Raw genomic sequence first — 53,062 nt, 5'->3', positions numbered from 1 at the left:
AGCTGATAGGGCAGTTCCTGATGCAGGCGCAGGGTCAGCTTTTCGCGCGTCATCTCGGCGGCGATCATGCGAAGGGGCAGATCGGCGATCTGGTCTTCGGGATAAAGCCAAGGACCTTCAGGCAGCTCACCCGCCAGCCATTTACGCAGGTCGTCGACGCCGTGGCCTTTCTCGGCCGAGATCATGAAGGTCTCAGCAAAAGGGTAGCGAGCGTTCAAGTCGCTGGTCAGCGCCAACAGCTTCTCGGAGGGCACCTTGTCGATCTTGTTGATGGCCAGCGCGATGGTGCGGCCCTGTCCGATCTCTTCGAGACCTTCGAGGATCCGCTCGACCCCTTCGGTGATGCCGCGATGGGCCTCGATCATCAGGACAACCACATCCGCATCAGCCGCCCCACCCCACGCAGCGGCAACCATCGCACGGTCCAGACGGCGGCGGGGCTTAAAGAGGCCAGGCGTGTCCACAAAGACCAGCTGCGCGTCGCCCTCCATCGCCACGCCACGGATGCGGGCGCGGGTGGTCTGCACCTTATGCGTCACGATCGAGACCTTGGCCCCGACCATGCGGTTCAAAAGGGTGGATTTGCCTGCGTTTGGCTCTCCGATCAGGGCGATAAATCCGGCGCGTGTGGTCATGTGTGTTGCGATCCTGTTTGCAAGTGCGCACCCCTATAGCAGAAAGCCCGCGCGGGCCAGAGGGATTTGTCGCATTGCGATCCGTCGTGTGCAGTGAAACTGTAGCCATACGCCACGCCGATGACAGCCAGGCGAGGATTTCATCAAAGAGGCAAATCATGAAACGACGCGAGTTCCTTTTGGGAAGCAGCGCCGCCGCAGGGGCAATCGGAGTAGGAGGATTCGGTCTAGCCTCGGCCGCGCCTGAACTGGTCATCCAATCGGCCAGTTTTACATTGCGCGATCAGGTGACGACCGGGATGGTCAGCCTATCCTCTGATGCGCCGCCGCCGGTGCTGCGGGGCCGTCAGGGTGAAGCGATGCGCCTGCCGGTGCGCAACTCGACACTGGACTACACCGCGATGCATTGGCACGGGCTGCGTATTCCCAATGCGATGGACGGCGTGCCCTATCTGACCCAGATGCCGATTGGGCCGAATGAACTGTTCGACTATGAGTTCACGCCCCCCGACGCCGGGACCTATTGGTACCACCCCCATTGCATGACGATGGAGCAGATGGCCTATGGCCTGACCGGCGTGATGGTTATTTCAGAGGCCGAAGATCCCGGTTTTGACAGCGAACAGGTCATTAACCTGCGTGATTTCCGTCTGGATGATGAGGACCAGTTCCTGCCCGCCTACACCCAGCGCGGCGCAGCTAGGGCTGGAACGTTCGGCAATCTACAAACTGCAAACTGGCTGGATACGCCCGTTTATGACCACGTCTCGGGCGGGTTGGTACGGCTGCGGGTGGTGAACACGGACACGACCCGGATTTATCGGCTGCATCTTGCGGGCGGTAAGACCCGGATCATCGCCTGGGACGGACATCCGGTTGATGTCGAGCTCCCCCTGCCAAGCGCCGAGGACCCTCTGCTGGTCGGGCCTGGCCAACGGGTGGATTTCGCGGTCGCGATGCCGTCGGGCAAGGGGCAGATGGTGGATCTTGTCGCGAAACTGCCAGGTCAGCCGCATCGCCCGATGGCACGTCTTCGGGCCGTAGGCGCGGATGTTGCGCGCGATTTGCAGGAGTTGAAACCACTGCCCCCGAATCCGGTTGCACGGCCTGATCTAACCAAGGCCGAACTGCATGAGTTCGTCTTTGGCTGGACGCCCGAAGGTGGAGAGCCGAATAACGGGTTCTGTGGCTCTCTGGGATATAATTTCTGGTCGATCAATCGGACCCCCTGGGCGGGCGATGCCGCCGAGGGCGGCGGCCCTCTGGCTGTTTTGGAGATGGGCAAAAGCTACGTTCTGCGGCTACGAAACGAATCGCCGAACCTGCACCCGATCCATTTGCATGGGCTTGTGTTCACGCCGTTGAAGTCGAACTTGCGCAAACTGCCGCCTTTGCTGACCGATACCATGCTGCTTCTGAAGGATGAGGTCGTTGAGATCGCACTGGTCGCCGACAACCCCGGCGACTGGGCATTTCATTGCCATGTGATTGAGCATCAGAAAACTGGTCTGACCGGGTATATCCGGGTGGTTTAGGGATTGGATTGGCTGCGCCAAGCAAACTGGGAGGGGGCCGGCCCCCTCGTCCGGATTTCATCCGGCCTCACCCCCGGGATATTTTTGGCCAGATGAACGGGGGCTACTTCGGCAGCGAGTCCAGAAGGGCTTTTGCCGCCGCCTGTTCGGCCTGGCGCTTTGATCCGGCGGTGGCCTGTGCCTCGGTCCCGTCCTGTAGGCGGGCGGCGATGGTGAAAACCGGGGCGTGGTCGGGGCCGCTACGCTTGACTTCAATATAGCTGGGGGGTTTCTGGCCGCGGGCCTGTGCCCATTCCTGGAGCGAAGTCTTTGCGTCGCGAGCGTCGGATTCGACCGTGTGGATGCGATCCCCCCAGAGGGCGAGGATGACGTCGCGAGCGGCCTCGAACCCGGCGTCGCGGTAGATAGCGGCAATCACTGCCTCCATGGCGTCGCCCAGAAGCGCCTGTTTGCGGCGCCCCCCGGACAGCATCTCGGACCGGCCCAGCTTGAGCACGGCACCCAGATCAATTTGACGGGCGACATCGGCACAGGCTTCTTTACGCACCAGCGCATTGAAACGAGGGGCCAGCTGGCCTTCGGAGGCTTTCTTATCCGCCTCCAGCAATGCTGTTGCCATCACCAGACCCAGCACGCGGTCGCCCAGAAATTCGAGCCTTTGGTTATCGGGCCGAGTGGCGGACGAAACCGAACCATGGGTTAGTGCCCGCACCAACAGCTCGGGGTTTGAGAACTCGTACCCCAAGCGTTGCTGAAATGCCTTTATGTCGGCCGATACCTTCAATTGACCGCCTTGAAGAAGCGGTCGCTGCGCCATGTCCAGAAGAACAGCATAGACCGGCCAGCCGACGAGAACATGATCCGGTCTGCGCGACCGATCAGGTTTTCGTAAGGAACATAGCCTACCCCACCAGCAGATTGCGGCAGACGGCTGTCGGCAGAGTTGTCGCGGTTGTCGCCCATGAAGAAAAAGTGGCCTTCGGGCACCGTGTAGATGCCGGTATTGTCGGACCCCTGATTGCCGATACTCAACACATCATACGACACGCCATTGGGCAGGGTTTCGACAAAGCGCTCTTTCTCACAGACGCCACCGATGCCGACCGGACCGTTGGAGCAGCGCGGACGCAGGCGTTGCGGGCCTTGCGGAGCCGCCACTTCAGTGAACACGCCATCGGCTTGTTGCGGGACGGGTGTGCCGTTCAGGATGATCTGCCCTTGGCGAACCTGAACGCGGTCGCCCGGCAGACCGATGAGGCGCTTGATGTAGTCACGCCCCGTAACAGGGTGACGGAAGACGATCACATCGCCGCGCTCGGGCTCTCCGCCCCAGATGCGGGTATTGTCGTCACCCGGAAGCCAGCCGCATATATCCTCGGCGTCTATATTCAGACCGACGCTGGGGATGATCAGGCTGGGGCAGGAGGCGTAGGAGTAACCGTAGGCCATCTTGTTGACGAACAGAAAATCGCCGATCAGTAGGGTCTGCTTCATCGAGCCGGAGGGAATCCAGAAGGGCTGGAAGAACAGGGTGCGGAAAACGCCTGCGATCAGCAGCGCGTAGACAATGGTTTTGATCGTCTCCCAGATGGGATTTCCGGTTTTGACGTCCTCGGCCATACTGCTCTTTCGCTCCTTGGTGTGTTGGGTGCTACATGCGGGCCATGCGGGGGCAAGTCAAGGCTGCGTACCGGCTTCTTGAAGCGGGCGCGCCTCGATCACCACAAAGGCCTGCGCCCAGGGGTGGTCATCGGTCAGGGTGACGTGGATGATCGCCTCATGACCCTCCGGCGTCATCTGGCGCAGCCGGTCGGCGGCCCAGCCGGTTACATGCATCACGGGCTGGCCCGTGTACAGGTTGCTGACCGCCATGTCCTTCCAGGCGATGCCCATGCGCAGACCGGTGCCTAACGCCTTGGAACAAGCCTCTTTCGCGGCCCAACGTTTGGCGTAGGTGCCTGCGGTGTCGTGGCGACGTTCCGCCTTGCGCTGCTCGGTCTCGGTGAACACGCGATTGCGGAAACGATCGCCGAAACGGTCGAGCGTGCGCTGAATCCGCTCGATATTCGCGAGATCTGTGCCGACGCCGAGGATCACGTCAACCGCACCGTCAAAATCTTATAGCTGGCAACGCCGAAGAACCCAGCAAAGGCAAAATCGAACCAGCGGCGAGCGCGCCGGTAGGCGCTGACCATACGTGCCGAGGAAAACAGGAAGGCGTAACCGATGAAGATCAGCAACGATCCTATGTAGAGCAGGCCGAAATATCCCAACAGGACCCAAAGGCTGGCGTCATTCGGAGCCACGATCGCAAAGATCGACCCCCAGCTGAGGATCGCCTTGGGGTTTGTTAGGTGAATGGCCGCACCTTTCGCAAAGATAGTGCGCAGCGACCCGGTGACTGGCTTGCCCAATGGAACCTCACCGGCGGTCATCGCGCGGCGCAGGGCCTTGAGGGCCAGCCAGCCCAAATAGGCGACACCAAAGTAACGGATCACCTCGAAGACCCAGACATTTGCCAGCATGATCGCCGACAAGCCCAGCGCGGCGGCAATCCCCCAAGCAGCAGAGCCCGCGCATATGCCAAGTGCAAAGACCAGCCCTGCGCGGCGACCTTCAGTCATGGCGGTACCGGCAATGCCCATGGTGGCCGGACCGGGTGAGCCACCGGCCATCAACCAGGCAAACCAGATCGCTATGAAAGTCGGCGTGATCACGCCCGCGCCTCATCCATCAGGCGGCGCATTTCCTGTATGGCGGGGGTAAGGCCCAGAAAGATCGACTCGCCGATCAGGAAGTGGCCGATGTTCAATTCACGCACTTCTGGGAAGGCCGCGACGGGTTTCACCGTCTCATAGGTCAACCCGTGGCCTGCATGGACTTCGAGGCCCAGCGAATGGGCAAAGGTCGACATCTGGCGCAGGCTTTCCAGCTCACGCTCGGCGTCTTCCATGCGGCCTTCGGCGAAGGCGTCACAATAGGCGCCTGTGTGTAGCTCGATCACCTCGGCGCCGATGCGGTGGGCGGCCTCGATCTGGCGTTGGTCAGCGGCGATGAAGATCGACACGCGACAGCCGACATCGCGCAGCGGAGCAATGAAATGGGCCAGCTTGTTTTCCTCCCGCGCGACTTCCAGCCCGCCTTCGGTGGTGCGTTCTTCGCGCTTTTCCGGCACGATACAGACTGCATGAGGTTTGTGCCGCAAGGCGATCTTTTGCATCTCGTCGGTGGCTGCCATCTCAAAGTTAAGGGGCACCGAGAGGACGTCCATCAACCCGTCGATATCCGCGTCCGAGATGTGACGGCGGTCTTCGCGCAGATGCGCCGTGATGCCATCGGCCCCGGCCTCTTCGGCCAGTTTGGCGGCGCGCAACGGGTCGGGGTAAGCCCCTCCGCGTGCGTTACGCACTGTGGCGACGTGGTCGATATTCACACCAAGACGCAGATAAGTGTCAGACATCGCGCGATTCCTTTTTCACGGTTTGAGCTGAAGCTAGTGCCTTTTCCACCGAAGTGTCAGCCTCGGTTTCGGCCAGACGTTTGATTTCTTCGAATTTGGCTTTGATCCGCGCGCGGCGGCGCTGTTGATAGGTGCGGATCAGCGGCAGGCTGAGATAAAAGCAGATCACCCCAGCCAGCAGACCGGGAAGAATGCCGCCGATCATATAGGGGTAGAACACTTCGCGGTAGAAAAGACCCAGGCCGTGCCAATCCGCGACGCGGTCGGTAAACATGGCGAGGAAGTTGTTCTTCAGATCGCCCATCGCATCCGCGAATTTCCCCATTAGGCCGCGGGTTTCGCTTTTCTCGAATTCCGTTCCCAGAAGGAAATGCCCTGTCTGCAAGCAGACGACGCCAATTGGAACATAGGTCAGCGGATTGCCAAAGAACGTGCCGCTGAGGGCGGCCACGATATTGCCGTTGAGCAGGCGCGCGCCGATGGCGGCGACCAGAAAATGCAGGCCATAGAAGGGTGTAAACGCTGCAAACACCCCTGCCCCGATACCGCGTGCGATCCGCTCGGGCGAGTCCGGCAAACGGCGAACGCGATGTTTGACATAGTGAAAGGCGCGGGTCCATCCGCCACGTGGATAGACAAACTCAGATGCGGCCTGAATGGGAGAGCGTCGATCTCGGCGCTTGAAAACCACTCCTGATCACCTCATCTCAACCAGCCGGCAGGGCGGCATTTTCACGCTCTCGGTACCGTTCGACAGCGGCCACGTCACTTTCTGCCTCGAGCATCAGCATCAGCGAATGCAATTGTTCAAGGTCTCGCAGTTCGACATTGATCAGCAGTCGGTAAAAATCCGGTTTGCGGTCTACGAACTCAAGGTTCGAGATATTGGCCTTTTTCTCGCCGATCAATGTGCAAATACGCCCCAGTACGCCCGCATCGTTGCCGATGGTGAGGTCAAGTGTCGCGCCATAGACCGCCGGGTGGGTGCCGGAATGCCAGTGAAGATCGACCCACCGCTCGGGCTCATTCTCGTATGCGCCCAGGCGGTTGCAGTCGATTGCGTGAACCTCAACGCCCTTGCCCCGATGCGTGATGCCGACAATCCGCTCGCCCGGAAGGGGCTGACAGCAGGGGGCGCGGTCGAATTTCTGACCTGGTTCAAGACCAATCACGGCGCGCCGCAGCGGGATCGCATCGCCGTCGTCCTGTGTCAGTTCCGGATAAACGGCGCTGACCACATCATGGGCTGTCAGTTCGGCACTGCCCAAACGTGCCAGCAGCTCATGCCGGTCTTTCAGACGCAGGTGCTTGGCGGCTGTATCCAGCGCCTTGTCTGTGGATTTGCGACCCACATGTTCAAAACCGGAACGCGCAAGCTCTTTGCCAAGTTTGATGAACCGTTCGCGGTCAACCTCGCGCAGGGCACGGCGGATCGCGGTGCGGGCTTTGCCGGTGACCGCGATCTCAAGCCAAGTGACCTGAGGGGTCTGGCCATCGGCGGTGATGATATCGACCGACTGCCCGTTCTTCAGCCGGGTCCAGAGCGGCACGCGGATCGCGTCGACCTTTGCCCCGACACATGCGTGCCCAATACGGGTGTGGATGGCGTAGGCAAAATCAATCGGCGTCGCCCCGCGCGGTAGCTTCACGACATCGCCTTTCGGCGTGAAGCAGAACACCTGGTCCGAGTACATCTCAAGCTTGACGGCTTCGAGGAAGTCTTCGTGATCTTCCTCATTGTCGAATTGCTCGGTCAGGTTCGAAATCCACTTGGCGGGGTCGACCGCAAATGGGTTCTCGGTCCGGACACCGTCGCGATAAGACCAATGTGCGGCCACACCGGTTTCGGCCACATCATGCATCTGGCGCGTACGGATCTGAACTTCGACCCGTTTGCCGTCACGACCCGAAACAGTGGTGTGGATCGAGCGGTAGCCGTTCGATTTAGGCTGAGAAATATAGTCCTTAAACCTGCCGGGCACCGCGCGCCAGCGCTGGTGGATCGCGCCAAGGGTGCGGTAGCAGTCTTCCTCAGTTTCGGTGATGATGCGGAAGCCGTAGATATCAGACAGGCGCGAGAAGCCCTGATCCTTTTCCTGCATCTTGCGCCAGATTGAATAGGGTTTCTTAGCCCGACCGAAGACTTCGGCCTCGATGCCCGCTTTCTCCAACTCATGACGCATGTCGCCGGTGATCCGGTGGATCACGTCTCCAGTTTCGCGCTGCAGTGTGATGAAGCGGCGGATGATCGACTGACGTCCTTCGGGGTTCAGCACACGGAAGGCGAGGTCCTCCAGCTCCTCGCGCATCCACTGCATCCCCATCCGGCCTGCAAGCGGCGCGTAGATATCCATCGTCTCGCGTGCTTTGACGATCTGCTTTTCGGGGCGCATCGCCTTGATCGTGCGCATGTTGTGCAGCCGGTCGGCCAGCTTGACCAAGATCACCCGAAGGTCCTTGGACATGGCCATGAACAGCTTGCGGAAATTCTCGGCCTGTTTGGTTTCGCGGCTTGAGAGTTGCAGGTTGGTCAGTTTGGTGACGCCATCGACAAGTTTGGCGACCTCATCCCCGAACAGCTCCGCCACTTTGCCATAGCTGGCTTTGGTGTCTTCGATCGTGTCATGCAACAGCGCCGTGATAATGGTCGCATCATCCAAACGCTGTTCGGTCAGGATGGCGGCAACGGCAACGGGATGGGTAAAATAGGGCTCACCGGAATGGCGGAACTGCCCTTCGTGCATCTGCTGGCCGAATTCATAGGCCTTGGCGATGCGTTCAGCGTTTGTCTTTGGGTTATAATTGCGGACCAGCGCAATCAGGTCGTCAGCAGAAATCATCCGGTCCGCACCTTCGTTTTGAGGGCTTACCCCTGCCCTTGAGCCTCCATCAGGGCGCGCAGGAGTTTTTCTTCCGACATGTCATCTTCGGCAGGCTTGTCCGATTCGGCGCCCATCAGCAGAGCCATCTGATCTTCTTCCGGCTCATCAACCTCGATCTGGGTCTGGTTGGCCTCGATCAAACGCTCGCGCAGCTCATCCGCGCTCTGGGTTTCGTCGGCGATTTCACGCAGCGAGACAACGGGGTTCTTGTCGTTGTCACGGTCCACAGTGATCGGTCCACCGGCGGAAATCTCACGCGCACGATGGGCGGCAAGCATCACCAGTTCAAACCGGTTGGGAACCTTGTCTACGCAGTCTTCAACCGTCACGCGGGCCATGGAACGCTACTCCGTTGCTGAGTCCATATCAGGAAGCGTTGTATCTAAGACCGATTGAGCGCCTTGACAAGCAGGAAATAGCGCAAATCCACCAATCTACAAAGGTGTGACCGCGGCGATGTCTTCCGCTGGCAGCGCCTCGAGCATCTGCTGGACGGTCTGACCCAGAACTGGATGGCGCCAATCCGGGGCCACGTCGGCCATGGGCACAAGCACAAACGCCCGGTCCTGCAGTCGGGGATGGGGCAAAATCAGCTGCTCGGGGGCCTCTTGACGCTGCGCATCTGCTGGCAGGGTCAGCCAACGATCGAAGGTGGCAGGATCGGGCAGTAACTGATCCTCGTAGGCCACCAGATCCAGGTCTAGCGTCCGCATCCCCCAGCGCTGCACCCGTTCGCGACCGAACTTATGTTCGACCTCGTGCAAGACCTCCAGCAGAGGCGCAGGCGGAAGGTCGGTCTCGACCAGAAGGGCAGCATTGACGTAGTCCGGGCCCGCACCCGGAGGGAAACATGGGGTTTCAAAAAACCGGCTTTCGGCGCGAATCACCACGCCACGGTCCGCAAGCGCTGTTATTGCGTTGCGAAGTGTCACCTTGGGCCCTAATCCGCTCAGATTGAGATTTGCGCCCATCGCAACAACTGCATTTGACGTGGTTTTGCCCATTAATACCCCCATATTCGGCCAAATGCATACTTGCGATGCGCATTAAAAGCCCTAATTATAGGCACACCAGCACGCTTAATTTTACACCACTCACTCTTAAACGCGCAGCGGGCTGGATTATACCGGAAGGACCTATTTATGTTTTATAAAGACGAACGGCTAGCGCTGTTCATCGACGGCTCGAATCTTTATGCCGCCGCAAAAGCACTTGGCTTCGACATCGACTACAAGCTTCTGCGGCAGGAATTCATGCGCCGCGGTAAGCTTCTGCGTGCTTTCTACTACACAGCGCTGCTGGAGAATGACGAGTACTCTCCGATCCGACCACTGGTCGACTGGCTGCACTACAATGGCTTCACCATGGTGACCAAACCGGCCAAGGAATACACCGACAGCATGGGGCGTCGGAAGGTAAAGGGCAACATGGATATCGAACTCACCGTCGATGCTATGGAACTGGCACCACGCGTTGATCATATCGTACTGTTCTCGGGCGATGGGGATTTCCGCCCGCTGATTGCCAGCCTGCAACGTCAGGGCGTACGTGTTTCGGTCGTGTCGACCATCCGCAGCCAGCCGCCGATGATCTCGGACGAGCTGCGCCGCCAGGCCGACAACTTCATTGAACTGGAAGACCTGCGCGACGTGATCGGCCGCCCGCCTCGGGAAATGCCGACCGAACCACGCAGTGTTGCTGCCGCCGGCGGGCACTAGCCGACGGCGTCACAATTGGGGATGAGATTAGCGCGGTCAGGGTATGAAACCCTGGCCGCGCTTCTTTAACTAAGGTTTGGTACTGAAACACCTAACGGCTATCAGTGATTCATGTCAGATCAATGACGCCGCCCTGTCTGGACCAAGGCCGTGAAAAGACCTACCTGTGGCGCAAGGAGACAGCGACATGACCAAGCCGCCATTGACTTTGTACCTTGCCGCGCCGCGCGGGTTCTGCGCGGGCGTGGACCGCGCCATAAAGATCGTCGAGATGGCGCTGCAGAAATGGGGCGCGCCGGTCTATGTCCGGCACGAGATCGTCCACAACAAATTCGTGGTCGACGGGCTGCGCGCCAAGGGGGCCGTGTTTGTCGAGGAACTGGATGAATGCCCAGATGACCGGCCGGTGATCTTCTCGGCTCATGGGGTCCCAAAATCCGTACCTGCCACCGCTGACCGGCGCGAGATGATCTATGTCGATGCCACCTGCCCTCTGGTATCGAAGGTCCATGTTGAGGCGCAGCGCCACTCGGACAATGGCCTACAGATGATCATGATCGGCCACAAAGGCCACCCCGAGACCATCGGCACCATTGGACAGCTGCCCGAAGGCGAGGTGCTGCTGGTCGAAACCGTCGAAGATGTCGCCACCGTTCAGGTCCGAGACCCGGATCAGCTGGCCTTTGTCACCCAGACCACCCTGTCGGTTGATGACACCAAGGATATCATCGCAGCGCTTGAAGAGCGGTTCCCCAAGATCGTCGGCCCGCACAAGGAAGACATCTGCTACGCCACAACCAACCGGCAAGAGGCCGTGAAAGCCGTAGCGCCGAAAGCGGATGCGCTGCTGGTGGTGGGCGCTCCGAACTCGTCCAACTCACGGCGATTGGTCGAGGTCGCCTCGCGCGCTGGATGCAACTATGCGCAGTTGGTGCAACGTGCCTCCGATATTGACTGGCGCGCGCTTGAGGGAATTTCGAGCATTGCCATCACTGCCGGGGCCTCAGCCCCTGAGGTACTGGTGAATGAAGTCATCGACGCGTTCAGCGATCACTACGACGTAACCGTCGACCTCGTGGAAACCGCCGTCGAAAACGTAGAATTCAAAGTCCCCCGCGTGTTGAGGCAACCGGCATGAACGGCGTCCCCAAATCCGCGCTCTATCTGGGGTTGGCGGGGCTGATCCCGTTCATTTGGGGGGCGCTGACCTATCTGAACTCGGACCTGCACGATCTTGGCACGCGAGAGCTAGGCTCTCATTTCGTGGGGCCTTACATCCAGCTGTTCTATGGCTCGGTTATCCTGAGCTTCATGTCCGGTGTATTGTGGGGCTTTGCCACCAAGACCTCGGGCAGCAAGGCGACTGTGGGCTATACCCTGTCGGTCCTTCCCGCCCTTTGGGCCTTCTTCATGACAGGTGGCGGGCCGATCAGCGCGGGCACCAATCTGATGATCGGCTTTACCGGGCTTTTGGTGCTGGACGCCCTGTTCTGGTATTGGGGTCTCGCGCCACGCTGGTGGATGCGATTGCGTATCCTGCTGACGGCAATCGTGCTGTTATGCTTGGCTGTCGGGGTATACCTATGAGCGATCGCGAGACGATCTCAGTCTACGACGAACAGGCCGCGTGCTATGCCGACCTGACCGATGAGGCCAACACCGAGGACCCGCAACTGACCCGTTTCATTCAGGCGGTACCAACAGGCGGAAAGGTGTTGGATTTGGGCTGCGGCCCCGGTGCCTCGGCGGTGATCATGGCGCAGGCGGGGCTACAGGTTGAGGCCATGGATGCCTCGGCCGAGATGGTCCGGCTGGCCTCGGCCTATCCTGGCGTTTCCGCCCGCCAAGCGGCGTTCTCGGACCTAAAGGCCAAGGGCACCTATGACGGCATCTGGGCCAATTTCAGCCTTCTACACGCCAAACGCGCGGATTTCCCGAACCATTTGGCCGCCATTCACCAGGCGTTGAAACCCAAGGGCGTCTTCTATATCGCCATGAAGCTGGGACAGGGTGAAGGGCCGGATCGTTTGGGGCGTTTCTACAGCTACTATTCCGAGGAAGACTTGAAAACCTATCTTCAAAAGGCGGGCTTTACCGTCACCGCACGACGACTTGGCAGCGGCACCGGGCTGGATGGCTCGGTCTCGGACTGGATTGGGCTTGCCGCCCATGCCTGAGCTATTTGCCTATACCGATGGCGCCTGTTCCGGCAATCCCGGCCCCGGTGGCTGGGGCGTGCTGCTGCGCGCAATGCAGGGGGATACGGTCCTGAAAGAACGGGAGCTCAAGGGCGGTGAGGCCGAGACCACCAACAATCGGATGGAACTGCTGGCCGCCATCAACGCGCTTGAGGCGCTGGAGCGCGCATCCAAAATCACCGTTGTGACCGACAGCGCCTATGTGAAGAACGGCGTGACGGGGTGGATTTTCGGATGGAAGCGGAACGGTTGGAAAACCTCAAACAAGAAACCCGTCAGGAATGTCGACCTTTGGCAGCGGTTGGACGAGGCGCAGGGTCGACACGACGTGACATGGGAATGGGTCAAAGGCCATGCGGGCCATCCCGAAAACGAAAAAGCAGATGAGCTGGCCCGCGCGGGCATGGCCCCGTTCAAACCCGCAAAGGCGCAGGAGTGAGCGCGCTTGCCCTGCTGGACTATGCCTCGGTTCTGGTCTTTGCGCTGACCGGGGCGCTCGTGGCCAGCCGGGCGCAGCTTGATCTGGTCGGGTTCGCCTTCATCGCTTGCCTGACTGCGGTCGGAGGTGGCACCGTGCGTGACCTCCTGCTGAATCGCCATCCTGTCTTCTGGGTCGGCCAGCCGGACTACATCCTGATTGCGGTCGGGGCCGCCGTTCTTGTGTTCTTCACCGCGCATCTGGTCGAAAGCCGCTATAGCTGGCTGATCTGGCTGGACAGTTTCGCTTTGTCCATTGCCGTTGCTGCGGGAACCGGAGCAGCACTTTCGCTGGATCAATCCGGCATCATCGTGGTGCTGATGGGCGTCACCACCGGATGTCTGGGCGGATTGATGCGCGATGTGGTCTGCAATGAGGTCCCCCTGGTGCTGAAACAGGGAGAACTTTACGTTTCAGCAGCGTTTGCCGGTGCCTTAACGGCAGTGGTCGCGACACGGCTTGGGCTCGAGGGCCTTCCCGCTCTGGCGCTATGTGCAGCGACCTGCTGGGCCTTACGCGCCGGATCGCTTATCCTTGGCTGGAGGCTTCCTGTCTACAAAGCCCGCCCGCCGCGCCAATAGGGCGTGTACCGCCCGAAACAAACCGAAGGCCCACTCGTGAAACCCGTCCTGTTCTTGTTCGCCGCCAGTGCGCTATGGCTCGCCTCTTGCGCGGAACCCTATAGCCCGACGCGATTCGTGGCCCAGGGCGATCAGATCGTCGTCACCGGAGCCATCGACCACACCACCCTTGGTGCCTTTCGTGCGGTGGCCGCCGACAACCCGCAGATCAAAACACTTGTCCTGCAAAACATCGAAGGATCGGTGGATGACGATGCCAACGTGATCTTCTCGCGCGAGGTGCGCAACCGGGGTTTTGACACGATTGTACCGTCGGACGGCATGGTCGCCTCGGGTGGGACAGACCTTTTTCTGGCGGGCAACAGGCGTACCTTGCAGCCCGGCGCCTGCGTCGGCGTTCATAGCTGGGGCGGAGGGGGCATCATCGCTACCGAACTGCCCGAGGACGACCCCGAACACGACCGATATCTGGACTATTATGACGATATCGGCGTGTCCGAAGATTTCTATTGGTACACGCTAGAGGTCGCCTCGGAAGACGAAATGCACTGGATGACAGCCGCCGAGGCCAACAGCTACGACATGGCCACCACGCGCGTGGCGCGGCTGGGGTCAACTGCGACCTGCGACGCGCGCTGAGCTCAGCGCGATAAAAGCCGCGCACCGATCTCTTTGACGAATTTTGCGGCCACCATTGCGGTCATCCCATAGGGATCGCGATGGGGGTTAAGTTCGACAATATCTGCGCCGACCAACTGACCCTCGAACCGATGGATCAGGTCAATCACCTCACGCGTGCTGAGCCCACCGGGTTCGTGATGTGACACACCCGGTGCAAAGGCCGGGTCCAGCGCATCCAGATCCAGCGACAGGTAGACCGGCCCGTCAAAGTTGATCTCCAGATCGGGACGCCAATTGCGCATATCGATCACCTCGACCCCGAACTTGTCCGCCTGCTCCTGTTGGTGCTTGTTCATGGTGCGGATGCCGACCTGCACCAGACGTTTGATCTTGCCGGTCTCCATCACCCGCGCGAAAGGGCAGCCATGGCCCAGCGGGCCAATATCCTGCGTGTCATACAGGTCGGGATGCGAGTCGATATGCAGGATGTTCAGCCCCTCATACCGCTCGGCATGGGCCTTGATCAGCGGGAAAGCGACCGAGTGATCACCGCCCAGAGACAACAGCCGCGCACCGGTTTCGATACGTGCGGCAGCACCGGCCTCGATCCGGTCGATCGGCTCTTGCCCGCGCATCTCGAACACATCCAGATCACCGGTATCTTTGAACCTATCCGTAGCCCCCAGATCGGTGCCATCCTCGGCCGTCAGATTGGCCGCACCGGAATGCAAAGCCTCGCGAATGCGCCCGGGTGCAAAGGCAGGACCCTGCAGAAACGAGGAATGCAAATCCAGTGGAATGCCCATGAGGGCAACATCACCAGCGTTCAGATCATAAGACATGGGTCACCTGCTTGAAAACTCGACTTGATCAGGCGGCGACCCAAGGGAAAGGTCAAGCCTTAACGGCGCTTTAAACTCTGCCAGATCCAGATCACCAGCAACGCGCCCAGCACGGCCCCCACAAAACCGGACAACCAACCGGAAACTGTGATCAGCATACGCAACAGGAACCCGCCGACCAGAGCGCCAACAATACCGATCAGCATGGTGGTGGGAATATCGGCCTCGATCCGCATCAGGCGGGTGGCAAGGAACCCTGCAGCGGCTCCGATCACGATCAGGGCGACAACGGGCATGTCATCGCCTCCAATGGGTCGGCACGATGATTAGCGCACCGATTGAGGATAGAACCGCGTCCAGCCCAGGCGGACCAAAGCTGATGCCGAACATGATGCGGACAAAGTAGAACAGGAACGCGCCGCCAACACAGATGATGATGGACTGCAGGTAACCGTTATGGGTGAATTCCGTCTTCTCGGACAGGTAGCCAACTATACCGGCAATCACGACGGTGCCCATCAGGACCATGAACATCTGTCTCTACTCCGACGTCAGGCGGGTGCCGACCGGGATGGGCCAACCCCGCAGAAAGGTTTCCCTATCCTGCGCGCCTTTGCCTGCCCGTTGCAAGCGCAACAGTTCAACCGCGCCCTGCCCGCAGGCGACATGCAATTCGGGTGTCAGGACCTCTCCCGGAGTGCCCTGCCCCTCGGCCACGCGCGAGGAAAGCAGCTTGAGGCGCGCGCCTTCCATCTCGGTCCACGCTCCGGGAAAGGGCGACAGGCCCCGGATCTGGCGGTCGACCTCAACGGCGGGTCGGGACCAGTCGATCCGCGCCTCGGATTTGTCGATCTTTGATGCGTAGGTGACGCCCTCTTCGGGTTGTGGCTGGGGGGTGAGGTCCGGCAGTTGAGCCAGCGCGTCAGTGATCAACGCGGCCCCCATTGTCGAGAGCCGGTCGTGTAGCAGCGCGGTGGTTTCCTCAGGTTCAATCGGCGTGGCCTGACGCATCAGGACGGGGCCCGTGTCCAGACCGGCCTCCATCTGCATGATGCAGATGCCGGTTTCCACGTCGCCCGACATGATCGCGCGATGGATCGGCGCGGCTCCGCGCCAGCGCGGCAACAGGCTCGCATGGATGTTCAGACAACCCTGTGCGGGTGCGTCCAGAATGGCTTGCGGAAGAAGCAGGCCATAGGCGACGACCACCGCCACATCCGCGTTCAAAGCGGCAAACGCGTCCTGTTCCTCGGGCGATTTCAGCGAGACTGGGTGGCGGACCTCAAGCCCCAGCGCCTCGGCCCGCGCATGGACAGGCGTCGGGCGGTCCTTCTTACCCCGACCAGCGGGGCGCGGGGGCTGGCAATAGACGGCGGCGATCTCATGCCCCGCATCGACCAGAGCGTCCAATACAGGGACCGAAAAATCGGGCGTGCCCATGAAAATAAGTCGCATCTTCCGCTCCGGTACGATTTCCGGGTGCCGGTCTGAAGCCCGACCTACCCCTGTTTCTTGGCTTTGCGCAGCAGCATGTCGCGTTTGACTTTGCTGAGACGGTCGAAATACATCCGGCCGTTCAGATGGTCGATCTGGTGCTGCACGCTGGTGGCCTCGATCCCCACGAAATCGCGGCGGTCAATGATGCCCTGTTCGTTCAGGAATTTGACGGTCACGGCCCGAGGGCGCTTTACCTTGGCCGATACGCCCGGCAGATTCGGGCTGGCCTCATCATGTTCGCGTAACTCGATCGAGCTGTGCAGGATTTCCGGGTTCGCAAGTCGTGCCACCCGACCGCGCTCGGCCGAGCCATCGACAACGGCTAGACGCAGCATCACCCCGATCTGGGGCGCGGCGAGGCCAACACCGGGCATCGCCTCCATCGTGTCGATCATATCGTCCCATATGGCCCGGATCTCATCAGTGATCTCAGGCACATGCTCGGCCTTGGTCCGCAGGCGTTTGTCCGGCCATGGCAGGCAGGCGCGGACGGTCATGTGCGGGCCTTCTCGCGCTTGAGCTTTTGCATCTTGCGCGTGATCATCTGCCGTTTCAGCGGCTTGAGGTAGTCGATGAAAAGCTTGCCATCCAAGTGGTCGATCTCATGCTGCACGCAGGTGGCCCAGAGCCCATCAAAGGTCTCCTGCTGCGCGTTGCCATTCTGGTCCATCCAGGCCACGTCGACGACCTTCGGGCGCGTAACCTCGGCATATTGATCCGGGATCGACAGGCAGCCTTCCTCGTAGACATTGGTCTCATCCGACGAGGCTATGATCTCGGGGTTGAACATGACCAGCGGCCGGGGGGCCTCGCCTTCTTCCTTGACGCAATCGAGAACGATCAGGCGATCCAACACACCGATCTGCGGCGCGGCCAGACCAATGCCGGGTGCGTCATACATGGTCTCAAGCATGTCATCGGCCAGCTTGCGCAGATCATCTGTCAGATCGGCAACCGGGGCGCAGACCTTTTTCAGGCGAGGATCGGGATGGATCAGAATAGTGCGTTTCATGAGGCTGATTTAGGGCATCCCGCCCGTCGCCGCAACGCCCCCCTTGCACCCGTCCGATTTGTAGTTAGCTTTCGCCTCGACAGATGGAGCAGACATGACTTTCAATACCCCAACCGACCGCCGCGGCACCCACAGTTCAAAATGGGACAAGATGGAGCAACTCTACGGCGTATCCCCCGATGATGGGCTGGCGATGTGGACGGCTGATTCCGACTATCAGACCGCGCCTTGCGTGATTGATGCGGTGCGCCGCGCCGCTGAACATGGGGTCTTTGGCTATTCGTGGAAACACCCCGAATATCTGGCTTCGGTTCAGTGGTGGATGCAAAACCGCCATGACTGGCAAATCGACACCGAATGGGTGCTGACCTCGCAGGGTTTGGGCAATGCAATCGCTCTCTGTCTGGATGTCTGGAGCGAACCGGGCGATGGCGCTGTGATCTTCACGCCCGTTTACCATGAGTTTGCCCATAAGGTGAACAAATCCGGACGCCGCGTGGTCGAATGCCCGCTGGTGCGCGAGGGCGATAGCTACGCGATTGATCTGGACGACGCGCAATCGCGCTTGGACGGGTCGGAAAAGCTGCTGCTGTGGTGTTCGCCGCAAAACCCGTCGGGCCGGGTATGGACGACTGAGGAGCTGCGCTCGGTGGCTGAATTCGCCGGGCGCAACGGGCTGATTCTGGTCTCGGATGAGATCCATCATGATCTGGTTTACCCGGGAGCGAAGTTCGTCCCGATGGATGTCGCAGCACCCGAGGCGCGGCCTTGGACCGTGACACTTACGGCAGCGTCGAAGACGTTCAACATTGCGGGCCAGCGCACCGGCAACATGATCATCCCCGATCCGAAACTGCGCGCGGCGATGCGCCACCGGCTGGACACGTTGGACTATGAACCAAGCGCCCTTGGCGTGGCCATGATCACCGCCGCCTACACGCCCGAAGGGGCGGAGTGGGTGGATGCTCAGGTCGCGCATCTGAATGGAAACCGCCAGCTGTTTGACGCCACGATCGCCGAGATTCCCGGCCTTTGGTCGATGCCCCTACAGGCAACCTATCTGGCTTGGGTCGATTTCTCGGGCACCGGGATGAGCCATGATGAGTTTGTTCGACGCCTACGCAAGGATGCGCGCATCGCGACCTCGTCAGGCCCCGGGTTTGGTGCGGGCGGCGAGACTTTCGAACGCTTCAACCTTGCCACCCAACACGCCCGCGTCGAAGAGGCCTGCGCGCGGCTGAAACAGGCGTTTGGGGATCTGCAATAGCGGATGCGCCTGTTGGCCCGGATCACGCTGGTCTTTCTGATCGCGGCCCTTGGCTGGATCGGCTGGCAGAGATACGGGCCGCGCCCTCCCGCGCCTGCAATGGCGCCCGACGCCGCGCAGATCGACCACATTCTGATCGAAAAATCTGCCCGTCGTCTGACCGCGACCTTGGATGGCGCCATCGTACTGCAGAGCGAGATTGCGTTGGGGTTCGCACCGGAAGGGGACAAGGAGCAGGAAGGCGACGGTAAGACGCCCGTCGGGGTGTTCACCATCGACCGGCGCAACCCGAACAGTGCGTTCCACCTGTCACTTGGGATCGACTACCCTCAACCCGATGACATCGCACGCGCACAGCAGCGGGGCATCGACCCCGGCGGCGGGATCTTCATTCACGGGCAACCAAATGGCGTTGTCGGCCTCATCCTGCCCGGAGACTGGACGCTTGGCTGTATCGCTTTGTCCAATGACGAGATGGCCCAGCTTTGGAGCCTGACTCCGACCGGAACGACCGTTGAAATTCGACCCTAGGTCGCTTTGCGTTTGGTTTGAATCGAAACACGCGGACATTCCCGACGGTCGCACACGCATTTCGATGGTCTAGCCTCAGGCAAAATGCAAAACGCTTTAGTCCTCGTGCCCCAGCAAGGCAATCGGAGCATCTGGCGCTCGGTAGAAATCCAGCGGCGCCTTGTCGGAAGCAGCGGTGTTGCGCTTGAACTCATAACGCATTTCGCCTGCCTCTTCCTCGTCCGCGACGATCAGGCATTGATATAAATGGTTCGCGCCGTCATGGATATCGACTAACCCGCGCAAACGCGGCGTGGTCTCGGCCTCGACTGTAAAGCCATTCTTCCACAATCTAAGAATTTTGAAGTAATTGTCGCCCATTTCCACCCGCAAACGGCTGGTCTTTTTCAAAGTGGCGATTCGCGCGGCCTCCAACTCAGCGCTCATTTCCTTGGAAACATAGGTACTCATCAAATTTCCCCCCTTCGATATCTCTTATTGTGGAGGCAAAACTGTAAAAATCCAGTGAAGCCGACCACATAACATCACAGCGCACGCAGATGTTGCGCCCACATCTCAAGCCGGTGATGTGCGCAGGTGCAGGCTGGATGCGCGCGGGCTGCCATAGGAAGGCCGGGTTCTGCGCCCTATCTTTGCCGAAATTCAGATACGGAGGACGCAACATGGGCCTGTTGGTCGACGGAACCTGGCACGACACCTGGTATGACACCAAATCCACCGGCGGCGCATTCAAGCGCAGCGCCGCTCAATTCCGCAATTGGCTGACGGCTGATGGCAGCGCTGGCGCGTCCGGCAAAGGTAGCTTCAAGGCCGAACCGGGGCGCTATCACCTCTATGTCAGTCATGCCTGTCCCTGGGCCCATCGGACGCTGATCTTTCGGGAACTCAAAGGGCTAAGCGATCTGATCTCAGTTTCGGTGGTGCATCCAGACATGTTGGACAAAGGCTGGAGTTTTGAAACCGATGATCACGGCGCGACCGGAGATGATCTTTACGGCCTGGACTATGCCCATCAGATCTACACTATGGCCGACCCCGCCTATTCCGGTCGGGTTACGGTGCCGATCCTGTGGGACAAACAGCAGGAGACGATCGTCTCGAACGAAAGCTCGGAAATCATCCGCATGTTCAACTCGGCCTTCAACGAGATCACGGGCAACCGCGATGACTACTGGCCCGAGGTGATGCGGGACGAGATCGAAGAGGTCAACGCGCGGATCTATTCGGACGTCAATAATGGTGTCTACAAATCCGGCTTTGCCACCTCGCAAGAGGCATATGACGCCGCCGTCCACCCACTGTTCGAGACGCTGGATTGGCTCGAGGACCGGCTGGCCCGGAACCGATACCTGATGGGCGACCGCGTGACCGAGGCTGACTGGCGTTTGTTCACAACGCTGATCCGGTTCGATCCGGTCTATCACCTGCACTTCAAGTGCAACAAACGCCGGCTGATCGACTACCCCAACCTCTGGGCCTATACGCGTGAGCTATATCAATGGACCGGCGTCGCGCAGACCGTGAACATGAACCATATCGTGCGGCACTATCACTACAGTCACGACAGCATCAATCCGCATCGGATCATCCCGGTGAACCCGACGCTTGACTATCTTGAACCGCACGGACGGAATCAGCGCCCCGCTGCGTAGTGTTCCACCATCGCCGCCAGATCCTCGGGCGGGGTGCCGCTTTGCACATAGGCGCAGGCATTGGGACTGTGGGCAAAGATCGACCCGTCCGAGAAGAAGGTGGTGTTGGTGACAAAAATCACCCGCGCCTCAGGGCGGCGGTAGCTGGCGAAATCGGCCACGGCCAGCGCGCTGCCGGTTTCCAGAACCAGATCCAGCACAATAATTTCGAACTCAGAGCCATAGAGCGCCAGTATCGCGGCCTCTTGCCCGGCCACAAGCGTCACTTCGGCACCTTGCCGTTCAAGATGCCTTTTCCAGACCCGACCCAGATCGGGGTTACTCTCAACAATCAAAACTTTCATACTACAACCTCGGCACTTGGTGTGGTGAGTGGTGCCGACCCCCAAGTCCCGTGATCACGTCATTTCCTTAACAAAGTGTTAACTCTGCCCGCTGGCCGCCCTGATCACGCGGATTTGCTTGTCAAAACGGCGAAAATCCGCTTGAAGCGGGGCGAATACGACATTTGGGGCATGCGTTGGGATGAACGATACCGAATTGAATCCTCGTGCGAAACGCGACCATGGTGGCGGTCTGGACGGGGCCATCGCGCAATATGGCGGCGCGCGTAGCGATTGGATCGACCTGTCCACCGGCATCAACCCGCATCCCTACCCGATCGCAGGGCTGCACCCCTCGGATTGGACCGAACTGCCCGATCATGGCGCGTTCGAGCGGCTCAGCACAGCCGCCCGCCAATTCTGGAATGTCCCGGCGGAGGCGGCGATCCTGCCCGCGCCCGGAGCCTCGGCTCTGATCGCGCGCATTCCCGCACTGGCAGCGCAAGGCCGAGTGCAGATCACGATGCCCACATATAACGAACATGCCGCTGCCTTTCGTGCTCAAGGCTGGTCGGTGCAGGAAACCGGCCCTGCTGATGCGCGTGTGATTGTGCATCCGAACAACCCGGACGGCCGGGCGTGGCAGGCCAGCGACGCCACCGAGCCTTTGACCATCATCGACGAAAGCTTTTGTGACGTGACGCCCGGTGCGTCACTGATCCATCTGGCCGGACAGCCCGGCGTGATCGTTCTGAAAAGCTTTGGTAAGTTCTGGGGGCTGGCCGGGATGCGGCTGGGCTTTGCCATCGGTGCAACGGAACTGATTGCCAGACTGAACGACCTGACCGGGCCGTGGGCCGTGTCGGGGCCTGCGCTGCGGGTCGGGACGCAAGCCTTGCAGGACGTCGGCTGGGCCAATGAGACCCGCGCACGGCTCGAAGCCGAGAGCAACCAGCTGGACGCTCTACTAGTTGGAAAAGGCGCGCAACTGGTCGGAGGCACAAACCTGTTCCGCCTCTACGAGGTCGATGATGCAGCCCTCTGGCAAGACCGTTTGGCGCAGGCACATATCTGGAGCCGCATCTTCCCCTACTCCGAACGTTTTCTGCGCCTCGGCCTCCCTCCTGCACACGGGTGGGATCGGCTGGAGGCCGCGCTTTGAGCATCCCCTTTCTGTTGGTCTGCGCCATGTGTCTGGACGCGGCGTTGGGCGAGCCGGACTGGCTCTGGTCCCGCATCCGGCACCCTGCGGTGGTGATCGGCAATGCCATTGGATGGCTGGACAACCGGCTGAACCATGGTGCGGCGCGGCGCGCCAAGGGTGTCTGCACGCTGATCCTGCTGGTCGTGGGCGCCCTTGGTATCGGCTGGGTACTGGCACAGCTGGGCGCAGTTGTTGAGATTCTGGTCTGTGCGATCCTGTTGGCACAGAAGTCGCTTGTGACCCATGTCCGCGCTGTCGGCGAAGGGCTACACGCCTCGCTTGCTGACGGGCGGGCGCAGGTGGCCATGATCGTCTCACGCGACACAAGCGACATGACCGAGGAACAGGTCGCCCGGTCCGCGATCGAAAGCGCGGCAGAGAACCTCAGCGACGGCGTTATCGCGCCCGCTTTCTGGTTTCTGGTGGCGGGCCTGCCAGGGTTGCTGGTCTACAAGGCTGTGAATACCGCTGACAGCATGATCGGTTATCGCACCGAGAAACACCGCGACTTTGGATGGGCCTCGGCCCGGTTCGACGACCTGCTAAATCTTATCCCTGCGCGCCTGACCTGCTTGATGATCGTGGCGCTTTCAGGTCAATGGGCGCGTTGGCACGATATCCTGCAGGATGCCCACCGCCATATCTCGCCCAATGCAGGCTGGCCCGAGGCCGCCATGGCCCGCGCGCTCGACGTCGCACTGGCCGGGCCGCGCAGCTATGACGGAGAGTTGCGCGACCTGGCTTGGGTCAATGGCGATGCGCGCCGTCAGATCTGCGCGGAAGAGGTTTTCCGCGCATGCGACATGCTCTGGCGTGTCTGGGGGCTTGCGCTTGGCCTCGTCTCAGTGTGGGTTGGGATCAACGTGATCTTCTAAAGGACGCCCCATGCGCTTTCTGTCCAGCCTCTTCGCCGCCGCCCTGATGACCTCGCCCGCCTTTGCGCAATGCGGCGGAGGATTTAATTCCTTCGTCAAAGGGCTGAAGGCCGAGGCCGTCCAACAGGGGTTCGACAAACCGACCGTCAACGCCTTCTTCAAGGGCGTCCAACAGGACAATGCGGTTCTGAGAGCCGACCGCGCGCAGGGTGTATTCCAGAAACCGTTCATCGACTTTTCACGCCGCCTGATCTCGGCCAACCGGATCGACCGGGGCAAGGCCATGTCCCAGAAATACGACGCGGTCTTCGACCGGATCGAGAGCGAATATGGTATCTCACGCGGGGTCCTGCTGGCCTTCTGGGCGTTCGAGACGGACTACGGCGCGTTTCAGGGCGATTTCAACACCCGCAACGCGCTGGTCACGCTGGCCCATGACTGCCGCCGCCCCGAGCTGTTCCGACCCCAAATCTTCGCCGCGCTGGAGCTGTACAGTCAGGGCAATTTCGACCCCGCCCGCACGACTGGCGCCTGGGCCGGAGAAATCGGAATGGTCCAGATGCTGCCCCGCGATATTCTGGAAAACGGCGTGGACGGAGATGGGGACGGCAAGGTCTCGCTGAAAACCTCGGCCGCGGATGCGCTGATGTCAGGCGGCAAGATGTTGTCCCATCTGGGTTGGCAACCGGGCCAACCCTGGCTGCAAGAGGTGACAGTACCCGCGCAAATGGATTGGTCTCTGTCAGGGCCGGGCAAACCGCGTTCCGTCTCTGACTGGCAAGCGATGGGTCTTCAGGCCCGCAGCGGTTCGTTGGCCAACCTGCCTGCCTCACTGATCCTGCCGCAGGGCCACAAGGGGCCGGCCTTTCTCGCCTACCCGAATTTCGACGTCTATTTCGAATGGAACCAAAGCTTTGTCTACGTCTTGACCGCCGCCTATTTCGGAACACGGCTAGAGGGTGCACAGATATATGACGCGGGCAATCCAGCCGCGGGCCTGAACGGCGCACAGATGAAGCAATTGCAGAGCAAACTGCAGGCGCGTGGCTATGACGTCGGCAAAATCGACGGGATTCTTGGGGCTGGAACCCGAGCAGCAGTGCAGGCCGAGCAGAAACGATTGGGGCTGCCTGCGGACGCCTGGCCTACGCCTGACCTACTAAACAGACTTTAGAATGCCCGCGCCCCTGCTGACTGAACAGAACGTCAGCCGAGGCGCGTGATGGGCTATTTTCCACCGGTCTGATTTTGTGCGGGAACCTGTTCGGGGTATGATTCCCTATCCATTGCGAAGGAGTTCATTGATGAATATTGAAATACTTCAGCCCCAACCCTTCGACATCGTCGGCCAGACAATCATGATCGCAGGCAACGCCGTTGGCTTTGAAGGACACCTCTCCATCTCGGTCACAGAAGGTCATGTGGAATTCAATGGAGCCGCGACGGCTGGGGCAATTGCGCTTCGCCAATTTCAGGCCACGCTGGATGTCCCTGACAATCCGAATTTCCAACTCGACCGTCTGATCCTGACGGTCAAGGATGACAGCGCCGGTGGTGAGGGCGGGATTCCGACCGTCCATGTCCCGATCTTTTACGGTCCGCGCATTCTGCCGGGATATGTCGGGTATCGGAACTACACCGTCGCGCCCGGAGATACGCTGACGGCGATCTCTGTATCGCAATACGGCAACGCCGGGCAGGTGTCGGTGATCCAACGGGCAAACGCGCATTTTATCAGCGACCCGAATGTGATCTTCCCCGGTCAGGAGTTGAGGATTCCGATCGTCTGATCGCGCGTGAGTAGCGGCAGACAGCTATTGCGCTTCGGGTCTAACTGGATACCGATCGCCCTTTTGATCGATCAGAATCAACCGATCGCCGCTGCGCACATAGAGGTCACACCGGCTGAAACCGTTGCGATAGGCGACACAAACGCTGCCATCCTCGGCAATGGAATAGGTTCCATAGGCGGATTCTCCGCTGGCGTAGGTGTAGGAATAGGCCCCTCCAGCCGAGTATTTTGACTGACCGTCGTCAAAAAAGGTCAAGGTTCGGCCTGCCAAACTGTTCAGCTCTTCAGAGGTCAAAGGCACGTCTCCGGGCTTTACGGCCCATTCGGCGGCAGAAAGCGGGGTGGCGGAGAGCAGGGCAAGCAGGAAGAAACGTATCATACCGCCACCCTAGCCCGATGCGTCGTGAAACAGGCATAACGTTGCGGTGAGGGGGTCAGGCGACCATCTGCTCGGCTTTTTTCAGATCGACCGAGACCAGTTGGCTGACGCCCTGCTCCTGCATGGTGACGCCGAATAGCCGGTCCATCCGCGCCATGGTTACTGCGTGGTGGGTGATGATCAGGAACCGTGTGTCGGTCTGGCGGCACATCTCGTCCAGCAGGTCACAGAACCGGGTGACGTTGGCATCGTCCAGCGGCGCGTCGACCTCGTCCAGCACGCAGATCGGGGCCGGATTGGCGAGGAAGACGCCAAAGATCAGCGCGGTCGCAGTCAGGGTCTGTTCCCCGCCCGACAACAGGCTGAGGGTCGAGAGCTTTTTGCCCGGCGGCTGGCACATGATCTCAAGCCCCGCATCCAGCGGATCGTCGCTTTCGACCATGACAAGATTGGCCTCGCCGCCGCCAAACAGGTGCTTGAACAGCATGGCGAAGTTCGAATTCACCTGTTCAAACGCGGTTAGCAGTCGCTCACGCCCTTCGCGGTTGAGGCTGGCGATGCCGCTGCGCAGAGCTTTGATGGCCTCTTCCAGATCAGCCTTTTCGCTGTTCAGAGTGTCGAACTCTTCCTGAACCTCTTTGCTGTCTTCTTCGGCCCGCAGGTTCACCGCGCCCATCGCGTCGCGTTGACGTTTGTGACGGTTGACCTCTGCCTCAAGCGCGTCAGCGGCGGGCATCTGATCCGGGTTCACATCCAACTGGTTCAGCAATTGGTTCGGGGTCAGCTGCTGATCTTCGGCAATCCGTTCCGCCGCAGCCGTAACGCTTTCCTTGGCCGCGTCACAGCGTGCCTCGGCCGCCGCACGGGTTTCGCGCGCTTCTGAGGCCAAGCGTTCCGCGTCACGCTCGGCCATGACAACCTCGCGCTGCTGGGATTCGGCCTCGGCAAGCTTGTCAGCAGCCTCGGCCCGGCGGGCTTCGGCGGCTTCGATCATCTCGTTCAGCTCTTCCCGCGCTTCGGCGATCTCGGCGGGCGCAGCCATGGCCTCGGAGAGTTCCTCTTCAGACCCTTCCTTGCGGTCGGCCAGTTCGGAAATCCGCTTCTCGGCGGTCTCCAACCGATGCTTCCACCCGCTGAGGTCTTTCGTCACCTCCTGGCTGCGGCGTGTCCGAGCCTCACCTTCGCGGCGCAGCTCATCATGAGTCGAGCGGTGAGTCAGCATGGTGATCCGCGCGGCTTCGACCGTTTGTTTGATGTCTTCGACCTGCGCGCGGGCGCTGTCGAGGTCTCCCAGTTCGGCCAGCGCGGCTTCGGCTTCACGCAATTGCGTGCGGGCGGACATGGCGTCGTCCTTGTGTCGGTCCACAGACAGGGCCAGAGTTTCCAGCTTGCCCTGCGCTAGATTGCGATCCGCCTCGGCGCGCGACAGGGCGCGGGCGGTTTCCGCCATCCGCTGATCGGCAGCGCGGCGAGCCTCACGCGCGCGGCGGTCGGCTTCGGTAACATCGGCCAATTGCTGCGACAGGGCCTCATGCGCAGCGCGGGCTCCGTCGGCCTGCGCCTCGGTGCGGGCGAGTTCCTGCTTTAGGGCCTCCAGCTTGTTCAGTTGTTCCAATCGCAGGGCGGCAGCGCTGGGGGCATCTTCAGCCCAAGCGCGGAAACCGTCCCATCGCCACAGATCACCCGAACGCGACACCAGCCTCTGGCCCGGTTGCAAGGACGCCTGCAACCGAGCGCCAAGCTCTGCATCCACCAAGCCGATCTGCGCGATCCGGCGGCTGAGGCGATCCGGCCCCGAGACATGCAGCGCCAAAGGTTCGGCCCCTTCTGGCAGAGGCTGATCCGCGTCGTAGCCCGCGACCTGAACCCAACCCGATGGCCCGTCGCCCTCAACCAATGGCGCGCGCAGGTCATCGGCCAAAGCCGCCCCCAGCGCTTTTTCAAAGCCCGGCGCGACGCGCAGCAGGTCCAGCACCTGCCCGCCTTCGGCGGTGTCTCGTTCGACCAGCTTGGCCAGCGCGGTGGTTTCGGCCCGTATGGCCCCCAACTCCCCCTCAGCCTCGGACCGTTGGGCCCGGGCCTCAGCCTCGCGCGCCTGAGTCTCGGTCCGCATCTCATCCGCGGCAGCCAGCGCTTCCTCAGCCGCTTCGGCAGCTTCGCGGGCCTCTTCTTCACCCTCTTGCGCCGCCTCAAATGCGTCATCTGCGCGCGTCAGCGCAGACCTGGCTTCGTCCACCGCCACCCGCGCCTTTTCCTCTTCGCCCTCGGAACGGGCCAGAGTTTTGCGACTATCCTCAACCAAACGCTGCGCCGACTGGTGGCGCGCGACCAGGCGGGCCATATCCTCGGTCTGTTGAGACAGGTGGTCTTCGCGTTCCTGCAGGATCGAGGCCGCTTCGCGCGCCACCTCTGCGGCCTCGGCGACCTTCTCATCATGACCTTCCGCGGCCTTGATCAGCTCGCGGGCTTCCCATTCCAGCCGCTCGATCATTTCGCCAGCATCACGGTTCAGGCCCGTTTCGCGTTCGATATCGTTGCCGAGTTGCTGAATGCGGTTGGTCAGCGTCTCAATGGTCTGGCGCGCGCGGGTTTCCTGATCAGAGAGCTGATCGCGCTGCACCTGCTGGCGCTGCAGGACGGCGGCGGCGATGGCCTCTTCCTCGCGCAGGGGCGGTAAGGTTTCTTCGATCTCGGCGCGTTTGGCAGCGGCATCGCGGGCGGCAGCCTCGGCGCGTGAGGCTTCGGTGATCCGGTCGCGCAGCTTGTCTTCGGCAACCTGACGGGCGATATCGGCCTCTTTCCATCGCCGATAGAGCAGCATCCCCTCGGCCTGCCGCAACTGTTCCCCGATCTCGCGGTAACGCGCGGCTTGGCGCGCCTGACGCGCCAATTGCGCAAGTTGGCCGCCCAACTGTTCCAGCACGTCATCGACACGGGTCAGGTTGGCCTCGGTGCCCTTCAGCTTCAACTCGGCCTCATGTCGTCGCTGATAGAGGCCAGAGATCCCGGCAGCCTCTTCCAGAATGCGGCGTCGGGCGCGGGGTTTGGCGTTGATCAGCTCGGCAATGCGGTTCTGCCCGACCAGCGCCGGCGAATGCGCCCCGGTCGAGGCATCGGCGAACAGCATCTGCACATCGCGGGCGCGCACGTCCTTGCCGTTTGTCTTGTAGGCGCTGCCGACATCGCGAGTGATGCGTCGAATGATCTCTAACTGATCGCTGTCATTGAAGCCCGAAGGCGCCAGACGTTCCGAGTTGTCCATGGTTAGGACTACCTCGGCAAAGTTGCGCGCGGGTCGCGTAGCCGCCCCAGCGAAGATCACATCCTCCATCGCGCCGCCCCGCATGGATTTGGGGCGGTTTTCGCCCATCACCCAGCGCAAAGCCTCAAGAAGGTTGGATTTGCCGCAGCCATTGGGCCCCACCACACCGGTCAACCCGTCCGCAATGATCAGATCGGTCGGGTCAACAAAGCTTTTGAAGCCGGTCAGTTTGAGTTTGCTAAAGCGCAAAGGCGGCCTGTCCCATGATTCCTAATACAGGGAAGTCTGCGCAACGGATTGGGGCCGAGTCAACGGATATGCGCAGGATATGGGCGATGGACCCGAGTTATCCACAACATCTTGGCAGTTTCACGGGCAATGCGACGCGCGCTAGTAGGGCGTACACTCAAAGACCTGATAGCCGGAACTGCCGGAATAGCCATAGTTGACGCATTCATAGGACCGCAGCAGCAGCGCGCCAAAGATCAGCTTTTCCCCCAGCTCCTTATCACAGCCCAACACGCCCACCGTCACTGCGGCATCCCCAAGCACATCCATAAGAGGACAGCCCGAGACCTGCGCCATGGCCAGCGCCGCACGGTCGCGAACCGGCCCCAAGCGCGGCGCGTATTGAGAGTTCACCCGCACCGCCTCGGCCAATGGGCCGCGCACGCGCACGTCAAAGACACTGCCATTCACCGCGACCCGCGTTGCAGGCATATCGCGGAAATGAGGCGAGCCGCCCGAACAGGCAGCCAGCAGCAGGATAGGAAGTAAGCGCATCATGCTGCCGTTCTAACGGTGATATGGTTAACGAAGCCTTACCAATCGCCTCCGCGCAAGACCTGCCCAAGGCGTCGAATTCCCTCGCGGATGGTGTCCTCGTCCGAGTTTGAGAAACTCAGCCGAATTGTATTTTCACCACTGCCATCTGGGAAAAACGCCTGACCTGGAACAAAGGCCACTTTGACCGTGTCCAGAGCTCGGGCCAAAAGCGCAGCACCACTGGTCCCAGCGGGCAGCGTCAGCCACACGAACATCCCACCCTCGGGTTTGGTCCAGGAGACACAGTCGGGCATATGGGCCTGCAACGCCGCCAGCATGGCATCGCGGCGCGCACGATAGGTTTGTCGGACTTTGGGGATATGGCTTTCGAAACAGGCCTGCGCCACCTGGTGCACGGCCATCTGGTTTATCGTGGCCGAATGCAGATCCGCCGCCTGTTTCATCAGAACCAGCTGCGAGATGATAGGTTTGGCCGCCACAACCCAACCAACCCGCAAACCGGGCGACAGGGTTTTCGAGAAACTGCCGCAATAGATCGTCCGACAGTCCTCAATTGATCCCTTTCGCGCTTGCTCCAGCGCCAGAATCGGAGGGATTGGCGCACCATCATAGCGAAGCGCCTGATAGGCCCCGTCTTCGATGACCGCGCAGTCCAGATCCTCGGCCAGATCCAGCAGCGCCTCGCGCCCGCGCAGATCGACAGTTTCACCCGTGGGATTGGAGAAATCCGGCGAGAGGTACGCGAATTTGACTCGTCCCGCGCCTGCGGCTTTTCGGTATTCCTCGGCCCCCTGATTGCCGGGAATGCTGAGTCGGTCGAAACGAGGCTCATAGGCATTGAACGCAGAGATTGCCCCCAGATAGGTCGGCCACCCGACCAGAGCGGTATCGCCAGGAGACAGAAACAGCTTGCCCAAATAGTCCAGCGCCTGCTGTGAGCCTGAAGTGATCAGGATGTTGTCCATGTCACACGCGACCCCGATTGATGCCATATGGTCGACCAACCATTCGCGCAGCGGAGCATATCCTTCGCTCACAGAATACTGCAGCGCTTGGGCCTGCCGGCCCGGACCAAGGGCCGTCTGAAAAGCCTGCGCAAACGCGTCCGCCGGAAACAGGGCAGGATCGGGGATACCACCGGCGAATGAGATGATATCCGGCTGATCGAGGAGTTTCAGCAGCTCCCTGATCTCGGATGCCTTCATGTTCTGTGTCCGAGTGGCGAATAGCGGATGTGTGGTCATTGGGCTCCTCCGATCTCAACGTGCGCAGCCTATGCGGACACTAAATAAAGTCAACAATACTGACCCAATGTTTCATACGATGTGAAGCCCTGTTCTTGAACCCGCACGCGCCCTGTGGTCAAATGTTTTGACCAATTTCGGACGACCCTATGCCTTTTCAGAAAATTCAGACCGAGAAGCTATCGATTGCTGTGGTTCGGCAGATTGAGCTGTTGATCCTGCGTGGCATCCTACGCCCCGGCGAAAGATTGCCGTCAGAACGAGAACTGGCCGAACGGATGGGTGTCTCGCGCCCGTCCCTGCGCGACGCCATCGCCGAATTGCAGGAGCAGGGCCTTCTGACCGCAAAAGCCGGATCGGGAATCTATGTGGCCGAGGTGCTGGGATCTGCCTTTTCACCAGCGCTGATCCGATTGTTTGGCAGCCATGAAGAGGCGGTGTTCGACTACCTCTCTTTCCGCCGCGACCTAGAGGGGCTGGCCGCCGAGCGTGCCGCGCGTTTGGGATCGACAAGTGATCTGAAGGTCGTTCAGGCGATCTTTGACCGGATGGAGGCCGCCCATGACCGCAACGCCACCCAAGATGAGGCGCAACTGGACGCGGACTTCCACATGGCCATCATCGAGGCCAGCCACAATGTGATCATGCTCCATATGATGCGTTCGATGTATGACCTGCTACGTCAGGGCGTGTTCTACAACCGCCAAATGATGTTCCAGCAACGCGCAACTCGCGAAGCCATCCTCGACCAGCACAGGGCGATTAACGCGGCGTTACAGGCGCGCAACCCTGCCGAAGCGCGTTTGGCGGTGGAACTGCATTTGGATTTCGTCGAGCGCTGTATGAAGGATCAGCAAAAGGCGGAACGGAACGAGACCATTGCGCAGCAACGCCTGAAAAAGGAAACACATCCCAACTAGAACGTTGCATGTATTGCCTGGCTCGTCCGGCTACGCGAATGTCTCCAGATTACTGGAGGAAAGTCAGAGTAGCGGTTTCTCGCGTCTACGCCGAAACGCTCTGGGCCCGGAATTCGTTCATTCTGTACCCCTCACGCGCGACAAGCCCGCCTTGATCTTAATAAGTTGCAGCCACTTCATCGGCTTCGGATCAACTTCGCGCAGCTTGGGGAACAACATTTCCGCTTCTTTCTGACCGCGCAGTTTCAAGGGTTTGTCAAGAATCTGAGCAACCACCTCGGAACAAGACGTGATATTGCCACGTTCGTTCTCGATCACTCTAAGCATCTCAGTATGGTAGTCGTCGATCGCTTCGGATCTTTGCCCCTTCCGGAACCGGAATGCACCGATCTGCGCGTGTACCGGAATGAGCTTGGAAAGGCGTGAGAAGCGCAACCACAACTCGCCATCTACGGCCAGTTTCAAGTCTTCGTTCAGACCTTTTCCAGCATTGTCCCACAGGCTCTTGCGCCAGAATGTCGATTCCTGTTGCACCCATTGGTAGTCGCCGGCCAGCAACCGCTCATAGGTTGTTGGCCGTGGACGATGATCACGAAGCAATCGACCGTTTTCATCTATACTCGTGATTTTGCCGGTCACCCAATCAATATCCGGTCGCGACGCGAAAAGCGACCCGACTAGGGCCAGTCCTCCTGGTCGAAGAATATCGTCGGAATTTATCCAACCCATGACATCGCCAGATGCCACGGCAAAGCCTTTGTTCACGGCGTTGGCCTGACCTGTATCCGGACCGGAAATAATGTGCGCAAATTTTTCGGAATAGCGCCGAGCGATCTCAAGCGAGCCATCCGTGCTTCCGCCGTCTGACAGAATGAGTTCCAGGTTTGGATAAGACTGCTCCAATACGGATTTAATAGTGTCCTCGATGAACTCAGCACAATTCAGATTGGGTATGACCAGGCTTATCTTGGGAAGTGGCATGTCCAGTCTCGTTTCTTCGCGTTTTTCCAATTTCTCCGCTATGCGCCAACTTTGGTTGAGTTACCCGAGTTCAAAGCGGTCCTCTCACGTTATACCATCGACAGATCATGAGTGATGCACCGGCATCTCATATTCACGCCATATTTTTTCGTAAACGGCACGATATTGTTCGGCAACCACATGCGGTGCGAAATTTGCCTCCACATGCGCCCTGAGTTTTAACTTGCGTTCATGCACCCTCTCAGTCTCTCGGTTGTTGAGTATCTCAGCAATGCCGCGCGCCAGATCGTCTTCGTCAAAAGGGCGTGCCAGATAGCCAAGCTGGGAATTCGGAACAAGGTCAGGCAATCCACCCACATTGAATGCCACAACAGGGACGCCACTGCACATTGCCTCCATGCCGGTGTATCCAAGCACTTCACACCGAGAGGGCAGAACAAATACGTCCGCCGCCGAATAAATTCGGTTCAAAAGGCGCTTGTCATCTATACGCCCCGTAAAATGAACAGGATACGGGAATTCAACATCGATCTTGTCGCTGCCAAACACGACGGCCTGAACATCGTGTATTTCGGCATGTACCTGTTTCATGGCCGATACAAGATGCGAAAAACCCTTGTTGGGGTCATCGGTTGCACGAACCGCCCCGAACAGGACTAAAGGTACGTCTCGCGGCAAAGACAGTTCACGGCGGGCCTGTTCTTTATCGAACGGCTGCCAGAAATCAGTATCAATTGGGTTGGGAATGACCGAGACGGGCCAATCACGCATCAACGCACTTTGCTGTACACATTCGGCTAGCCAATGGCTTGGACAGACAATTTGAAACGGGCGCTTCCAATGTTTAGCTTTGCGCTCCCAAACCCATCTGTTCAGATCAAAGCCACGCGTCCCATCAGAGCTGTATCCATTTCGCCACCCGTCCAACTCACTGGTATGTTCAGCTCCAGAGAACGCCCACATATCGTGTAGTGTCCAAACAACCGGCTGAGTCAATGCTCCGATTTCAGCGATGGACAGAAAATCAAAGTTGACCCAATGCAGATTGACAATATGCGGAGGCTGGCGGTTCAGATTTTCCCCCAAACCAGACAAAGTGTAGCCGAGCGACGAAAGGCCGTTGACTTGTTTGGCAGCGTAAGTCTTGTTCAGGTGCTTTGACCACTTTCGCTGTAGATAGCGCCGCCAGGTTTTCCGAGGCAACACGGTTGAAATCTCGTTTTCATCAGTTTCATTTGAAACTGTCATCCGCGATGCCATACCTGATGCAAGCAACGCAGTATGCAAACGATAGGCCGCAGTGGCGGCCCCCCCGCCGGAGGTGCTGTGGCTGACGTGGTTTACACTAAAATCACCCATCATGACATAAGAAACTTCCTGAAAGAGTTCAAATTCTGCTCTAAAATCTCTGACGCCGCAAATGAACGACCGAGACCTCAAGCCTCTAGGTGTGGAAAACCCTCAATGCAACCTTTGATGAGGGCAGAGCCTAAGAGCTGAAGCGACGCGGCCGGCGACTGAACGCAATAACACCAGCGCTTTATCCACGAAAGTCCGCCAAAAGAAAAAAGATGCCCGCCTGTCTTACAACGGGCGAGCATCAGAATCTTCTCAATGGCAGCACGACAAAACTGCCTTAGTGCAGCTTTGTGCCTACATCTGCGATCGACGCGTCGATCAACTTGTTGGCCTGCGCCGCAGTCATCTGTTTCGCCAGAACCGCGCTGGCTGCAGATACCGCAACCGAGATCGCTTGATCACGAACTTCCTTCACGGCCGAAGCTTCAGCCGAAGCGATCTGATCCTGCGCGGCCGCCAAACGGCGTGCGATGGATTTTTCCAGGTCGACCTTGGCCTGTTCCGCTGCCAGAGCCGCATCGTCCTTGGCCGCAGCCACGATGGCATCTGCCTGCGTCTGCACTTCACGCTGCTTACGCTCATACGAGGCCAGCAGGCTGCGGGCTTCTTCATGCAGGGCTCGGGCTTCGTCGAGTTCCGACTTGATGCCCTCGGCCCGGTTGTCCAGGGCGCCACCGATCATGCCGGGGACCTTGAAGTAGAACAGAACCGCGATGAAGACGATGAAGCCCAGAAGGACGACAAAGTCGGTGTTGCCAAGCGAGAAGAACGGGCCTTTGGCCGCCAATGCGGGGCTGGCCGCGCCGAAGGTCAGGATAAGGGCAAGAGTGTTCCGCATGTCACTTATCCTTTCATCTGCGCGTCAACGGCACCGTCGATGGCTTTGGCATCTGCCTCGCCGCCCAGTGCAGTCACCAGTTCAGCCGCCGTATCTTTGGCAACCACTTGAATGCTTTCCAACGCACCGGCACGGATGTCGGCAATTGCCTTCTCCGATTCAGCCGCCTTTGCAGCGATTTCCGCATCCGCTTTGGCAATCGCGTCATCCAGACCAGACTGGATTTCGGCGCGGGCTTCCGCTGCGATACGCTGTGCCTCAGAACGGGCATCGGCCAGCGCCTTGTTATAGGCCTCTTCGGCCTCGACCGCCTTGGCCTTCAGATCTTCGGCCGCAGCCAGGTCATTTGTAATGGTCCCCTGACGTTCAGCCAGGATTGCCGCGATGCGGGGCAGAGCCACGCGAGACAGGACCAGAAAGATGACGACCAGCGAAATGACCAGCCAGAAAATCTGGTTGGGGAACCAATCGAAGCAGAGCTGCGGCATCCCGATGGCAGAGCCATAGGAGTCGACGCACGAGCCAGCTACCTCTTTAGTAATGGGTTCAGTCGCCATGATATCCTCCGTCGGAAACTTGTCTTTACAACAGGTGGGCCGCTATGGCTTGGGCCCACCTGCGCGTAAGGATCAGGTTCCGCAGATTATACGGCGAACATCAGCAGCAGCGAGACCAGGAATGCGAAGATCCCCAGGGCTTCTGCGAACGCGATACCGATGAAGAGGGTTGCGGTCTGCGAAGCAGCCGCCGAAGGGTTGCGCAGAGCGCCGGCCAGGAAGTTGCCTGCTACGTTGCCCACCCCGATTGCGGCTGCGCCGGAACCGATTGCTGCCAGGCCTGCGCCGATGTGTGCGAGATCGCCTTCCATGATGTATCTCCTTACGAATTGGAAGTTTCGATGTTGGGTGTTCGGACCTTAGTGCGACGGATGCAGCGCATCTTTCAGATAAACACAGGTCAGAATGGTGAATACGTAGGCCTGAATGAAGGACACGAGGACCTCAAGGCCGTACATTGCGGTGATCGCCAGAACGGACACAGGCGAGATCACGGCAATCGCGGCGAAACCTGCGAAAACCTTGATAACCGCGTGGCCGGCCATGACGTTACCTGCTAGACGAATGGAGTGGCTGACGGGGCGCACGAAGTACGAGATCAGCTCGATGATCGCCAGGATCGGGCGCAAGGCCAGAGGCGCGCTGGAAACCCAGAACAGACCCAGGAACGCGGCACCGTTTTTGACAAAGCCCAGAACAGTTACGGTCAGGAACACAGCCAGCGCCAGCGGGATGGTGACCGCGAAATGCGAGGTTGTGGTGAACGAGGTCGGGATCAGGCCCAGGAAGTTGGCGCAGACAATGAACATGAACAGGGTCATGACATATGGAAAGAACTTGACGCCTTCCTTGCCGCAGATGTCTTCCAGCATCTTGTAGACGAAACCGTAAGTCAGCTCTGCGACCGACTGCATACGTGTCGGAACAATCGCGCGCTTCGATGTGGGCAGAACCAGAAGCAGAACAACCGCAACGATCGCAAAGAACAGCCACAGGGTCACGTTGGTGATGGTGAACATGCCAACTGCGCCGTCGCCAAACAGTGGTTTGACGATGAACTGATCCATTGGGTGGAATACCAGGCTGCTGCCTTCTGCTGCGGTGGTCTCAGTTGCCACGTTCAGTCCCTCTCGTCCTTCTCGGCAGCCGTCGCCGCCATTTGTTTCTCTTGGGCCTCTTTCGCGCTGCGGAGCATAACCTTCACGCCCGCGACAAGGCCCAGCAATGTGAACAGCACCAGGAAAATCGGGATTGTCCCGAGCAGGCTGTCCAGCCCGTATCCGATGCCAAATCCGATCCCCAGACCGGATACCATTTCGATGACCATCCTCCAGGCAAGCTCGCCTCCGGATACGTCAGCATCTGCACGGGGCTTGGGCTGTTTTGCCTTTTTCGCCGCGTCGATCTTGGCCTCAAGCTGCGCCATACGCTGCTTATGGTCGTCATCGGTCACGGGCGTTTCCCTCGTACAGTCTTGAGGCTAGGTGCTAAGGGGCAAGGGGCGCAGAGTCAACGGGCTTGCGCGCCCGAATTGACGCAGGTTAAAGTATTGATTTAAATCCATAAAATATCTAAGCAAAATTACTCGGTTGTACAGACAAAGGCCAAAGTCAGGCAATCCGCCTAAAATGCCATATTCAACCCTTTGGTTGATCTTTGACTTCCGCGCTTTGGCGCATCCGCCGAACAATGCGCCCATCGATAAGCAAAAGCCCGACAAGGATCGCTGCCATACCAAGTAAATGCTCGGGGCGCAGGGCCTCGTGTAACACCCATGTTCCCAGCACCAACGCCGAGACCGGCGCGATGAGGGTAACGGTTGAAATGTTCGTCGGACCCACTTTGGGCAGCAACCAATAGAACACGATGAACGCCGCCGAGGTCAGGACAAATCCGATCATCAGCAGAGACGCCCAGGTCTCAACCCGGGTGACATGGGGCAACCCCTCTTGCCAGAGGGCCAGCGGAGTGATTGCCAGTGTTGCTCCGGTCAGAGCCAAGGCAACCAGAACCACGGGCTGCATATCCCGGAACGCGCGCGCGAAGTTGACCGAGAAGGCATAGCAAACCGGAGCCAGCAGGATCAGCAAAATGGCCCAGAACTGGGAATCGGCCCCAGAGTGCAGAACCGGCAGCGACAGCACGACAATGCCCGCGAACCCACAGACCACGCCCAGAGACTTCAAGAAGGTTGCCCGCTCACCCCCCGGCCAGAAATGCGAGACGATGACGGCGAAGGCAGGCGTCGTTGCGTTCACGATACCCGCTACACCCGCGCCGATATGCTGCTGGCCCAGCGCATAAAACGCGAATGGCGCGGCATAGCTGAGCGCACCAAACCCCAACAAGGCAATCGCGCGGTTGACTGACAGGCGTACGTTCAGACGGGCGCCAATAACGTAAATCCAGCACCCCAGTGCTCCGAAGCCGACCCGTCCCATGGACACGGACAGCGGCCCGAGTTCGCGCAGCAAAATGGCGTTGAACATGAAAGACATGCCCCAGCCGATGCCGAGGATACAGATCACCAGCCAGTATTTCAGCGGCATTGAGACACCCATTTGCAATTCACGGCGCAGCATCGCAATGGGCTGCAAATTGTCAAACCGGTTCCTGCGTATTAGGAACGTGCCATGTCTAGCGATCTCGATACTGTGTTTGCCGCTTTGGCCGATCCAACCCGCCGCACCATCCTTGCGATGCTGCTAGAGGATGACATGGCCGTCACGGATGTGGCCGAACCGTTCGAGATGTCTCTGGCCGCGATCTCGAAACATCTGGTCATTCTGACCCGGGCCGGGCTGATCAGCCAGGAAAAACGCGGGCGGGTAAAATGGTGCAAGCTTGAGCCGGACGCCCTGCGCGCGGCCTCGGTCTGGATGCAGGGCTTCGGGCAGTTCGAACCCGTCAATCTGGACGCGTTCGAACGGTTCTTGGAAGTCGAGCTACCGTCGGGAGACGACCCCTAAGTCATCTGACCACGAAGACCGACATTTTTGAATGCTGCGCCAGTTTCCCGGCGTGGCTCGTGAAGATGTAGTCTGTGATCCGCGGGGCGTGTGTGCCAACAACGATCAGATCCGCGCCAATCTCTTCGGCGGCTTTCGCAAGATCCCCGTCCACTTCGGCGGCCACGTCGACGGAGTGGATATTGCGCGTCTCAACCTCGGTGCCACTCAGTTTGCCGATCTCGTCTGCCAGCGCGGATAGGCTTTCGGCAATCGCCTCATCCGTTTGCAAGGCTTCACCAGGCTGCATACCCGTCACGCTGACGAGGGTAACCTTGGCGCTCTGCCATTTGGCGATTTCAGTCGCGACTGCAGTTGCCTTCTGGACCTCAGGCGGCATATGCAAGTCGACAGGGATCATGATGTGATTGTACATGAATTCCTCCTCTCTCCAGTTTTGAGATTAGAGGACACCGCAATTTAGGGCCTTGATCTGGCTCAACCCCTTCAAAAGGGACGGTTTACCCCTCCTGACTGTATTCTACGTCGGTGATCACACCGGTCACATCCGCCCGGCAAATCCAGGGCGCTTCGGCGCCCGCCACAGAGACGCTCACGACCGTTCCCGTTGCCTCTGACTGGGTTGAGGTCGCCTGAACATCGCCAGATGCCACCCCAGTTTCCGCCGAGACCAGCGCCTCACAACTGGCCTGTAGATCTGATCCTTTCTGGTCAGAGCCGTTCGAGGCACAGCCACAGAGGAAAAGAGCCGTTCCAATCACGAAAACTCGGGTCATTTTGCGTTCCTTTCGCGCAATAGTCGAAATCTGCCACAGCTGGGATCAGGCACAAGAGTCACTTTGGCTCTGTTTGCGGAGCGGGCGCTTCGTCTTTCAACAGCATGAGAAGCGCGAGGATGGTCAGTCCGACCCCACCAAGAATAAGGCCTGTCGGGATGCCGTTGCCCAGCGCGATCTCCCACAAGATCACCCAGCTTGGGACAAGATAGGTATAGGCCATCACCTTGGCCGAGGGCAGGCGCAAAGCTGCGAACTGCACCAGCACGAAACTGACGGCGGTCGCAAAGAAGGACAGGTAGAACAGGCCCAGCCAGACGATACCCGGAAGGTTGGCCCAGTCGGTTGCAAGGATGTCGCGCCAGCCAAAGCCGGTCAGTAACAGGCACCCTGCGACAAGCGTGCCGAAGGTGAACACTACAGCCGGCTCGCCCCGGTTCAGTTTTCGCACCATCGGGGTGTAGATCGCATGGGCGACACAGCCCCAGAAATAGATGATCTCGCCCCCTCCGATCGAGAACGCCCGGAAAGCCTGCCAATCCGCGCGAAAAATCACCCAAAGCGCGCCTGCCGCACCGACCACTAAAGCCAGTGCCATCCGGGGTGTTGTGACCTGACGCAACAGCGCCCACCCGGCGAAGGCGGCAATGACGGGCGTCAAGGTGAACACCGCAGCCGCGCTGACCGGTGGGGCGGTTTGCAGCCCGTAGAACATTAGCACGAAATAGGTGGCGAACAGCCCGCCAAGCACAAGATACCGCCAAGGCGCCTGCGCCGCGCTGCGTGGCAAACCGGTGGTGGCCAATGCGGCAAGGCCGATCACACCTGCTGCTATCCCGAACCTCACCGCATTCAGCGCCGCCGGGGCGATCTCATTGGCGATGATCGACCCCAACGAGAAACTGCCTGCGACCAGGGCCGAGAAGACCAGCATGGCCAGATGGCCACGCGCTTGTGGACTCATGGCAGCCAGCCCTTGGACTGGTCTTTCAGGAATTGCAGGAAAGACTGCACCTTGGTCGTGCGATGCAGGTCCACATGGGTCACCAGCCACAGTTTACCGGACCATTCCGGCAGGGGCTCCATGACCTCTTCCAGCTCGGGATGGCGCGCGGCCTCCCACCGGGCCATGAAGCCTATCCCTGCCCCGGCCAGAACCGCTTCGCCACAGGTGAAGTTGTTGGAACACAAGAAGGTCATTGCCTCAACCGGTGCATTCGCACGCAGCCAGCGAGAAAACGGCGCGCGGCTGTTTTCGTCGTCATTTCCGACAAAGGCGTGGTTGCCAAAATCCTCGACGCCCGAAGGTTTGCCGCGCCGCGCGATATAATCCTTGCTAGCGTAGAGCCCGACTTCCTGCGCGACAAAGGGCTGTACCACGTTGTCTGGTTGATCGGGTGCGGCACCGGCACGAATGGCCACATGTGCCTCACCATATTCCAGTCGGAACAGACGATCCCCGGTCAGATAGCGCACGATCAGGCCCGGATGTGACTTCTGAAACTCGGTCAATGTCGGCACGACCAGAGGGGCCAGCGACGCCAGAGAGGTTACGACCAACTCGCCCGAGACGTCATCGCCGCGCCCTTTCATGCGACCAACCAATTGGTTGAACTGATCTTCTGTGGCTTGGGCCACGCGCAACAGGTCCTCACCCGCTTCGGTCGGGGTGTACCCCCGCGCATGACGCTGGAATAGCTTCACTCCGAGGCGCGCCTCAATGGCGTCGATGTGGCGAATGACCGTTGCATGATGCACGCCCAGAACCTCGGCCGCGCCGCTGACCGTTCCCATACGGGCCACCTGATACGCGGTTCTGACTTCGTCCCAATTGTCCATCACGACCTCATAGTGTGCAATTTCAAACACTCAATGTTGACTTAGCCGAGTTTTGTTCGCTAGCGCAACGCTCATATTGGGAGCAGAGCGAAAATTCCCCAATGAGGACATCATGACCAAAACAATCCTGCATATCGACGCCTCGGCCCGCCGCACCGGATCGGCAACCCGCGACCTGTCGCATCGCGTCGTCCAGCATCTTGGCGCGGAACGCATCATCCGCCGCGACCTGGCCAGCCCCCTACCCCTGCTGACCGAGGACTGGATCGCCGCAAACTTCACCCCGGCAGACCAACGCGATGCCGTTCAGCGCGATCAACTGGCCCTGTCCGACGAGCTGGTTAACGAACTACAACGCGCCGATACCATCGTGATCGGCCTGCCCATCTACAACTTTTCGGTCCCGGCGGCGTTCAAGGCATGGATTGATCTGGTTGCCCGAGCCGGTCTGACATTCTCTTACACCGAGAACGGCCCCAAAGGTTTGTTGGAAGGCAAACGCGCCGTTCTGGCAATCGCATCAGGTGGCACAGCAGTCGGATCTGAAATCGACTTTGCAACCAACTACGCCAAACATGTTCTAGGCTTCATTGGCATCACTGACGTCGACGTCGTAGCTGCAGATCAATTGGCTATCGATGCCGACTCGTCGGTAAAAAATGCCCACAAAGCCATTGGTGAACTGGCAGCCTGATCAGGCTCTGGCCAAAGCAAAGCGAAACGTCCAATCTGCGCAGCAGTAGCTTTCTGCGGATTGGGCGTTTGTCATGAAAAAGATCGGAATTCTTGGGGGCGTCGGCTGGGCCTCGACGGTGGATTACTACCGTGCGATTTCCGAAGGGGCGAGCCGCCACTTCGCAGCGCGTGGACACGAGTCCCCCCTACCCATTCCACCGATGACAATCGAATCCGTCACGCAAGCCAAAACACGGGCCTTGCGCGGTGTGGCCGGCGATGAGGCCAGTTGGGCCGCATTCGACGCGGTGTTTCGCGAAGCGCTTCTGACCTTGGAGAATGCGGGATGTGATTTTGGGATCATCGCCTCAAACACTCCACACGCACGTCTTCATGCGATCCGGCAGGGCGTGTCGATGCCCATTCTCAGCATTTTCGACGCGACGGCCGAGGTCACCGCGTCAACAGGCGCGTCACGGGCGCTGGTTTTGGGCACGGCCGTGACCATGCAGGCGACCAACTACGCCGACAGGTTGGCAAAGGAGGGCCTCGCCGCGAATGATCGTCTGCCCGAAGCCGATATCGCCGAGATGCAGGCTATGATCGACAACGAGTTTTACGGCGGTGCGTCAGAATCCGCTCATGACCGGCTGCTGGCCTTTTGTAACAAGCATGCAGAACCGGGCACGGCCATCCTGCTGGCTTGTACGGAACTGCCACTGGCTTTCCCCAACCATCTGGACGACCCGGTGTTCGAAACCAACGGGCATTTGTTCATCAACCCGTCGGCGGCCCATGTCGCTGCTGCACTGAAACAAGCGTTGGAAGAATGACTAGGGCAGCCAGGTCACGTCGCATCCGATCCGGTCGAAGAACGCCATCAAATCGGACTGCGCCATCGCGACGGTTCGATCATTGACCAGCGGGTGCATGTAGATCACGTCGGCCTGCTGCGCCGCTGCGTCCATGAAGAACCGCACGTTATTCTGCACCCCGTTGATCATCGCCAGCGGGCTGACTGCACCCGGACGGATGCCGAGGTTCTCCAACAAGCGATCCGCCGAGCCGAAAGACAGGTTACCGATCCCCAATTCAGCGCCCAGCGCTTTGAGGTCAATCTCGCGGCTCTGTTCAAGCGTCACCAGATAGTTGCGCTTTTTCTTGTCGCGCAGGTACAGGTTCTTCAATCGCAACGCATTCTCGCCCGGCACCATGAACTGGTCTTCGACGGCCTTCGCATCCTCAACCGTGCGCAGTGGCACGTGAGAATGCAGCCGATACTCCAACCCCCAATCATCCAGCTGCGCCAACAACGCATCGGAACTGAGCGGCAAAGTGTCCTGAAAAGCGGATGATGCGTCCATGAAAGCCTCCTGTTTGACGCGCTCATCGCGCAACATGCGGGCGAATTCAAGCCACGACAGACCTAGAATTCGATGCTAGCGTGCCGCCATGAAAGTCTCGCGCAATAACCCCGACCAATTGATCCTATCCAATACACCCTGGCTGATAGGCATCATGCTGGTTGTCTTCATCCTCTGTTTCGTCGGTGCAGGCCTCTTCATGGCCACCGAAGGAGGTGAGGGCATCCTGTTCGGCATTTTCTTTGCCCTGGTCGGTGGCGGTTTGGGCTTTGGCGCCTTCTGCGTCTTTGTGCGACGCGTGCAGGTCATATTGGACCGTCGCTCGAACAGCATCCTTATCCGCCGCCAATCGATCTTTGGTTATGACACCGTGGAACATGATCTGTCGAACCTCTCCCATGCCGAGGTGGAGACCACCACCTCGAGCCGCAAAGGCACCTCGTCCAAGATGCATCGACCGGTTTTAATCTTGGAAAAGGGCATGAGTGCCGGCCGTCACCCAATTGTCGAAGCCTATGTCAGCGGATGCGGCGCACAGCGCATGGTCGATGCGGTCAATGCCTGGCTTCCGGCGCACAAGGTTGACTCTGACATCCAATCCGCCTAAAGCCCCATCCAAACATCCGGAAGCGTAGACCTTCCGGTCCCTTGAATCGTTCAGGGATCGCCCCCCACCAGCGAGTTTCGCCCGTGGGGGCGTTTGTGCATTTAACCGGCGCATCCTATGTAGGGCACGCCATCAGATAACCGGCATAGGAGGCCGAAGGCATGTTTGAAAATCTATCCGAACGCCTTTCTGGCGTCTTTGACCGGCTGACGAAACAAGGCGCGCTGTCCGAGGAAGACGTCAAGACAGCCTTGCGCGAGGTTCGTGTTGCCCTGCTTGAGGCAGACGTCTCGTTGCCCGTGGCACGCGCATTCGTCAAGAAGGTGCAAGAACAGGCGACAGGACAAGCCGTCACCAAGTCGATCACGCCCGGCCAACAGGTCGTCAAGATCGTGCACGACGCGCTGGTCGAAACCCTGCGTGGCGAGGAAGACCCCGGCAAGCTGAAGATCGACAACCCGCCTGCCCCGATCCTGATGGTCGGCCTGCAGGGCTCGGGTAAGACGACCACCACCGGTAAGCTGGCAAAACGTCTGAAAGAGAAAGAGGGTAAAAAGGTCCTGATGGCCTCGCTGGACGTCTATCGCCCAGCGGCGATGGACCAGCTGGCCGTTCTGGGTACGCAGGTCGGTGTCGATACGTTGCCGATCGTTCCGGGCCAGTCGCCCGTCGATATCGCCAAACGCGCCAAGCAGCAAGCGACGCTGGGTGGCTATGACGTCTACATGCTGGATACTGCGGGCCGTCTGCATATCGACGAAGTCCTGATGGACGAGGTCGAGCAGGTCCGCAATGTGGTTGACCCACGCGAAACCCTTCTGGTGGTAGACGGCCTGACCGGTCAGGTCGCCGTTGAAGTGGCCGAGGAGTTCGACGCCAAGGTCGGCATCTCGGGCGTGGTTCTGACCCGGATGGACGGTGACGGGCGCGGCGGTGCGGCGCTTTCGATGCGCGCCGTGACCGGCAAGCCGATCCGCTTTGTCGGTCTGGGCGAAAAGATGGATGCGCTCGAAACCTTCGAGCCGGACAGGATCGCCGGTCGTATTCTGGGCATGGGCGACATCGTGGCCCTGGTCGAAAAGGCCCAGGAAACGATGGAGATGGAACAGACCGAGCGCATGATGAAGCGCATGGTCAAAGGTCAGTTCAACATGAACGACCTGAAAATGCAGCTGGAACAGATGATCCAGATGGGCGGTATGCAGGGCATGATGGGCATGATGCCCGGCATGGGCAAAATGGCCAAGCAGATGGATCAGGCCGGGCTGGACGACAAAATCCTGCGCCAGCAGATCGCCATGATCCAATCCATGACCAAACGCGAACGCGCCAATCCGCAGCTGTTGCAGGCCAGCCGCAAGAAACGCATCGCAGCCGGTTCGGGGATGGAGGTCAGCGACCTCAACAAGCTGCTCAAGATGCACCGGCAGATGTCGGACATGATGAAGAAAATGGGCAAGATGGGCAAAGGCAAGATGCTGAAACAGGCCATGAAGGGCATGTTCGGCAAAGGCGGCCCCTCGCCCGAAGAAATGGCCGCAGGTATGGACCCCAAGGCGCTGGAACAGGCGGCGAAGGCCATGGGCGGCAAGATGCCCGGTGGCCTGCCTGGACTGGGCGGTGGCATGGGCCTGCCTCAGGGCCTCAGCGGGTTTGGCAAGAAGAAGTAAATGACTGCCCTCACGCATCATATCCCCCAGCTTGAGACCGAGCGCCTGATCCTGCGCGCGCCGTCCGAGGCTGATCTTGACGCCGACACCGCGTTCTTCGCCAGCGAAGCCGCGAAGTATGTCGGCGGTCAGATGCGCCGGGATGAGGTGTGGCGCGTGATCGCTGCCCTGCTGGGCCACTGGTCGCTGCGCGGCTACGGATATTGGAGCGTCGATGAAAAAGACTCCGGCGAATATCTCGGTCGTGTGGGGCTTTGGTGCCCCGAAGGCTGGCCTGAACCCGAGGTTGGCTGGACGCTGCTGAACCACGCCACTGGCAAAGGATACGCGACTGAGGCCGGGTTTGCGGCGCGCAGCTATGCCTACGATGTTCTGGGTTGGGATACTGCGATCTCGCTGATCGACCCCGAAAACCATGCCAGCATCGCCGTTGCCAAACGTCTGGGCGCACAGTTCGAATACAATTACGAGCATCCCAAATACGGGACCTCAGAAATCTGGCGGCACCCTGCCCCGGCGGATCTGGTGAACGGTGGAATGGAGGCCTACGCATGACCTCTTTCACTATCCCCACTGTCGAAACCGAACGTCTAATCCTGCGCGCGCCGCATCAGGACGACCTGCCCGCGATGACAGCGTTCTTCAAAACAGAACGTAGCTATATGGTGGGAGGCCCGAAAGACGAGCTGGGCAGCTGGGACTCGCTGGCCAAACGGCTGGGGCATTGGGCGCTCAATGGCTATGGCCTGTGGCATCTGACCGAAAAATCGAGCGGCGCGTTCGTTGGTTGGGCGGGTATGATCTTTGCTCCGGGCTGGGATGAGCCAGAACTGGGCTGGACCCTGATGGAGCAGGCCGAAGGCAAAGGGCTGGGCTTTGAAGCCGCACAAGCCGCGCGCCACTACGCTGCCCAGCATCAAGGCCTGAACGGCGTGATGTCCTATATCGCCCATGCAAATGACCGCTCGCGTGCTTTGGCTGAGCGTCTTGGCGCCAGCTATGAACGCGAAGCCGAGCTGCTGGGTAAGAAAGCCCAGATGTGGCGTCACCCGCGTATCACCGTTTCTAAAACTGCTTTGACCTCCGAAAGGATCGGCCAATGACAAACCCCGTGACACAAGCTGCGACGCTGCTGAAAGAGCATCGCGAAAGCATCGACCGGCTGGACGCGATCCTTGTCTATACGCTGGGCGAGCGGTTCAAGCACACGCAGGCCGTTGGCAAGCTCAAGGCCGAACACGACCTTCCCCCGTCCGATCCCACGCGAGAAGCCGCGCAGATCGCACGGCTAGAAGACCTGGCGAAAGAGGCCGATCTGGACCCCGATTTCGCCAAGGCTTTTCTGAATTTCATCATTCAGGAAGTCATCCGACACCACCGGAAACATCAAGAATGAACCTCCGGTTCAACGAACACCAGAATTGACCGGGCAATTCCCGGCACACGCCATCTAAAGGAGATACCACCATGGCAATGAAAATTCGTCTCGCCCGCGGCGGCTCGAAAAAACGTCCCTTCTATCGCATCGTTGCAGCTGACAGCCGTATGCCTCGCGATGGCCGTTTCATCGAGAAACTGGGCACCTACAACCCGCTTCTGCCGAAAGACAGCGAAGAGCGCGTGAAAATGAACATGGAGCGCATCCAGTACTGGCTGGATCAGGGCGCTCAGCCCACCGACCGTATCGCACGTATGCTCGAAGCTGCTGGCACCCGTGACAAAGCCGAGCGCAACAACCCGAACAAGGGTACTCCGGGCAAGAAAGCCCAAGAGCGCGCTGAAGAGAAAGCTGCGAAGGCTGCTGAAGCTGCCGAAGCAGCTGCTGCACCGGCTGAAGAAGCTGCAGCAGAAGAATAAGCAGGCCGACGCGTGCAGGATCAGGCTTTCACCGACGATTTTCGCACGCAGTTCGATCTGTTGATGCGGCTCCGGCGCGATGTGCGTCGGTTCCGCACCGACCCTGTGGACGAGGCAGTGCTGACGCGCTGCCTCGACGCGTTTCTGCTGGCCCCATCCGTGGGGCTCAGCGAACCCTGGCGCGTGATCCGCGTCGAAAGTGAGGCCGCGCGCGACGCGGCGCTCAAGAATTTCCAAACCGCCAATTCGGACGCTCTGGCCGGGTATTCCGGTGAGAAGGCGCAGCTCTATAGCGACCTCAAACTTTCGGGCATGCAGGAAGCGCCAGTGCAATTGGCGGTGTTCTGCGATGACACCACCAGCAAAGGCCAGGGTCTGGGCGCTGGCACCATGCCCGAGATGCGGCGCTATTCTGTTGTCTCCGCCATCACCCTGTTCTGGCTGGCCCTGCGTGCGCAGGGGCTAGGGCTGGGCTGGGTCTCAATCCTGGACCCCGACCAGATGAACACCGATCTGAACGTTCCGGACAACTGGCGGCTGATCGGCTATTTCTGCGTGGGCTGGCCGGAAGAAGAGTCCGACACGCCCGAGCTGGAACGGGCCGGTTGGGAAGACCGCGACGAGACTCTGCCAATCGAGGTGCGATAGGCCGATGTTCGGATTGTTACGGCTTCCCATCCTGTTGCTGATCGCTTTTATTGTGGGCGTGTTCTTTGAACGCAATAACCAGCGTGAAGCCTGCGAAGGAATCGGGCAATGGCGGAACGGACTATGTATAACGGAAGGCTCAAATGAGTGATCTGATCTGCGTCGGCAGCATTGCGGGCTCATACGGTGTGCGCGGCGAGGTGCGGCTGAAAAGCTTTTGCGCCGTGCCGGAAGACATCGAAGCCTATTCGCCACTGACCGACGAGGACGGCAAAGAGCGATTTCCCGTGGTGCTCACCCGCGCGATCAAGAACGGATTTGCCGCGCGTCTGGGCGGGGTTGAAACCAAGGAAGAGGCGGACGCCCTGAACGGCCTGCGCCTCTATGCCCGGCGGGATCAACTGCCTTCGCTGCCGGATGACGAGTTCTATCACACCGATCTGATCGGGATGGAGGTGTATGACACCGGCGGCGCCCTGCTGGGCCGGGTCAAATCGGTCCAGAACCATGGCGCGGCGGATTTGTTGGAATTGCATGGGCCGGGTCTGAAATCGACTGTCCTGATGCCCTTTACTCTGGACGCGGTTCCGACGGTTGATTTGGAGGCCGGTCGCATTGTCGCCGATCCGCCAGAAGGCCTGATCTGATGCGGCGCGTTCTGCTGCATCTGGGGTTGCACAAGACCGGCACCACCGTTGCGCAGTCGTTTCTCTACAAGAACCGTCAGCTGATCTGGCCGCATTTTTCACTGATCCTGCCCTACAAGACCCGCAAAACCGGACTTGCAGACATCGCCACGCGGCATTCGGTCTATCGGCTGAACAGCACACTGGCCGAGTTCGAAACCGGTGTCCGCGCGCTTCTGGACCCCATCGACTTTGGCACCAGGCGCGGCTTGATCCTGAGCGAGGAGAACTTTGCCGGACTGCGCCCCAGTCGCAACAGCGCCGAAGGCTACGGGGCGACCCCGGAATTGGCGACAACGCTAGTTGAGCGGGTGACAGAACGGCTGGGGCCGGTCGACCTTACGATCTATTTGTCCTTGCGACAGCGAGAGGATTGGATGCGCAGCCTCTGGGCACATGATCTGCGGCGGACACGGCTGGTGCAGGACTATGACGAATTCCGGGACGCGCTGAACCACCTGCCCTCTCCGAAAGAGACGGCGGATATGCTTCAGGACCGGCTGCCGCTGGTCAAGGTCCAGACCGAGTGGATGGAGGACCTGCGCAAGCGGCGCTTTGGTCCGGGCGCTCCGTTTGCGGCATTTCTGAACCTGCCGCGCGACAAGATGTTCAAATTGGTCGCGCCGGAACCGCACAAGGCCCGTCCGGCCGATAATGTTCTGCTGGAACTGTTGGAGTTGAACCGTTCGGCGCTGGACGATGCGGCTTTGATGGCGCAAAAGAAGGCCCTCATCAAACGCGCCAAGGACGATCTGGTTTCCCAGTCATGACAGATACACCAAGCAAATCCCACGGTCGCAAGGCCATCCGCCCCACTCTGCAACCGCGCGAGTTGATGACGCCGACGCCGGATCTGCACGGCGTGTGGAAGGCCAAGATCATCACCTTGTTTCCCAGCGCCTTCCCCGGCGTTCTAGGCGAAAGCTTAACGGGCAAAGCCTTGCAAGAGGGGCTTTGGCAACTGGAAACGGTTGATCTGCGGCAGTTCGGGATCGGCAAACACCGCAATGTGGATGACACACCCGCAGGCGGCGGCGCGGGTATGGTATTGCGCGCCGACGTTTTGGGGCCTGCCATCGAACAGACCATGGCCGGTATCAGGGGCAACTGGCCACTGATCTACCTTAGCCCGCGGGGCAAGCGCATGGACCAGCGGATGATGCAGAACCTCGCGCGTTGCGACGGGATGACCTTGCTCTGCGGCCGTTTTGAAGGCGTAGACGAGCGTGTGTTGGAGCATTACGGCGTGCAAGAGGTCAGCCTCGGCGATTTCGTCATGACCGGCGGAGAGATCGCAGCGCAAGCTCTGATCGACGCCACCGTGCGGCTGATCCCCGGCGTGCTTGGCAACCAAGCCTCGACCGAGGAAGAGAGCTTTTCCTCGGGCCTGCTAGAACACCCGCAATACACGCGCCCCGCGAAATGGAACGGCCGCCCAATCCCCGAGGTCCTGATGTCCGGTCACCACGGGCGCATCGCAGAATGGCGGCATCAGATGGCCGAGGACATAACGCGGGAACGGCGGCCTGATGTTTGGGACGACTACAAGAAGTCACGCGAAAGCTGACACCACTCAGGATGGGCGGTTCTTCCACTGCGCCCAGATCTCGGGCGGGCCGCTGAAGACGTTTATGTCGACCTTACCCTGAACCCCCGGCACCAGACCGGTGCCTGTGTATTGCCAGAACCTCCAGACCGCGCCGGGATAAACCTGACGGGGATGTCCCGCGACCGAGCGCAGCCAGAAATCAGTCTTTGGAAGCCGTGAGATGTTAGTGTCCTGGTAGAAGTCCACAGTGGTGTAGACGATGGGTCGGCGGCCATAATGACGTTCGAGGATATCGAGGAACTTTTGCGCCTCAGCCCGGACGATCTTGCCATCGGGACGCAGGGTGCAGGTTTTAGAATGCGGCGTCCATTCCATGTCCAGCACATGCGGCAGGTCCGCACCTTTCGGGACGTTCTGAATGAACCACTGCGCCTGTTCACGGGCTGGCCGACAGAAATAGTAATAGTGATACGCCCCCCACGGCACACCCGCTGCCTGCGCGCCGCGGCGATGTTCTGCGAACATCGGGTCGAGGAAATCACCCCCCTCGGTCGCTTTCATGAACACAAAGCTGACGCCCGAGGCCTTGGCCTGACGCCAATCAATCGGCCCCTGCCAGCGCGATACATCCAACCCGTGAACAGGGTAAAGCCCGGGATGTCGCCCATCCCAGTCATGTGGATCTGCATCGCCGAAATCGGGGTAGATTACGGCGGGCGCGGTCCGGTCTACGCCCGGCGTGACCTCTACGACCTGCGGCGGAGGTCCTCTGCGTCCGCAGGACACCAAAACAGCGGCCGCCAGGGCCAGCATGATTGCAAATCGGGTCATTGTTTCAGCCTGAAATAACTGCTCTTGTAATTGACCTCAGAATGCCTGATCCAACGCACAAAGCAACGTCGCATTCAGGAATTGGCAAAATCCCACCGCCGGTGCCTGCGATTTAGGCTTGATCCCTGTCCGCAAACCCCCTAAAGCAGCGCAATCCGGTGCCGTGTGATGCGACTCCGGTGTTTTGGTTTGTTTCATGGCGCACCGCTTGGCTTTCTTCGGCCAACGCGTGTCAGGGCAGACCGGACCAAAGGAACATTCGATCTGACCTCTGGCGGGCTGTACGCAGGACCCGATGAAGACCAAGAGCTCTCAGGCCGTGCCCAAACTTCGTGGACCAACCACGAGCAGATAGGAGTGAATGCGATGGACTTGATCGCACAGCTTGAGGCGGAACAGATTGCCGCCCTGGGGAAAGACATCCCCGATTTCAAAGCCGGTGACACCGTTCGTGTCGGCTTTAAAGTGACCGAAGGGTCGCGTACCCGTGTGCAGAACTACGAAGGTGTCTGCATCGCGCGTAAAGGTGGCAACGGCATCGCCGGTTCGTTCACCGTCCGCAAAATCTCGTTCGGCGAAGGCGTGGAGCGTGTGTTCCCGCTGCATTCGACCAACATCGACAGCATCACCGTTGTTCGCCGTGGCCGCGTTCGTCGCGCCAAACTGTACTACCTGCGTACCCGTCGTGGTAAATCCGCACGTATCGCAGAGGTCACCAACTACAAGCCCAAAGCTGGCGCCGAAGCGTAAGGAACGGAAAGATGAAAAAAGACATCCATCCCGATTATCACGTCATCGACGTCAAAATGACCGATGGCACCGTTGTTCAGATGAAATCCACCTGGGGCAGCGAAGGCGATCAGCTGGCTCTGGAAATCGACCCCTCCGTGCACCCCGCATGGACTGGTGGTTCGTCGCGCCTGATGGACGCCGGCGGCCGCGTGTCGAAGTTCAAAAAGAAATACGAAGGTCTGGGCTTCTAAGTCTTGCCACGTTCGATTTCGAAAGGCCGTTCCTTGGGGGCGGCCTTTTTTTGTTTCCGACCAAATGAGTGATGCACGCCACGCGGACCTGTTTCCAAAAGAAGATCGTATCGATGACTTTCTTACTTCGTCAGTTCCACAGCACTGTGCAGCGGCGGCACTGGTCCGCGCAGAAGCAGCAGCGCCAAAACCATCCCGATCAGAGCGGCAATCGCGGCGACCACCATCGCGCTGTCAAAGGCGTTGTCCTGCAAATCCCGCAGAGCCTCAGCCAGAGCTGTTCCTGCGGTCGGCTCTAGGCTAGTTAGTAACTGCTGGACCTCGCCAGGTTTGCCGTGGGTTAGCGCATGTGCCAGATCAGCACGCTGCGTTGATCCAGAGGGCAGTGCGTTAATCACTTCGGACAAGCCACGACGTATGGTGATGGACTCTGCCAACCCACCGACCACTGCCCCCAAGGTGGCTCCGAAGCGTAAGGAACGGAAAGATGAAAAAAGACATCCATCCCGATTATCACGTCATCGACGTCAAAATGACCGATGGCACCGTTGTTCAGATGAAATCCACCTGGGGCAGCGAAGGCGATCAGCTGGCTCTGGAAATCGACCCCTCCGTGCACCCCGCATGGACTGGTGGTTCGTCGCGCCTGATGGACGCCGGCGGCCGCGTGTCGAAGTTCAAAAAGAAATACGAAGGTCTGGGCTTCTAAGTCTTGCCACGTTCGATTTCGAAAGGCCGTTCCTTGGGGGCGGCCTTTTTTTGTTTCCGACCAAATGAGTGATGCACGCCACGCGGACCTGTTTCCAAAAGAAGATCGTATCGATGACTTTCTTACTTCGTCAGTTCCACAGCACTGTGCAGCGGCGGCACTGGTCCGCGCAGAAGCAGCAGCGCCAAAACCATCCCGATCAGAGCGGCAATCGCGGCGACCACCATCGCGCTGTCAAAGGCGTTGTCCTGCAAATCCCGCAGAGCCTCAGCCAGAGCTGTTCCTGCGGTCGGCTCTAGGCTAGTTAGTAACTGCTGGACCTCGCCAGGTTTGCCGTGGGTTAGCGCATGTGCCAGATCAGCACGCTGCGTTGATCCAGAGGGCAGTGCGTTAATCACTTCGGACAAGCCACGACGTATGGTGATGGACTCTGCCAACCCACCGACCACTGCCCCCAAGGTGGCTCCGAA

General features: G+C 59.7%; 70 protein-coding genes (1 of these 70 cut by a window edge). 32 read left to right on the top strand and 38 right to left on the bottom strand.

From position 1 onward, the window contains the following. Positions 1-635 carry the 5' portion of a GTPase Era gene (gene era / locus ACP15L_RS20875; protein ID WP_170380441.1) on the bottom strand. Its footprint begins 274 nt before the window's first position, so the window shows 635 of its 909 coding nt (coding positions 1-635); its start codon is at positions 633-635; the stop codon falls past the left edge of the window. A gap of 158 nt (positions 636-793) precedes the next feature. On the opposite strand from era, the gene ACP15L_RS20870 reads away from it, so the two are divergent. Continuing rightward, complete coding sequence (locus ACP15L_RS20870) at positions 794-2,170, top strand: multicopper oxidase family protein (RefSeq protein ID WP_425085640.1); 1,377 nt, start codon at positions 794-796, stop codon at positions 2,168-2,170. A 103-nt stretch (positions 2,171-2,273) separates the two neighbouring features. On the opposite strand, the gene rnc is transcribed toward ACP15L_RS20870, so the two are convergent. The 9 genes from rnc to folK form a co-directional block, all read right to left on the bottom strand. Further along, positions 2,274-2,954 carry a ribonuclease III gene (rnc, locus tag ACP15L_RS20865; RefSeq protein WP_425085639.1) on the bottom strand — a complete coding sequence of 227 codons (681 nt, stop codon included), beginning with the start codon at positions 2,952-2,954 and terminating at the stop codon, positions 2,274-2,276. Then, on the bottom strand, positions 2,951-3,790 hold the full coding sequence (gene lepB / locus ACP15L_RS20860; RefSeq protein ID WP_425085638.1) for a signal peptidase I: 840 nt from the start codon (positions 3,788-3,790) through the stop codon (positions 2,951-2,953). Before lepB ends, rnc begins: the two co-directional genes overlap by 4 nt. A gap of 57 nt (positions 3,791-3,847) precedes the next feature. Next, a complete protein-coding gene (gene acpS / locus ACP15L_RS20855) occupies positions 3,848-4,267 on the bottom strand; it encodes a holo-ACP synthase (protein WP_425085637.1) in 420 nt (139 codons plus the stop codon). Next, a complete protein-coding gene (locus ACP15L_RS20850; protein WP_425085636.1) occupies positions 4,264-4,887 on the bottom strand; it encodes a LysE family translocator in 624 nt (207 codons plus the stop codon). The genes acpS and ACP15L_RS20850 overlap by 4 nt, the downstream gene beginning before the upstream one ends. Further along, the gene (locus tag ACP15L_RS20845) at positions 4,884-5,630 is read right to left on the bottom strand and encodes a pyridoxine 5'-phosphate synthase (RefSeq protein WP_425085635.1); all 747 of its coding nucleotides are present in this window, start codon (positions 5,628-5,630) and stop codon (positions 4,884-4,886) included. The genes ACP15L_RS20850 and ACP15L_RS20845 overlap by 4 nt, the downstream gene beginning before the upstream one ends. Beyond that, a complete protein-coding gene (locus ACP15L_RS20840; RefSeq protein ID WP_425085634.1) occupies positions 5,623-6,321 on the bottom strand; it encodes a DUF2062 domain-containing protein in 699 nt (232 codons plus the stop codon). Before ACP15L_RS20840 ends, ACP15L_RS20845 begins: the two co-directional genes overlap by 8 nt. A gap of 16 nt (positions 6,322-6,337) precedes the next feature. Next, entirely contained in the window at positions 6,338-8,470 is a 2,133-nt protein-coding gene (locus tag ACP15L_RS20835; protein ID WP_170556386.1) for a RelA/SpoT family protein, read from the bottom strand. 26 nt (positions 8,471-8,496) lie between these two features. Continuing rightward, entirely contained in the window at positions 8,497-8,850 is a 354-nt protein-coding gene (gene rpoZ / locus ACP15L_RS20830) for a DNA-directed RNA polymerase subunit omega (protein WP_170380450.1), read from the bottom strand. A gap of 96 nt (positions 8,851-8,946) precedes the next feature. Next, complete coding sequence (gene folK / locus ACP15L_RS20825; protein ID WP_425085633.1) at positions 8,947-9,516, bottom strand: 2-amino-4-hydroxy-6-hydroxymethyldihydropteridine diphosphokinase; 570 nt, start codon at positions 9,514-9,516, stop codon at positions 8,947-8,949. 138 nt (positions 9,517-9,654) lie between these two features. On the opposite strand from folK, the gene ACP15L_RS20820 reads away from it, so the two are divergent. The 7 genes from ACP15L_RS20820 (at position 9,655) to ACP15L_RS20790 (ending at position 14,126) form a co-directional block, all read left to right on the top strand. After that, positions 9,655-10,230, top strand: coding sequence for an NYN domain-containing protein (locus ACP15L_RS20820; protein ID WP_039541714.1), 576 nt, complete (start codon positions 9,655-9,657; stop codon positions 10,228-10,230). A gap of 187 nt (positions 10,231-10,417) precedes the next feature. Continuing rightward, positions 10,418-11,368: a 4-hydroxy-3-methylbut-2-enyl diphosphate reductase gene (gene ispH / locus ACP15L_RS20815; protein ID WP_425085632.1), complete on the top strand. Its 951-nt coding sequence runs from the start codon at positions 10,418-10,420 to the stop codon at positions 11,366-11,368. Next, a complete protein-coding gene (locus tag ACP15L_RS20810) occupies positions 11,365-11,817 on the top strand; it encodes a DUF3429 domain-containing protein (protein ID WP_425085631.1) in 453 nt (150 codons plus the stop codon). Before ispH ends, ACP15L_RS20810 begins: the two co-directional genes overlap by 4 nt. Then, complete coding sequence (locus tag ACP15L_RS20805; protein ID WP_425085630.1) at positions 11,814-12,407, top strand: methyltransferase domain-containing protein; 594 nt, start codon at positions 11,814-11,816, stop codon at positions 12,405-12,407. Before ACP15L_RS20810 ends, ACP15L_RS20805 begins: the two co-directional genes overlap by 4 nt. After that, entirely contained in the window at positions 12,400-12,867 is a 468-nt protein-coding gene (gene rnhA, locus ACP15L_RS20800) for a ribonuclease HI (RefSeq protein ID WP_425085629.1), read from the top strand. The genes ACP15L_RS20805 and rnhA overlap by 8 nt, the downstream gene beginning before the upstream one ends. Continuing rightward, on the top strand, positions 12,864-13,487 hold the full coding sequence (locus ACP15L_RS20795; RefSeq protein WP_425085628.1) for a trimeric intracellular cation channel family protein: 624 nt from the start codon (positions 12,864-12,866) through the stop codon (positions 13,485-13,487). Before rnhA ends, ACP15L_RS20795 begins: the two co-directional genes overlap by 4 nt. A 36-nt stretch (positions 13,488-13,523) precedes the next feature. After that, on the top strand, positions 13,524-14,126 hold the full coding sequence (locus ACP15L_RS20790; RefSeq protein WP_425085627.1) for an alpha/beta hydrolase: 603 nt from the start codon (positions 13,524-13,526) through the stop codon (positions 14,124-14,126). A 2-nt stretch (positions 14,127-14,128) separates the two neighbouring features. Here ACP15L_RS20790 and speB read toward each other — a convergent pair whose 3' ends face one another. The 6 genes from speB to def (ACP15L_RS20760) are packed head-to-tail and all read right to left on the bottom strand — an operon-like array spanning position 14,129 to position 17,459. After that, complete coding sequence (gene speB, locus ACP15L_RS20785; RefSeq protein ID WP_425085626.1) at positions 14,129-14,950, bottom strand: agmatinase; 822 nt, start codon at positions 14,948-14,950, stop codon at positions 14,129-14,131. 59 nt (positions 14,951-15,009) lie between these two features. Further along, positions 15,010-15,246: a GlsB/YeaQ/YmgE family stress response membrane protein gene (locus tag ACP15L_RS20780; RefSeq protein ID WP_170474162.1), complete on the bottom strand. Its 237-nt coding sequence runs from the start codon at positions 15,244-15,246 to the stop codon at positions 15,010-15,012. Position 15,247: 1 nt separating this feature from the next. Continuing rightward, positions 15,248-15,484, bottom strand: a complete 237-nt coding sequence (locus ACP15L_RS20775; protein WP_170380460.1) for a hypothetical protein — start codon at positions 15,482-15,484, stop codon at positions 15,248-15,250. Positions 15,485-15,490: 6 nt separating this feature from the next. Then, positions 15,491-16,405 (bottom strand): methionyl-tRNA formyltransferase, encoded by a 915-nt coding sequence (gene fmt, locus ACP15L_RS20770; RefSeq protein ID WP_425085625.1) that lies wholly within the window; start codon positions 16,403-16,405, stop codon positions 15,491-15,493. Positions 16,406-16,449: 44 nt separating this feature from the next. Continuing rightward, positions 16,450-16,944 (bottom strand): peptide deformylase, encoded by a 495-nt coding sequence (gene def, locus ACP15L_RS20765; protein ID WP_425085624.1) that lies wholly within the window; start codon positions 16,942-16,944, stop codon positions 16,450-16,452. Next, positions 16,941-17,459: a peptide deformylase gene (def, locus tag ACP15L_RS20760; protein WP_170474170.1), complete on the bottom strand. Its 519-nt coding sequence runs from the start codon at positions 17,457-17,459 to the stop codon at positions 16,941-16,943. The genes def (ACP15L_RS20765) and def (ACP15L_RS20760) overlap by 4 nt, the downstream gene beginning before the upstream one ends. A gap of 94 nt (positions 17,460-17,553) precedes the next feature. Here def (ACP15L_RS20760) and ACP15L_RS20755 point away from each other — a divergent pair, with 94 nt between their 5' ends. Then, on the top strand, positions 17,554-18,726 hold the full coding sequence (locus ACP15L_RS20755) for a PatB family C-S lyase (protein WP_170722615.1): 1,173 nt from the start codon (positions 17,554-17,556) through the stop codon (positions 18,724-18,726). 3 nt (positions 18,727-18,729) lie between these two features. Further along, entirely contained in the window at positions 18,730-19,257 is a 528-nt protein-coding gene (locus ACP15L_RS20750) for a L,D-transpeptidase family protein (RefSeq protein ID WP_425085623.1), read from the top strand. A gap of 96 nt (positions 19,258-19,353) precedes the next feature. Here the strand turns inward: ACP15L_RS20750 and ACP15L_RS20745 are convergent, their stop codons facing one another. Next, positions 19,354-19,707, bottom strand: coding sequence for a hypothetical protein (locus ACP15L_RS20745; protein WP_170380466.1), 354 nt, complete (start codon positions 19,705-19,707; stop codon positions 19,354-19,356). A gap of 212 nt (positions 19,708-19,919) precedes the next feature. Between ACP15L_RS20745 and ACP15L_RS20740 the strand changes: the two genes are divergently transcribed. Then, positions 19,920-20,909 carry a glutathione S-transferase family protein gene (locus ACP15L_RS20740; RefSeq protein WP_425085622.1) on the top strand — a complete coding sequence of 330 codons (990 nt, stop codon included), beginning with the start codon at positions 19,920-19,922 and terminating at the stop codon, positions 20,907-20,909. On the opposite strand, the gene ACP15L_RS20735 is transcribed toward ACP15L_RS20740, so the two are convergent. Continuing rightward, positions 20,891-21,253 (bottom strand): response regulator transcription factor, encoded by a 363-nt coding sequence (locus tag ACP15L_RS20735; protein WP_170556374.1) that lies wholly within the window; start codon positions 21,251-21,253, stop codon positions 20,891-20,893. The two genes, ACP15L_RS20740 and ACP15L_RS20735, sit on opposite strands and share 19 nt — an antisense overlap. A gap of 181 nt (positions 21,254-21,434) precedes the next feature. Here ACP15L_RS20735 and cobD point away from each other — a divergent pair, with 181 nt between their 5' ends. From cobD to ACP15L_RS20715, 4 genes are all read left to right on the top strand, one after another. After that, the gene (gene cobD / locus ACP15L_RS20730; protein WP_425085621.1) at positions 21,435-22,394 is read left to right on the top strand and encodes a threonine-phosphate decarboxylase CobD; all 960 of its coding nucleotides are present in this window, start codon (positions 21,435-21,437) and stop codon (positions 22,392-22,394) included. Continuing rightward, complete coding sequence (gene cbiB / locus ACP15L_RS20725) at positions 22,391-23,311, top strand: adenosylcobinamide-phosphate synthase CbiB (RefSeq protein ID WP_425085620.1); 921 nt, start codon at positions 22,391-22,393, stop codon at positions 23,309-23,311. The genes cobD and cbiB overlap by 4 nt, the downstream gene beginning before the upstream one ends. Before the next feature lie 10 nt (positions 23,312-23,321). Beyond that, on the top strand, positions 23,322-24,485 hold the full coding sequence (locus ACP15L_RS20720) for a lytic murein transglycosylase (protein WP_425085619.1): 1,164 nt from the start codon (positions 23,322-23,324) through the stop codon (positions 24,483-24,485). 130 nt (positions 24,486-24,615) lie between these two features. Next, complete coding sequence (locus ACP15L_RS20715) at positions 24,616-25,101, top strand: LysM peptidoglycan-binding domain-containing protein (protein WP_170380471.1); 486 nt, start codon at positions 24,616-24,618, stop codon at positions 25,099-25,101. 24 nt (positions 25,102-25,125) lie between these two features. On the opposite strand, the gene ACP15L_RS20710 is transcribed toward ACP15L_RS20715, so the two are convergent. The 4 genes from ACP15L_RS20710 to ACP15L_RS20695 all read right to left on the bottom strand — a co-directional run bounded on the left by ACP15L_RS20710 (position 25,126) and on the right by ACP15L_RS20695 (position 30,774). Continuing rightward, positions 25,126-25,482 carry a hypothetical protein gene (locus ACP15L_RS20710; RefSeq protein WP_425085618.1) on the bottom strand — a complete coding sequence of 119 codons (357 nt, stop codon included), beginning with the start codon at positions 25,480-25,482 and terminating at the stop codon, positions 25,126-25,128. 55 nt (positions 25,483-25,537) lie between these two features. Then, a complete protein-coding gene (locus ACP15L_RS20705) occupies positions 25,538-28,993 on the bottom strand; it encodes a chromosome segregation SMC family protein (RefSeq protein ID WP_425085617.1) in 3,456 nt (1,151 codons plus the stop codon). A 141-nt stretch (positions 28,994-29,134) separates the two neighbouring features. Beyond that, positions 29,135-29,530 (bottom strand): hypothetical protein, encoded by a 396-nt coding sequence (locus ACP15L_RS20700; protein WP_425085616.1) that lies wholly within the window; start codon positions 29,528-29,530, stop codon positions 29,135-29,137. A gap of 35 nt (positions 29,531-29,565) precedes the next feature. Next, on the bottom strand, positions 29,566-30,774 hold the full coding sequence (locus ACP15L_RS20695) for a PLP-dependent aminotransferase family protein (protein WP_425085615.1): 1,209 nt from the start codon (positions 30,772-30,774) through the stop codon (positions 29,566-29,568). Between the two features lie 149 nt (positions 30,775-30,923). Between ACP15L_RS20695 and ACP15L_RS20690 the strand changes: the two genes are divergently transcribed. Next, complete coding sequence (locus tag ACP15L_RS20690; RefSeq protein WP_425085614.1) at positions 30,924-31,694, top strand: FadR/GntR family transcriptional regulator; 771 nt, start codon at positions 30,924-30,926, stop codon at positions 31,692-31,694. Between the two features lie 117 nt (positions 31,695-31,811). Here the strand turns inward: ACP15L_RS20690 and ACP15L_RS20685 are convergent, their stop codons facing one another. From ACP15L_RS20685 to ACP15L_RS20650, 8 genes are all read right to left on the bottom strand, one after another. Continuing rightward, positions 31,812-32,675, bottom strand: a complete 864-nt coding sequence (locus ACP15L_RS20685) for a glycosyltransferase family 2 protein (RefSeq protein WP_425085613.1) — start codon at positions 32,673-32,675, stop codon at positions 31,812-31,814. A 105-nt stretch (positions 32,676-32,780) separates the two neighbouring features. Then, complete coding sequence (locus tag ACP15L_RS20680; protein ID WP_425085612.1) at positions 32,781-34,037, bottom strand: glycosyltransferase; 1,257 nt, start codon at positions 34,035-34,037, stop codon at positions 32,781-32,783. 274 nt (positions 34,038-34,311) lie between these two features. Continuing rightward, complete coding sequence (locus ACP15L_RS20675) at positions 34,312-34,872, bottom strand: F0F1 ATP synthase subunit B (protein ID WP_425085611.1); 561 nt, start codon at positions 34,870-34,872, stop codon at positions 34,312-34,314. Between the two features lie 5 nt (positions 34,873-34,877). Next, a complete protein-coding gene (locus ACP15L_RS20670) occupies positions 34,878-35,429 on the bottom strand; it encodes a F0F1 ATP synthase subunit B' (protein ID WP_425085610.1) in 552 nt (183 codons plus the stop codon). Between the two features lie 86 nt (positions 35,430-35,515). Beyond that, a complete protein-coding gene (locus tag ACP15L_RS20665) occupies positions 35,516-35,740 on the bottom strand; it encodes a F0F1 ATP synthase subunit C (protein ID WP_005981269.1) in 225 nt (74 codons plus the stop codon). A 48-nt stretch (positions 35,741-35,788) separates the two neighbouring features. Continuing rightward, positions 35,789-36,547 carry a F0F1 ATP synthase subunit A gene (locus ACP15L_RS20660; RefSeq protein ID WP_425085609.1) on the bottom strand — a complete coding sequence of 253 codons (759 nt, stop codon included), beginning with the start codon at positions 36,545-36,547 and terminating at the stop codon, positions 35,789-35,791. Between the two features lie 2 nt (positions 36,548-36,549). Next, positions 36,550-36,882 (bottom strand): AtpZ/AtpI family protein, encoded by a 333-nt coding sequence (locus tag ACP15L_RS20655; protein ID WP_425085608.1) that lies wholly within the window; start codon positions 36,880-36,882, stop codon positions 36,550-36,552. A gap of 184 nt (positions 36,883-37,066) precedes the next feature. Next, positions 37,067-37,978, bottom strand: a complete 912-nt coding sequence (locus tag ACP15L_RS20650) for a DMT family transporter (protein ID WP_425085663.1) — start codon at positions 37,976-37,978, stop codon at positions 37,067-37,069. Between the two features lie 84 nt (positions 37,979-38,062). Between ACP15L_RS20650 and ACP15L_RS20645 the strand changes: the two genes are divergently transcribed. Next, positions 38,063-38,398 carry an ArsR/SmtB family transcription factor gene (locus tag ACP15L_RS20645; protein ID WP_170641466.1) on the top strand — a complete coding sequence of 112 codons (336 nt, stop codon included), beginning with the start codon at positions 38,063-38,065 and terminating at the stop codon, positions 38,396-38,398. Position 38,399: 1 nt separating this feature from the next. Here the strand turns inward: ACP15L_RS20645 and ACP15L_RS20640 are convergent, their stop codons facing one another. The 4 genes from ACP15L_RS20640 to ACP15L_RS20625 all read right to left on the bottom strand — a co-directional run bounded on the left by ACP15L_RS20640 (position 38,400) and on the right by ACP15L_RS20625 (position 41,013). Then, positions 38,400-38,813, bottom strand: a complete 414-nt coding sequence (locus ACP15L_RS20640; protein WP_170556358.1) for a universal stress protein — start codon at positions 38,811-38,813, stop codon at positions 38,400-38,402. Positions 38,814-38,898: 85 nt separating this feature from the next. Beyond that, positions 38,899-39,174 carry a hypothetical protein gene (locus ACP15L_RS20635; protein WP_170668017.1) on the bottom strand — a complete coding sequence of 92 codons (276 nt, stop codon included), beginning with the start codon at positions 39,172-39,174 and terminating at the stop codon, positions 38,899-38,901. 58 nt (positions 39,175-39,232) lie between these two features. Continuing rightward, positions 39,233-40,138 (bottom strand): DMT family transporter, encoded by a 906-nt coding sequence (locus ACP15L_RS20630; protein WP_170641471.1) that lies wholly within the window; start codon positions 40,136-40,138, stop codon positions 39,233-39,235. After that, the gene (locus ACP15L_RS20625; protein WP_170692901.1) at positions 40,135-41,013 is read right to left on the bottom strand and encodes a LysR family transcriptional regulator; all 879 of its coding nucleotides are present in this window, start codon (positions 41,011-41,013) and stop codon (positions 40,135-40,137) included. Before ACP15L_RS20625 ends, ACP15L_RS20630 begins: the two co-directional genes overlap by 4 nt. Before the next feature lie 112 nt (positions 41,014-41,125). On the opposite strand from ACP15L_RS20625, the gene ACP15L_RS20620 reads away from it, so the two are divergent. Then, positions 41,126-41,707, top strand: coding sequence for an NAD(P)H-dependent oxidoreductase (locus ACP15L_RS20620; protein ID WP_170722649.1), 582 nt, complete (start codon positions 41,126-41,128; stop codon positions 41,705-41,707). A gap of 73 nt (positions 41,708-41,780) precedes the next feature. Continuing rightward, positions 41,781-42,521, top strand: a complete 741-nt coding sequence (locus ACP15L_RS20615) for an aspartate/glutamate racemase family protein (protein ID WP_425085607.1) — start codon at positions 41,781-41,783, stop codon at positions 42,519-42,521. Here ACP15L_RS20615 and ACP15L_RS20610 read toward each other — a convergent pair whose 3' ends face one another. Then, positions 42,522-43,052, bottom strand: coding sequence for a prolyl-tRNA synthetase associated domain-containing protein (locus tag ACP15L_RS20610; RefSeq protein WP_425085606.1), 531 nt, complete (start codon positions 43,050-43,052; stop codon positions 42,522-42,524). An 88-nt stretch (positions 43,053-43,140) separates the two neighbouring features. Here ACP15L_RS20610 and ACP15L_RS20605 point away from each other — a divergent pair, with 88 nt between their 5' ends. From ACP15L_RS20605 to trmD, 10 genes are all read left to right on the top strand, one after another. Further along, the gene (locus ACP15L_RS20605) at positions 43,141-43,659 is read left to right on the top strand and encodes a hypothetical protein (protein WP_425085605.1); all 519 of its coding nucleotides are present in this window, start codon (positions 43,141-43,143) and stop codon (positions 43,657-43,659) included. A 161-nt stretch (positions 43,660-43,820) separates the two neighbouring features. Next, on the top strand, positions 43,821-45,329 hold the full coding sequence (ffh, locus tag ACP15L_RS20600; protein WP_170641482.1) for a signal recognition particle protein: 1,509 nt from the start codon (positions 43,821-43,823) through the stop codon (positions 45,327-45,329). Beyond that, positions 45,330-45,884: a GNAT family N-acetyltransferase gene (locus tag ACP15L_RS20595; protein ID WP_425085604.1), complete on the top strand. Its 555-nt coding sequence runs from the start codon at positions 45,330-45,332 to the stop codon at positions 45,882-45,884. Next, complete coding sequence (locus ACP15L_RS20590; RefSeq protein ID WP_425085603.1) at positions 45,881-46,432, top strand: GNAT family N-acetyltransferase; 552 nt, start codon at positions 45,881-45,883, stop codon at positions 46,430-46,432. The genes ACP15L_RS20595 and ACP15L_RS20590 overlap by 4 nt, the downstream gene beginning before the upstream one ends. Then, positions 46,429-46,725 (top strand): chorismate mutase, encoded by a 297-nt coding sequence (locus ACP15L_RS20585; protein WP_170380494.1) that lies wholly within the window; start codon positions 46,429-46,431, stop codon positions 46,723-46,725. The genes ACP15L_RS20590 and ACP15L_RS20585 overlap by 4 nt, the downstream gene beginning before the upstream one ends. A 71-nt stretch (positions 46,726-46,796) precedes the next feature. Next, positions 46,797-47,186 (top strand): 30S ribosomal protein S16, encoded by a 390-nt coding sequence (gene rpsP / locus ACP15L_RS20580; RefSeq protein ID WP_170350323.1) that lies wholly within the window; start codon positions 46,797-46,799, stop codon positions 47,184-47,186. Positions 47,187-47,198: 12 nt separating this feature from the next. Then, complete coding sequence (gene bluB, locus ACP15L_RS20575; RefSeq protein ID WP_425085602.1) at positions 47,199-47,834, top strand: 5,6-dimethylbenzimidazole synthase; 636 nt, start codon at positions 47,199-47,201, stop codon at positions 47,832-47,834. 143 nt (positions 47,835-47,977) lie between these two features. Further along, the gene (rimM, locus tag ACP15L_RS20570; protein WP_425085601.1) at positions 47,978-48,481 is read left to right on the top strand and encodes a ribosome maturation factor RimM; all 504 of its coding nucleotides are present in this window, start codon (positions 47,978-47,980) and stop codon (positions 48,479-48,481) included. Continuing rightward, positions 48,481-49,290, top strand: a complete 810-nt coding sequence (locus ACP15L_RS20565) for a hypothetical protein (protein ID WP_425085600.1) — start codon at positions 48,481-48,483, stop codon at positions 49,288-49,290. The genes rimM and ACP15L_RS20565 overlap by 1 nt, the downstream gene beginning before the upstream one ends. Further along, entirely contained in the window at positions 49,287-50,087 is an 801-nt protein-coding gene (gene trmD, locus ACP15L_RS20560; protein WP_209255108.1) for a tRNA (guanosine(37)-N1)-methyltransferase TrmD, read from the top strand. Before ACP15L_RS20565 ends, trmD begins: the two co-directional genes overlap by 4 nt. Positions 50,088-50,093: 6 nt before the next feature. Here the strand turns inward: trmD and ACP15L_RS20555 are convergent, their stop codons facing one another. After that, a complete protein-coding gene (locus ACP15L_RS20555; RefSeq protein ID WP_209255110.1) occupies positions 50,094-50,900 on the bottom strand; it encodes a glycoside hydrolase family 25 protein in 807 nt (268 codons plus the stop codon). A 366-nt stretch (positions 50,901-51,266) separates the two neighbouring features. On the opposite strand from ACP15L_RS20555, the gene rplS reads away from it, so the two are divergent. Together rplS and rpmE (ACP15L_RS20545) are read left to right on the top strand one after the other, a co-directional pair. Further along, positions 51,267-51,650: a 50S ribosomal protein L19 gene (gene rplS / locus ACP15L_RS20550; RefSeq protein WP_170380501.1), complete on the top strand. Its 384-nt coding sequence runs from the start codon at positions 51,267-51,269 to the stop codon at positions 51,648-51,650. A gap of 11 nt (positions 51,651-51,661) precedes the next feature. After that, positions 51,662-51,883: a 50S ribosomal protein L31 gene (gene rpmE / locus ACP15L_RS20545; protein ID WP_170380502.1), complete on the top strand. Its 222-nt coding sequence runs from the start codon at positions 51,662-51,664 to the stop codon at positions 51,881-51,883. A gap of 122 nt (positions 51,884-52,005) precedes the next feature. On the opposite strand, the gene ACP15L_RS20540 is transcribed toward rpmE (ACP15L_RS20545), so the two are convergent. Continuing rightward, a complete protein-coding gene (locus tag ACP15L_RS20540) occupies positions 52,006-52,341 on the bottom strand; it encodes a hypothetical protein (RefSeq protein ID WP_425085599.1) in 336 nt (111 codons plus the stop codon). 29 nt (positions 52,342-52,370) lie between these two features. Here ACP15L_RS20540 and rpmE (ACP15L_RS20535) point away from each other — a divergent pair, with 29 nt between their 5' ends. After that, complete coding sequence (gene rpmE, locus ACP15L_RS20535; protein WP_170380502.1) at positions 52,371-52,592, top strand: 50S ribosomal protein L31; 222 nt, start codon at positions 52,371-52,373, stop codon at positions 52,590-52,592. Positions 52,593-52,714: 122 nt separating this feature from the next. On the opposite strand, the gene ACP15L_RS20530 is transcribed toward rpmE (ACP15L_RS20535), so the two are convergent. Beyond that, positions 52,715-53,062: hypothetical protein (locus tag ACP15L_RS20530; protein ID WP_425085598.1), on the bottom strand; the 348-nt coding region annotated here is incomplete at its 5' end.

The sequence above is a fragment of the Ruegeria profundi genome, assembly GCF_049800715.1.
In the GTDB taxonomy this organism is placed as follows: Bacteria; Pseudomonadota; Alphaproteobacteria; order Rhodobacterales; family Rhodobacteraceae; genus Ruegeria; species Ruegeria profundi_A.
Note: the sequence above shows the minus strand (reverse complement) of the source record. Positions and strands in the feature narration are given on the sequence as shown.

Coding starts and splice junctions, on each gene's coding strand:
- ACP15L_RS20870 (WP_425085640.1), top strand. CDS start 794: ATGAAACGACGCGAGTTCCTTTTGGGAAGCAGCGCCGCCGCAGGGGCA.
- lepB (WP_425085638.1), bottom strand. CDS start 3,790: ATGGCCGAGGACGTCAAAACCGGAAATCCCATCTGGGAGACGATCAAA.
- ACP15L_RS20845 (WP_425085635.1), bottom strand. CDS start 5,630: ATGTCTGACACTTATCTGCGTCTTGGTGTGAATATCGACCACGTCGCC.
- ACP15L_RS20835 (WP_170556386.1), bottom strand. CDS start 8,470: ATGATTTCTGCTGACGACCTGATTGCGCTGGTCCGCAATTATAACCCA.
- rpoZ (WP_170380450.1), bottom strand. CDS start 8,850: ATGGCCCGCGTGACGGTTGAAGACTGCGTAGACAAGGTTCCCAACCGG.
- folK (WP_425085633.1), bottom strand. CDS start 9,516: ATGGGCAAAACCACGTCAAATGCAGTTGTTGCGATGGGCGCAAATCTC.
- ACP15L_RS20820 (WP_039541714.1), top strand. CDS start 9,655: ATGTTTTATAAAGACGAACGGCTAGCGCTGTTCATCGACGGCTCGAAT.
- ispH (WP_425085632.1), top strand. CDS start 10,418: ATGACCAAGCCGCCATTGACTTTGTACCTTGCCGCGCCGCGCGGGTTC.
- ACP15L_RS20810 (WP_425085631.1), top strand. CDS start 11,365: ATGAACGGCGTCCCCAAATCCGCGCTCTATCTGGGGTTGGCGGGGCTG.
- ACP15L_RS20805 (WP_425085630.1), top strand. CDS start 11,814: ATGAGCGATCGCGAGACGATCTCAGTCTACGACGAACAGGCCGCGTGC.
- rnhA (WP_425085629.1), top strand. CDS start 12,400: ATGCCTGAGCTATTTGCCTATACCGATGGCGCCTGTTCCGGCAATCCC.
- speB (WP_425085626.1), bottom strand. CDS start 14,950: ATGTCTTATGATCTGAACGCTGGTGATGTTGCCCTCATGGGCATTCCA.
- ACP15L_RS20780 (WP_170474162.1), bottom strand. CDS start 15,246: ATGCCCGTTGTCGCCCTGATCGTGATCGGAGCCGCTGCAGGGTTCCTT.
- ACP15L_RS20775 (WP_170380460.1), bottom strand. CDS start 15,484: ATGTTCATGGTCCTGATGGGCACCGTCGTGATTGCCGGTATAGTTGGC.
- fmt (WP_425085625.1), bottom strand. CDS start 16,405: ATGCGACTTATTTTCATGGGCACGCCCGATTTTTCGGTCCCTGTATTG.
- def (WP_425085624.1), bottom strand. CDS start 16,944: ATGACCGTCCGCGCCTGCCTGCCATGGCCGGACAAACGCCTGCGGACC.
- def (WP_170474170.1), bottom strand. CDS start 17,459: ATGAAACGCACTATTCTGATCCATCCCGATCCTCGCCTGAAAAAGGTC.
- ACP15L_RS20755 (WP_170722615.1), top strand. CDS start 17,554: ATGACTTTCAATACCCCAACCGACCGCCGCGGCACCCACAGTTCAAAA.
- ACP15L_RS20750 (WP_425085623.1), top strand. CDS start 18,730: ATGCGCCTGTTGGCCCGGATCACGCTGGTCTTTCTGATCGCGGCCCTT.
- ACP15L_RS20745 (WP_170380466.1), bottom strand. CDS start 19,707: ATGAGTACCTATGTTTCCAAGGAAATGAGCGCTGAGTTGGAGGCCGCG.
- ACP15L_RS20740 (WP_425085622.1), top strand. CDS start 19,920: ATGGGCCTGTTGGTCGACGGAACCTGGCACGACACCTGGTATGACACC.
- ACP15L_RS20735 (WP_170556374.1), bottom strand. CDS start 21,253: ATGAAAGTTTTGATTGTTGAGAGTAACCCCGATCTGGGTCGGGTCTGG.
- cobD (WP_425085621.1), top strand. CDS start 21,435: ATGAACGATACCGAATTGAATCCTCGTGCGAAACGCGACCATGGTGGC.
- ACP15L_RS20720 (WP_425085619.1), top strand. CDS start 23,322: ATGCGCTTTCTGTCCAGCCTCTTCGCCGCCGCCCTGATGACCTCGCCC.
- ACP15L_RS20715 (WP_170380471.1), top strand. CDS start 24,616: ATGAATATTGAAATACTTCAGCCCCAACCCTTCGACATCGTCGGCCAG.
- ACP15L_RS20710 (WP_425085618.1), bottom strand. CDS start 25,482: ATGATACGTTTCTTCCTGCTTGCCCTGCTCTCCGCCACCCCGCTTTCT.
- ACP15L_RS20700 (WP_425085616.1), bottom strand. CDS start 29,530: ATGATGCGCTTACTTCCTATCCTGCTGCTGGCTGCCTGTTCGGGCGGC.
- ACP15L_RS20695 (WP_425085615.1), bottom strand. CDS start 30,774: ATGACCACACATCCGCTATTCGCCACTCGGACACAGAACATGAAGGCA.
- ACP15L_RS20690 (WP_425085614.1), top strand. CDS start 30,924: ATGCCTTTTCAGAAAATTCAGACCGAGAAGCTATCGATTGCTGTGGTT.
- ACP15L_RS20685 (WP_425085613.1), bottom strand. CDS start 32,675: ATGCCACTTCCCAAGATAAGCCTGGTCATACCCAATCTGAATTGTGCT.
- ACP15L_RS20680 (WP_425085612.1), bottom strand. CDS start 34,037: ATGATGGGTGATTTTAGTGTAAACCACGTCAGCCACAGCACCTCCGGC.
- ACP15L_RS20675 (WP_425085611.1), bottom strand. CDS start 34,872: ATGCGGAACACTCTTGCCCTTATCCTGACCTTCGGCGCGGCCAGCCCC.
- ACP15L_RS20670 (WP_425085610.1), bottom strand. CDS start 35,429: ATGGCGACTGAACCCATTACTAAAGAGGTAGCTGGCTCGTGCGTCGAC.
- ACP15L_RS20665 (WP_005981269.1), bottom strand. CDS start 35,740: ATGGAAGGCGATCTCGCACACATCGGCGCAGGCCTGGCAGCAATCGGT.
- ACP15L_RS20650 (WP_425085663.1), bottom strand. CDS start 37,978: ATGCCGCTGAAATACTGGCTGGTGATCTGTATCCTCGGCATCGGCTGG.
- ACP15L_RS20645 (WP_170641466.1), top strand. CDS start 38,063: ATGTCTAGCGATCTCGATACTGTGTTTGCCGCTTTGGCCGATCCAACC.
- ACP15L_RS20640 (WP_170556358.1), bottom strand. CDS start 38,813: ATGTACAATCACATCATGATCCCTGTCGACTTGCATATGCCGCCTGAG.
- ACP15L_RS20635 (WP_170668017.1), bottom strand. CDS start 39,174: ATGACCCGAGTTTTCGTGATTGGAACGGCTCTTTTCCTCTGTGGCTGT.
- ACP15L_RS20630 (WP_170641471.1), bottom strand. CDS start 40,138: ATGAGTCCACAAGCGCGTGGCCATCTGGCCATGCTGGTCTTCTCGGCC.
- ACP15L_RS20625 (WP_170692901.1), bottom strand. CDS start 41,013: ATGGACAATTGGGACGAAGTCAGAACCGCGTATCAGGTGGCCCGTATG.
- ACP15L_RS20620 (WP_170722649.1), top strand. CDS start 41,126: ATGACCAAAACAATCCTGCATATCGACGCCTCGGCCCGCCGCACCGGA.
- ACP15L_RS20615 (WP_425085607.1), top strand. CDS start 41,781: ATGAAAAAGATCGGAATTCTTGGGGGCGTCGGCTGGGCCTCGACGGTG.
- ACP15L_RS20610 (WP_425085606.1), bottom strand. CDS start 43,052: ATGGACGCATCATCCGCTTTTCAGGACACTTTGCCGCTCAGTTCCGAT.
- ACP15L_RS20605 (WP_425085605.1), top strand. CDS start 43,141: ATGAAAGTCTCGCGCAATAACCCCGACCAATTGATCCTATCCAATACA.
- ffh (WP_170641482.1), top strand. CDS start 43,821: ATGTTTGAAAATCTATCCGAACGCCTTTCTGGCGTCTTTGACCGGCTG.
- ACP15L_RS20595 (WP_425085604.1), top strand. CDS start 45,330: ATGACTGCCCTCACGCATCATATCCCCCAGCTTGAGACCGAGCGCCTG.
- ACP15L_RS20590 (WP_425085603.1), top strand. CDS start 45,881: ATGACCTCTTTCACTATCCCCACTGTCGAAACCGAACGTCTAATCCTG.
- ACP15L_RS20585 (WP_170380494.1), top strand. CDS start 46,429: ATGACAAACCCCGTGACACAAGCTGCGACGCTGCTGAAAGAGCATCGC.
- rpsP (WP_170350323.1), top strand. CDS start 46,797: ATGGCAATGAAAATTCGTCTCGCCCGCGGCGGCTCGAAAAAACGTCCC.
- rimM (WP_425085601.1), top strand. CDS start 47,978: ATGAGTGATCTGATCTGCGTCGGCAGCATTGCGGGCTCATACGGTGTG.
- ACP15L_RS20565 (WP_425085600.1), top strand. CDS start 48,481: ATGCGGCGCGTTCTGCTGCATCTGGGGTTGCACAAGACCGGCACCACC.
- trmD (WP_209255108.1), top strand. CDS start 49,287: ATGACAGATACACCAAGCAAATCCCACGGTCGCAAGGCCATCCGCCCC.
- ACP15L_RS20555 (WP_209255110.1), bottom strand. CDS start 50,900: ATGACCCGATTTGCAATCATGCTGGCCCTGGCGGCCGCTGTTTTGGTG.
- rplS (WP_170380501.1), top strand. CDS start 51,267: ATGGACTTGATCGCACAGCTTGAGGCGGAACAGATTGCCGCCCTGGGG.
- rpmE (WP_170380502.1), top strand. CDS start 51,662: ATGAAAAAAGACATCCATCCCGATTATCACGTCATCGACGTCAAAATG.
- rpmE (WP_170380502.1), top strand. CDS start 52,371: ATGAAAAAAGACATCCATCCCGATTATCACGTCATCGACGTCAAAATG.